Raw genomic sequence first — 55,369 nt, forward strand, 5'->3', positions numbered from 1 at the left:
GGGTGTAGCTCAGTTGGTTAGAGCGCCGGCCTGTCACGCCGGAGGCCGCGGGTTCAAGTCCCGTCACTCGCGCCACCTTTCTTCAAAATACGACAAAAGCAACCAAGTGTGCTTTAGTGTGTTTTGAAAAATCCCATAAGCGAGATAGATTTTAAAATCAGCGTTCCCCACACGGGAATATGCTGAATTTTTGCATTTCCGAATGGTTCGCTTGCGCCATGCAATTGGCGCCATTGAGTAATCCCTGCAACGCAACGCTGGTTTGCCGCGACGCACCAATCGGCGGAAGTGTGAGCATTTCCGCCCAGTTGCGAACGTTTCTCAGCCCCGAAAATGGCGTAATTCGCTTTCCTTCCGGCGTGGACGGGGCCTATATTCCCGTGGGCTCCGGGTTCCCCGGTGGCCTTCCTGGTCCATGAACCGCCCGCGGTTGCGACGCAAATTATCCTCGGCCCGAGCCTGTCGGCCCGACGGATATCTGTGGCGCAGCGTCGGGCTGAACCGGTGTGACGATGTCCGATCCGATGTCCAACCCGCTGCTGGTGCAGTATCTGCCGATCCTGGTCTTCCTGGCCATTGCCACCATTGTGGCCGGCGCGATGATCGCGGCCTCCCTGGTGGTGGGCAAGCAGAAGCCCGACGCCGAGAAGCTGTCCGCCTATGAGTGCGGCTTTGAGGCGTTCGAGGATGCGCGCAGCAAGTTCGACGTCCGCTTCTATCTGGTCTCGATCCTGTTCATCATTTTCGACCTGGAAGTGGCCTTCCTGTTCCCGTGGGCGGTATCCCTGGGTGATATCGGCATGTTCGGTTTCTGGTCGATGATGGTGTTCCTGGGCATCCTGACCATCGGCTTCATCTATGAATGGAAGAAGGGCGCGCTGGAGTGGGAGTGATCCCATCCGGCCAGCCTGGGAGCGATATGATGAGCAGCAGTAACCTCGTCACCACCAATCAAATTGTCGGGAACACCAGCACCCTGCCGCCCGGTGCGGCGCAGGAGGCGTACCTGAACGCGGTCACCACCGAACTGAACGACAAGGGCTTCCTGGTCGCCAAGTATGATGACCTGCTGAACTGGGCCCGCACCGGTTCGCTGTGGCCCATGACCTTCGGTCTGGCCTGCTGTGCCGTGGAAATGATCCACGCCTATATGGCGCGCTATGACCTTGACCGGTTCGGCGTCATTCCGCGCCCCAGCCCGCGTCAGTCTGACGTGATGATCGTGGCCGGCACGCTCTGCAACAAGATGGCTCCGGCGCTCCGCAAGGTTTACGACCAGATGGCCGAACCGCGCTGGGTGATCTCGATGGGCAGCTGCGCCAATGGCGGCGGCTACTATCATTATTCCTACTCGGTGGTGCGCGGTTGCGACCGCATCGTGCCCGTCGACATCTATGTGCCCGGTTGCCCGCCCACGGCGGAGGCGCTGGTTTACGGCATTCTGCAATTGCAGAAGAAGATCAAGGGCGGTAACCGCCTGATCCGCGCCTGACCCTGGTTTTTGGACGAGGACGCTTAAGCATGAGCGACGAGGCCCTCAAGGAACTCGGTGATTATATCGGCAACGCCCTGGGCGCTGCTGTCGTGAAGACCGAGATCGCCCATGGCGAGCTGGCCGTGACCCTGACGCGCGCGGCGCTGTTTAAGGGCATCCAGTTCCTGCGCGACGATTCGACCACCCATTGCGAGTTGCTGGCCGACATTGCCGGTGTGGACTATCCCGACCGCGCGGAGCGGTTCGAGGTTGTCTATAACCTGCTGTCGGTAAAGCATAACCACCGCATCCGCGTGAAGGTGGCGACGGACGAGGACACGCCCGTGGCCTCCATCGTGTCGCTGTACCCCGTGGCTGGCTGGTTCGAGCGTGAAGCCTGGGACCTCTACGGCATCTTCTTCGCCGATAACCCGGACCTGCGCCGCATCCTCACCGACTATGGGTTTGAGGGGCATCCGCTCCGTAAGGACTTCCCGCTGACCGGCTTTGTCGAGCTTCGCTACGACGCCGAACAGCGCCGCGTGGTCTATGAGCCGGTGAAGCTCACTCAGGATTTCCGCAGCTTCGATTTCCTGTCGCCCTGGGAAGGGATGACGGATGTGCAGTTGCCGGGCGATGAGAAGGCCGTTATCCCGCTGGCGGCACGTCCCGCCATCGCGGACAAGCGTTAAGGGGGCCAGGAGATGGCAACGACCAACGTCGCGACCGAAACCGGGCTGTCCCTGTCGGCACCCGCCACCCAGGGCGAAGTGCAGATCAAGCCCTTGACCATGAATTTCGGTCCCCAGCATCCGGCCGCCCATGGCGTGCTGCGTCTGGTGATGGAAATGGATGGCGAGGTGGTGGAGCGTGCCGATCCGCATATCGGCCTGCTGCATCGTGGCACCGAAAAGCTGATCGAATACAAGACCTATACCCAGGCTACGCCGTATTTCGACCGGCTGGACTATGTGTCCCCGATGTCGATGGAGCACACCTGGGTGCTGGCCGTGGAAAAGTTGCTGGGCATCACCCCGCCCAAGCGTGGTCAGTATATCCGTGTGCTGTTCGCAGAGATCACCCGTATCCTGAACCACCTGCTGAACCTCACCACCTTCGCGCTGGACGTCGGCGCCATCACGCCGGCCCTCTGGGGCTTCGAGGAGCGTGAGAAGCTGATGGAGTTCTATGAGCGGGTGTCGGGTGCGCGCCTGCATGCCAATTATTTCCGTCCCGGCGGCGTGAACCTGGACCTGCCGGCTGGGCTGGCCGACGATATCGGCGCCTATTTCGACACGTTCCCCAAGTTCATGGCCGACCTGGAAGGGCTGCTGTCCGAGAACCGGGTGTTCAAGCAGCGCACTGTGGATATCGGTGTGGTGTCGGCGGCGGATGCGTTGGCCTGGGGCTTCACCGGCCCGATGCTGCGCGGCTCCAACGTCGCCTGGGATCTGCGCAAGGCGCAGCCCTATGACAGCTATGAAGAGTTCGACTTCGACGTGCCGGTGGGCCTGACGGGCGATTGCTACGCCCGCTATCTGGTCCGCATGGAGGAGATGAAGCAGTCGATGCACATCATCCGCCAGGCGCTGGACAAGCTGTCCAAGACGCCGGGTCCGGTGAAGCTGAATGACCGCAAGGTCACGCCGCCGAGCCGTGGCGAGATGAAGCGCTCGATGGAAGCGCTGATCCACCATTTCAAGCTGTACACCGAAGGCTATCACGTGCCGGCCGGCGACACCTACACGGCGACCGAGTCGCCCAAGGGTGAACTGGGCGTCTATCTGGTGGCCGACGGGACGAACCGCCCGTACCGCTGCAAGATCCGCCCGACGGGTTTCTCGCATCTGCAGGCGATGGATTTCATGTCCAAGGGCCACATGCTCGCCGACGCCGTGGCGATCATCGGCTCCATGGACATCGTGTTCGGAGAGATTGATCGATGAGTGCCGCCCATTCCCATGGCCCCGCGGTGGCGGAGCCGACCAGCTTCGAATTCACCGCAGAGAATATCGAGCTGGCCAAGCGCATCATCGCCAAGTACCCCGAAGGCCGACAACAAAGTGCGGTGATGCCGCTGCTCGACCTGGCCCAGCGCCAGTGCGGCGGCTGGTTGCCCAAGGTCGCCATCGATTATGTGGCTCACTATCTCGACATGGCGCCGATCCGGGCGCTGGAGGTGGCGAGCTTCTATACGATGTACAATCTGAAGCCCGTGGGTAAGCATTTCGTCCAGGTCTGCACCACCACGCCCTGCTGGCTGCGCGGGTCGGATGAGGTGCTGCATGCCTGCGAGAAGAAGCTGGGCATCAAGGCGGGACAGACGACGCCGGACGGCCAGTTCACGGTGATCGAGGTCGAATGCCTCGGCGCCTGTGTGAACGCGCCCATGATGCAGATCGGCGACGATTTCTATGAGGATCTGACGGCGGAAACGACCGAGAAGATCCTGGACGCCCTGGCGCGTGGCGAGAAGCCGGCGACGGGCCCGCAGAATGGCCGTATCCGGGCTTGTGCCTCGGGCGGGCCGACGACGCTGATCGAATCGGCCATCAAGGCGGGCGTGAAGCCCGCCGGTCAGGCGTAAGGGGAGGGTGAACCATGCTTCGCGATGAAGACCGCATCTTCACCAACCTCTACGGCTTCGAAAGCCCGTTCCTGGACGGGGCCAAGGCCCGTGGCGACTGGTCCGGCACCAAGGAGATCCTGGATCTCGGCCGTGACAAGATCATTGATCTGGTGAAGGAATCGGGCCTGCGCGGCCGTGGCGGCGCTGGCTTCTCCACGGGCATGAAGTGGTCCTTCATGCCCAAGACCAGCAATGGCCCTGTCTATCTGGTGGTCAATGCCGACGAGGGCGAGCCCGGTACCTGTAAGGACCGGGAGATCATGCGCCACGATCCGCACAAGCTGATCGAAGGCTGCCTGATCGCCGGTTTCGCCATCGGCGCCACCGCCACCTACATCTATATCCGTGGCGAGTTCTATTACGAGGCCGCCAACGTTCAGCGCGCCATCGACGAGGCCTATGCCTCGGGCCTGATTGGCAAGAACGCCTGCGGTTCCGGTTACGATCACGACGTCTATCTGCACCTGGGCGCTGGCGCCTATATCTGCGGTGAAGAGACGGCGCTGATCGAAAGCCTGGAAGGCAAGAAGGGCCAGCCCCGTAACAAGCCCCCGTTCCCCGCCATGGCCGGCCTCTACAGCCGCCCGACGACGGTGAACAATGTCGAATCCATCGCGGTGGTGCCGACCATTCTGCGGCGCGGTCCCTCCTGGTTCGCCAATCTGGGCCGACCGAAGAACAGCGGCACCAAGCTGTTCTGCGTGTCGGGCCATGTGAACCAGCCGGCGACCGTCGAAGAAGAGATGGGCATCCCGCTGAAGGAACTGATCGAGAAGCATTGCGGCGGTGTGCGTGGCGGCTGGGATAACCTGCTGGCCATCATCCCCGGCGGCTCCTCCGTTCCGCTGCTGCCCAAGGAAATCTGCGACACCGTCCTGATGGATTTCGACAGCCTGCGCGACGTTCGTTCGGGCCTGGGCACCGCTGCCGTCATCGTCATGGACAAGTCCACCGATATCGTGAAGGCCATTGCGCGGCTGTCAAAGTTCTACATGCATGAGAGCTGCGGCCAGTGCACGCCCTGCCGTGAGGGCACGGGCTGGATGTGGCGCGTGATGGAACGTCTGGTGAAGGGTCAGGCCCATGTCGAAGAGATCGACATGCTGCTGGACGTCACCAAGCAGGTCGAAGGTCACACCATCTGCGCCCTGGGTGACGCGGCGGCGTGGCCGATCCAGGGTCTGATGCGCCATTTCCGCCCGGAAGTGGAGCGCCGCATCCTGGAATACCGCACGCGCGCCGATCGCGGCGCCCGCGTGGCGGCCGAGTAATCGGGGTCTTACGAGGATATCATGCCCAAACTGACCATTGACGGCGTCGAGATCGAAGTCGCCCCCGGTACCTCGGTGCTTCAGGCCTGCGAACAGCTCGGCATCGAAGTGCCGCGCTTCTGCTATCATGAGCGCCTGTCCGTGCCGGCCAATTGCCGCATGTGCCTGGTGGAAGTGGAACGCATGCCCAAGCCGGCCGCATCCTGCGCGCTGCCGGTGGGTGAGGGGATGGTGGTGAAGACCAACACCCCCAACGTCCACAAGGCCCGCAAGGGCGTGATGGAATTCCTGCTGATCAACCATCCGCTGGACTGCCCCATCTGCGACCAGGGCGGCGAATGCGATCTGCAGGACCAGGCCGTGTCCTACGGCTATGATCGCAGCCGCTTTGAAGAGAATAAGCGCACCGTCAGCGACAAGTATATGGGTCCGCTGATCAAGACCTTCATGACCCGCTGCATCCAGTGCACCCGCTGCATCCGCTTTGTGGATGAAATCGCGGGCGTGCCGGCCCTGGGTGGTCTGGCCCGTGGGGAGCATCTGGAAATTACGCCGGCGCTTGAGGCCGGTGTGAATTCCGAAATGTCGGGCAATCTGGTCGATGTCTGCCCCGTGGGCGCCTTGACCTCCAAGCCCTACTCGTTCAATGCCCGTCCCTGGGAACTGCGCAAGACGGAAAGCATCGACGTCATGGACGCGGTGGGTTCCAACATCCGCATCGACGCAAGAGGCGGTGAGGTTCTGCGCGTTCTGCCGCGCCTGAACGAGGATGTGAACGAGGAATGGATCAGCGACAAGACGCGCTATGCCATTGATGGCTTGAAGCGTCAGCGTCTGGACCGCCCCTATGTGCGTGGTGCCGATGGCAAGCTCAAGCCCGCCACCTGGGCCGAAGCGTTTGCCGCCATCAAGGCTAAGGTTGCCGGTGTCGATGGTTCCAAGATCGCCGGTGTGGCCGGCGATCTGGTTGATGTCGAAAGCACGTTGGCGCTCAAGGACCTGCTTAATGCGCTGGGTTCACAGAACCTGGATTGCCGTCAGGACGGGGCCAGCTTCGATGCCAGCAACCGCGCCGGTTACATCTTCAATAGCGGCATTGCCGGGATTGAGAATGCCGATGTCGTTCTGCTGATTGGCACCAACCCGCGCTGGGAAGCGCCGCTGGTGAATTCCCGTATCCGCAAGACCTATTTGACCGGCAAGCTGAAGAAGGTTGCCGTCGTCGGCCAGAATATCGACCTGACCTACCCGACGGAGTGGCTGGGCAATGCCGGTTCGGTCCTGACCGATCTGGCCAATGGCACGCACGCCTTTGCCGAAACCCTGCGCAATGCCAAGAACCCGCTGATCATTCTGGGCGCCGGCGCCCTGCGTCGTGGCGATGGCCCGGCGGTGCAGGCGGCGGCGCGGAAGCTGGCGGAAACGGTCGGCGCCGTGCGCGAAGACTGGAACGGTTTCAACGTCCTGCATCTGGCCGCTGGTCGCGTTGGCGCGCTGGATGCCGGCTTCCTGCCAGGTCCCGGCGGTCGTGACCTGGGTGGTATCCTGTCGGGTGCGCAGAAGGGCGAGATCGAGGTCGTGTACCTGCTGGGTGCCGACGAGATCGAGGCTGACCGTTTCGGCAAGGCCTTCGTGATCTATCAGGGTCACCATGGCGACCGGGGCGCCCACCGCGCCGACGTGATCCTGCCGGGTGCCGCCTATACCGAGAAGAACGCCACCTACGTCAACACCGAAGGCCGCGTGCAGCAGGCCCGTCTGGCCGCCTTCCCCCTGGGTGAGGCGCGTGAAGACTGGAAGATCCTGCGCGCCCTGTCGGCCGAACTGGGTCAGACCCTGCCCTATGACACGCTGGCGCAGCTGCGTCAGCGCATGGTGGCGCTGAACCCGGTGTTCGGCGTGCTGGACCGTCTGGTGCCGTCCGCCTGGGGCCCGTTTGGGACCGAGGGTGCGGTGGCCGATGCGCACTTCACCTCGCCGGTGGAGAATTTCTACATGACCGACCCGATCAGCCGTGCGTCACAGACCATGGCCGATTGTACGGAAGCCTTTCTGAAGCCGGCCCTGGCGGCCGCCGCGGCGGAGTAAGTGACGATGTGGGAATTGTGGGCTGAACTGCCGCTGATCGTCCGTATCGTCGCGGGCATCGTCACCATTGTGGTGCCGCTGCTGATCGGCATGGCGATGCTGACCTATTTTGAACGCAAGGTGATGGCCGCGATGCAGCTGCGCCAGGGCCCGAATGTTGTCGGTCCCTTCGGTCTTTTGCAGCCGTTTGCCGATGGTCTGAAGCTGCTGGCCAAGGAAACCGTCATCCCGACGGGTGCCAATGCCGGTGTCTTCGTGGCCGCCCCGATGCTGACCTTCCTCCTGGCCCTGGTGGCCTGGGCGGTGATCCCGTTCGGTGAGGGGCTGGTTCTGGCCGACATCAATGTCGGTGTCCTGTACCTGTTCGCGATCTCTTCGCTGGGCGTGTACGGCATCATAATGGCCGGCTGGGCTTCCAACTCCAAATACGCCTTCCTGGGCGGTTTGCGCGCGGCGGCGCAGATGGTGTCGTATGAGGTCTCCATCGGCCTCGTCATCATTACCGTCCTGCTCTGCGTCGGTTCGCTGAACCTGTCGAAGATTGTGGAAGCGCAGAAGACCATCTGGTTCTTCATCCCGCTGTTCCCGATGTTCATCATCTTCTTCATCTCGGCCCTGGCCGAGACGAACCGCGCCCCGTTCGACTTGCCCGAAGGTGAGTCGGAGCTGTCGGGCGGCTTCAACGTCGAATATTCGTCGATGACCTTCGCCCTGTTCTTCCTGGGCGAATACATCAACATGATCCTGATGAGCGGCATGACGGTGGTGCTGTTCCTGGGGGGCTGGCTGCCGCCCCTGGACATCGCACCTCTGAACTGGATTCCGGGTCCGCTCTGGTTCATCGCCAAGATCTGCTTCGTGCTGTTCTGCTTCATCTGGGTCCGCGCGACGCTGCCGCGTTACCGCTATGACCAACTGATGCGTCTGGGGTGGAAGGTGTTCCTGCCATTCTCCCTGATCTGGGTGGTGCTGACGTCCGGCGTGCTGGTCTATTTCGACCTGCTGCCGAAATGATTTCGTGAGGGGGAGGGGGCTTTTCAACCCCCTGCCGGTGATGCTTGTGGGCGGGCCGTCTGGCCGGTCCGAATATGGAGGTGAAACATGGCCTTGCTCGACCGTACGGCGCGCGGCCTGTTCTTGTGGGAACTCGTGAAGGGCATGGCGCTGACTTTCAGCTACATGTTCAAGCCCCGTGTGACCCTGAACTATCCGTATGAGCGTGGCCCCACGAGCCCGCGCTTCCGGGGTGAGCATGCGCTGCGCCGCTATCCCAATGGGGAAGAGCGCTGCATCGCCTGCAAGCTGTGCGAGGCCATCTGCCCGGCGCTCGCCATCACCATCGAGGCCGAACCGCGTGAGGATGGCAGCCGCCGTACCACGCGCTACGACATCGACATGACGAAGTGCATCTATTGCGGCCTGTGCCAGGAGGCCTGCCCGGTCGATGCCATCGTCGAGGGGCCGAACCTGGAATTCGCGACGGAAACGCGCGAGGAGCTGTACTACAACAAGGACAAGCTGCTCGCGAATGGTGACCGTTGGGAAGCGCAGATCGCGGCTAACCTCGCCGCTGACGCGCCCTACCGTTGATTTCATCGATGGCCGGGTCCCCGGCCATCCACATTCCTTCGCCCGGAGTATCCTCCGTGACCCAGTACCCGATGACCACAGCGCCGGAGGCGGCGTAACATGACCCTGACCGCAATCGCATTCTATGCGTTCGCCATCATCCTGCTGGCGTCTGCCGTGCGGGTGATCACGGCCAAGAACCCGGTACACTCGGTTCTGTTCCTGATCCTCGCCTTCTTTAACGCGGCCGGCCTGTTCGTCCTGATCGGCGCTGAATTCGTGGCCATGATCCTGGTCATCGTCTATGTCGGCGCGGTGGCGGTGCTGTTCTTGTTCGTGGTGATGATGCTCGACATCAATTTCCAGGAACTGCGGCAAGGCTTCATGCGCTACATGCCGGTGGGGCTGGTTGTCGGCGCCATCCTGGCGGTGGAACTGGTCTTCCTGGCGGCAACGCAGCTGGCTGGCGGCCCGGTGGGCGGTCAGGCCAACAATGCGCCGATCCCGCCGGTCGATCAGGTGACCAACACCGAAGCCATCGGCCACATCCTCTATACCGACTATGTGTATGCCTTCCAGGTCTCGGGCCTGATCCTGCTGGTCGCCATGATCGGCGCCATCGTGCTGACCCTGCGGTCGCGCCCCGGTGTCCGTCGCCAGCAGATCGGCCAGCAGCTTGATCGCAAGCGCGCCGAGGTGGTGCAGGTACGCAAGGTCCCGACGCGGGGGGGCGTCTGATCATGGAATTCGGCTCTATCGGCCTGGCGCATTACCTGACGCTGTCGGCCATCCTCTTCACCATCGGCGTGTTCGGGATTTTCCTGAACCGGAAGAACGTCATCGTGATCCTGATGTCGGTCGAGATGATCCTTCTCGCCGTCAACATCAATCTGGTGTCCTTCTCCGTCTATCTGAACGACCTGGTGGGCCAGATCTTCACCATGTTCATCCTGACGGTGGCCGCCGCAGAGGCCGCCATCGGTCTGGCGATCCTGGTGGTCTATTTCCGTAACCGCGGGACCATCGCGGTTGAAGACATCAACATGATGAAGGGTTGAGGCGGGCATCATGGAAATCGCTGCCATCTTCCTGCCCCTGTTGGGCGCCTTCATCGCCGGGTTCTTCGGGCGCCTCATCGGCGACCGGGGGGCCCAGATCGTCACCTGCGCCGGTGTTCTGACCGCTGCCGTCCTGTCCGTGATCCTGTTCACGAAGGTCGGTTTCGGCGGGCCGGAGGCCGCGCGCACCATCGAGTTATTCACCTGGATCGACAGCGGCACCTTCGAGGTGTCCTGGTCGCTGCGCATCGACACGCTGACCGCTGTGATGCTTGTCGTCGTGAACGGCGTGTCGTCCATGGTGCATGTCTATTCAGTCGGCTACATGAGCCATGACCCGCATCGGGCGCGCTTCATGGCCTACCTGTCGCTGTTCACTTTCATGATGCTCATGCTGGTGACTGCCGATAATCTGCTGCAGATGTTCTTCGGCTGGGAAGGCGTGGGCGTTGCCTCCTACCTGCTGATCAATTTCTGGTACGAGAAGAAGAGCGCCAATGACGCCTCCATGAAGGCGTTCCTGGTGAACCGCGTCGGTGACTTCGGCTTCGCGCTGGGCATCATGGCGATCTACATCATCTTCGGCACTGTCGAATTTGACGGCATCTTCGCCCAGGCCGCTTCCAAGGCCGATGCGACCTTCCACTTCCTCAGCTGGGAAGTGCATGCGCTGACCTGCGCCTGCCTGCTGCTGTTCATCGGCGCCATGGGCAAGTCGGCGCAGCTGGGCCTGCACACTTGGTTGCCGGACGCCATGGAAGGCCCGACCCCGGTGTCGGCGCTGATCCATGCGGCCACCATGGTGACCGCCGGCGTCTTCATGCTGGCCCGGATGAGCCCGGTGTTCGAATATGCGCCCGCAGCGCTGGAGGTTGTCACCTATCTGGGTGCCGCCACCGCCTTCGTGGCCGCGACCATCGGCCTGACCCAGTTCGACATCAAGCGCGTCATCGCCTATTCGACGATGAGCCAGCTTGGCTACATGTTCTTCGCCATCGGTGTCGGTGCCTATCCGGCCGCCATTTTCCACCTGATGACGCACGCCTTCTTCAAGGCCCTGCTGTTCTTAGGCGCCGGTTCGGTCATCCACGCCATGTCGGATGAACAGGACATGCGCAACATGGGCGGGATCTGGAAGCTGATCCCCGGCACCTACACGATGATGTGGATCGGTAATCTGGCGCTGGCCGGTATCCCGTTCTTCGCGGGCTTCTATTCCAAGGACATGATCCTGGAAGTGGCCTATGCCAAGCACAGCGCCGCCGGTTCCTTCGCCTTCTGGATGGGCATCGCCGCCGCCTTCATGACGGCCTTCTATTCGTGGCGCCTGCTGATCATGACTTTCCATGGTAAGCCGCGCGCGTCGGAAAAGGTGATGGCCCATGTGCATGAAAGCCCGGCTGTCATGCTGGTGCCGCTGATCGTCCTGTCGATCGGTGCGCTGTTCGCCGGCTTTGTTGCCTATCCCTGGTTCGTCGGTCATGACATGGCCGAATTCTGGTCGGGCAGCATCGTGATGCTGGCCGGTGAGCATGGGACCATCATCGAGGCCGCGCACCATGTGCCGGGTTGGGTGCCTTATGCCCCGCTGGCCGCTGGCGTCTCCGGCATCGTGCTGGCCTATGTGTTCTATATGTTCAGCCCCGGCCTGCCCGGCGCCTTCGTCAACACCTTCAAGGCTGTCCATGCCTTCGTGTTCCGTAAGTACATGTTCGATGAACTGTATGACGCGCTGTTCGTGCGTCCGGCCATGAAGCTGGGCTTCGGCCTGTGGAAGGGTGTCGATATCGGCGTCATCGACGGGCTGGGTCCCGACGGGGCCGCCGCTGTCACCCGCCGCCTGTCGCTGGCCTCCAGCCGGGTTCAGTCGGGTTACGTGTACCATTATGCATTCGTTATGGTGATCGGCGTGGTCGCGTTGGCCGGCTGGTTCCTCCTGGCGCGTTGAGGTAGGGAGTCTTTCGAAATGGCCGATGTGCCGATCCTTTCGCTGACGACGTTCCTGCCCCTCGTCGGTGCCCTGTTCATCCTGCTCATCCGTGGTGAGCAGGAGGCAGTGGCCCGTAACGCCAAGAGCGTGGCGCTGTGGACGTCCGTCATCACCTTTATCGTTTCGCTGTTCATCCTGACCGGCTTCGATCCCTCCAACCCCGGCTTCCAGTTGGTGGAGGAGGTGGCCTGGCTGCCGACCTTCAACATCGCCTATATCAAGGGCGTTGACGGCATCTCCATCTGGTTCGTGCTGGCCTCCACCCTACTGACTCCGATCTGCGTCCTGGCCTCCTGGGATGCGGTGGAAAAGCGCGTGAAGGAATTCATGATCGCGCTGCTGGTGCTGGAAACCATGCTGATCGGCATGTTTACGGCGCTGGACTTCGTGCTGTTCTACCTCTTCTTCGAAGGGGTACTGCTGCCGATGTTCCTGCTGATTGGCGTCTGGGGCGGTCCCAACCGCGTCTATGCGGCCTATAAGTTCTTCATCTACACCTTCATCGGTTCGGTGCTGATGCTGCTGGCTATCCTGGCCATGTATCTGACGGCCGGGACCATGGATATGCGGGTGATGGTGGACTATCCGTTCCCGTCCAATATGCAGATCTGGCTGTGGCTGGCCTTCTTCATCGCCTTTGCCGTGAAGACGCCGATCTGGCCGGCCCATACTTGGTTGCCCTTTGCCCACGTGGAAGCGCCGACGGCAGGTTCCGTGATGCTGGCTGGCGTGATGCTGAAGATGGGTGGTTACGGTCTTATCCGCGCGAATGTGCAGATGCTGCCTGAAGCCAGCTTCTTCTTCCAGGACGTGGTCTTCTTCATGTCCATCGCCGCCATCATCTACACCTCACTGGTGGCACTGGCGCAGTCTGACATGAAGAAGATGATCGCCTACAGCTCCGTGGCCCATATGGGTTACGTGTCCATGGGCATCTTCGCCATGAACCAGCAGGGTTTGGATGGCGCCATGTTCCAGATGCTGAGCCATACGTTCGTGTCGGCGGCTCTCTTCCTGTGCATCGGCGTTGCCTATAACCGCCTGCATACCCGCGAAATGGCCGCTTATGGCGGCATGGCCAAGAACATGCCGCGTTATGCGGTGGTGTTCGCCATCTTCATGTTCGCCTCGGTCGGTCTGCCCGGCACGTCGGGCTTCGTGGGTGAATTCCTGACCATGCTGGGCGTGTTCCAGGTCAGCACTTGGTACGGCATGCTGTCGGCCACGGGGCTGGTTCTGGGTGCCGCCTATATGCTGTTGCTGTTCCGCAAGCTGTTCTTCGGGAAGCTGGAAAAGCCGGAAGTGAAGGCCATGTCGGACCTGTCCGCGCGTGAGGTGGCGTTCTTCGCGCCCTTGGTGGCCATCGTCATCATCATGGGCGTCTATCCGGCCAGCTTCCAGAATGTCTACAACCCGACGGTCGAGAAAATCCTGGCCGACCATCAGGCGTCGCTGAAGGCGGCGGGCCTGATCGAGGCCGGGGCTCCTGAGACGGCGGAACTGCGTACCGAAACCCCGGCGACCCAACCGGCGAGCGAGAACTGAGCCATGGCAACTTTCCCTGATCTGGCCCCGGCCCTGCCCGAAATCTTCCTGGCCTGCGCGAGCATGGCCCTGTTGATGATCGGCGTGTTCCGGGGTGAAGGCAGCCTGCGCCTCGTCTCCTGGCTGACTGTCGCCTCCTTCATCGCCACCGGCTTCCTGTTGTTGCAGGGGCCGGAGGGCCGGAATGTCACCTTCAACGGCCTGTTCGTCTCCGACAGCTTCGGCACCTTTGCCAAGCTGCTGATCCTGATCGCCTCGTCGTTGGCCGTCATCCTGTCGGTCAATTACCTGGAGAAGGAGCGGGTGGCTCGGTTCGAATATCCGGTGCTGATCGCGCTGGCCACGCTCGGCATGCTGGCGATGGTGTCGGCCAATGACCTGATCTCGCTCTATGTCGGGCTGGAGCTGCAGTCGCTGGCGCTGTACGTCATCGCCGCGTTTAAGCGTGACGTTGCCAAGTCGACGGAAGCCGGCCTGAAATATTTCGTGCTGGGTGCGCTGTCCTCGGGCCTGCTGCTGTATGGCTCGTCGCTGGTTTATGGCTTTGCCGGCACCACCAGCTTTGACAAGCTGGCTGCCGTGCTGGAAGGCGGGGCGTCGGTCGGTGTGGTCATCGGCATGGTCTTCGTGGCCGCCGGTCTGGCTTTCAAGATTTCCGCCGTGCCGTTCCATATGTGGACGCCGGACGTTTATGAGGGTGCGCCCACCTCCGTCACGGCCTTCTTCGCCGTGGCGCCCAAGGTGGCGGCCATCACCCTGTTTATCCGCGTCCTGGTCGGTCCGTTCGGCGATCTGGCGATGCAGTGGCAGCAGGTGATCCAGTTCTGCGCCGGTGCATCCATGATCATCGGCGCCCTGGGCGCCATCCAGCAGAAGAACATCAAGCGTCTGATGGCTTACAGCTCCATCGGCCATATCGGCTACGCGCTGGTCGGTCTGTCCGCCGGTTCGCAGGAGGGTGTGCGTGGCGTGCTGATTTACATGGCGATCTATCTGGCCATGAATGTCGGTGTCTTCGCCGTCATCCTGTCGATGCGTCAGTCGGGCCGCGCCGTGGAAGAGGTTGCTGATCTGGCGGGTCTGTCCAAGACCCACCCGATGCTGGCCTTTGCCATGGCCGTGTTCATGTGGTCGCTGGCCGGCGTGCCGCCGGCGGCGGGCTTCTGGGGCAAGTGGGCGGTGTTCCTGCCGGCCATCCAGGCGGGCCTCTATCCGCTGGCCATTGTCGGCGTCATCGCGTCCGGCATCAGCTGCTTCTATTATCTGCGCGTCATCAAGGCCATGTACTTCGATGACGTGACGGAGCCGCTGGACCGCCCGACCCCGACCGCTGGTTTCGTGGTCGCCGGTGCCGCCCTGTTCGTGTTCCCGGTCTATATCGTCTTCCTGTCGCCGATCACCTCTGGTGCGGCGGCGGCTGCTGCCGCCCTGTTCGGGGCCCGGTAACCGGCGTTCCGGCTATGGTGACCGGACAGAACCGATCTGATGAAACGCGGGCGGCCTTGCTGCCCGCGTTTTTTCATCTTCACAGCATCGATGAATGCGGCAGCACCAACGATCTGGCCAAGCAGATGGCCGGTGACGGCGCGCCCGAAGGCACCATGGTCTGGGCCCTGCGCCAGACCGCTGGCCGGGGCCGGCGTGGCCGGGCGTGGAGTTCACAGCCCGGTAATCTTGCTTGTTCCCTGATCCTGCGGCCCGGATTGCCGCCGGGGCAGGCGGCGCTGACCTCCTTCGTCGCCGCTATCGCGGTGGGGGAGGCGGTATCGGCCCTGGTGCCCGGCAAGGTCACCATGAAATGGCCCAATGATGTGCTGGTCGATGGGGCCAAAATCTCCGGCATCCTTTTGGAGTCCGAAGCGGGTCGTGGCGGATCGGTCGATTGGCTGGTCCTGGGCGTCGGCATTAATGTCCGGCATTTCCCGGAAGAGGCTTTGTATCCCGCGACCTCCCTGCTGGCCGCTGGGGCCGATCTCACGGTGGAACAGGTGCTGGTCGCCTATGCCGGCGCGTTCGACGCCTGGTATCATCGTTTTCTGAGCCAGGGCTTCGCCCCCATCCGTGCGGCTTGGCTGAATGCGGCGCAGGGGTTGGGCGGGGCCGTGACTGTGCGTTTGCATGATGAGACATTTACAGGCCGTCTGATCGATATGGATGATGACGGTGTGCTGCTGGTCGATGTCGGCGGTACCATCCGCCGCATCACGGCTGGCGATGTGTTTTTCCCCGGCGGAGGGAACTGAGATGCTTCTGGCCATCGATGCCGGCAACACCAATGTCGTCTTCGCCGTCTTTGACGGGGATGAGAAGCGGGCCCATTGGCGCATCTCCACCGACAGCCAGCGCACCGCAGACGAATATGCCGTCTGGCTGGTCAGCCTGATGGGCATGAAGGGCCTGACCCCCGCCGATATCGATGCTGCCATCCTGTCATCGGTGGTGCCGTCGCAGACTTACGCCCTGATGAAGCTGACCGAGGAACATTTCGGTTGCGTAACTATGCGGGTGGGTGATCCGTCGGTCGATCTGGGTTTGCAGAACAAGCTGCTGAACCCGCGGGAGGCCGGGGCCGACCGGCTGGTCAATGCCGTGTCCGCCGTTGCATCCTATCCCACTCCGCTGATTGTCATCGATATCGGTACCGGCACCACCTTTGATGTGGTGGATGCCGAGGGGGCCTTTGCCGGCGGCGTCATCGCGCCCGGACCGGCCCTGTCGCTTGACGCGCTGCACCGGGTGGCGGCTCAGTTGCCCAAGGTCGATATCGCCAAGCCCGATGTTGCCATCGGTCGCGGGACGGTCGCGGCCATGCAATCGGGTATGTTCTGGGGCTATACCGGGATGATTGAAGGCATCCTGAAACGGATCATCGCCGAACTGTCGCCCGATGGGCAGACGAAGGTGACGGTCATCGGCACGGGCGGTCTGGTCCGCCTGTTCGCCGAGGGAACCGACATGATCCACCATATTGATGGGGACCTGACGTTGCGGGGTCTCCGGTTGATCCATGCGCGCAACGCTGCTGCCAACTGAAACCAGGACCGAATGACGCAAGCAAAGCATCTGGAAACCAAGGATTTCGACCCGAAGGAACTGCATTTCGTTCCCCTGGGCGGGGCGGGCGAGATCGGGATGAACCTGAACCTCTATCATCACCAAGGCAAATGGCTGATGGTCGATCTGGGGGTTAGTTTCGGTGACGAAACGACCCCTGGCGTGGATATCATTCTGCCCGATACCAGCTTCATTGAGGATCGCCGCAGCGACCTTCTGGGCATCGTCGTCACCCACGCGCATGAGGATCACTTAGGCGCCATCCCGCATCTGTGGGAGGATCTGCGCGTCCCCGTCTGGTGCACGCCCTTCACCGCCAGCTTCCTGAAGGCCAAGCTGGTGGAAACCGGCCTGCAGAACAAGGTGCCGATCAACGTCATCCCGCTGGGTGGCAAGGCCAGCATCGGTCCTTTCGATCTCGAACTGATCAGCCTGACCCATTCGATCCCCGAGCCCAACGCCCTGGTCATCCGCACCAGCGCCGGTACGGTCCTACATACGGGCGACTGGAAGCTGGACCGCGATCCCGTCATCGGTCTGCTGGCTGATGAGGATGCGCTGAAGAAGCTGGGGCGGGAGGGCGTGACGGCCATGATCTGTGACAGCACCAATGCCATGGTGCCGGGCACGTCGGGGTCGGAAGCGGCGGTTCAGGAAAGCTTCAAGGAACTGTTCGGGCGTTTCACTGACACCCGCATCGCCGTCACCTGCTTTGCCAGCAATGTCGCCCGCCTGCAATCCATCGCCACCGCTGCCCATGCCCATGGCCGACAGGTGGCGCTGGCGGGCCGGTCCCTGTGGCGCATCAATGAGGCGGCGCGGGCCAATGGCTATCTGTCCGACCTGCCGCCCTTCCTGACGGAGCGGGAGGCGGGTTACGTCCCGCGTGAGAAGCTGGTGGTGATCTGCACCGGCAGCCAGGGGGAGCCGCGCGCGGCGCTGGCCCGTATCGCCAATGATGACCATCCCGATGTGGTGCTGGAACGGAACGACGTTGTCATCTTCTCTGCCCGTGAGATTCCGGGCAATGAGAAGGGCATCGCCAAGATCCAAAACGGCCTGATGCGGCAGGGCATTCAGGTGATCACGGCGGATGAGGAGTTTGTCCATGTCTCCGGCCATCCGGCCCGAGATGAACTGGTACAGATGTATCAGTGGGTGCGGCCCAGGATCGCGGTGCCGGTGCATGGCGAACATCGCCATCTGACGGTGCATGCCGCCCTGGCGCGGGATTGTCAGGTGCCGGAAGTTGTGGTGCCCGATGACGGTATGGTCATTCGCCTGGGGCCGGGTCCTGCCGCCAATCTGGGTCATGTCCATGCGGGCAAGCTGTGTATCGATGGCAAGCGCATCGTGCCGCTGACCAACATGGCAATGAAAGGCCGGACCCGCATGGCGCAGGCCGGCGTCTCCATGGTCACCCTGGTCATGACACCGCGCGGTGATCTGCTGGCTGATCCCAAGGTAACATCCATCGGCCTGCTGGAAGAGGATGAGGTGGATGAGGAGACGGTTGACCTGATTGCCCGCGTGCGTCTGGCCATCGAGAACCTGTCCAAGGCGGCCCGCATGGATGATGCGCAGGTGAAGGACGCGGCCCGGGTGGCCATCCGCCGCTCCTTCAGCACCAGCCAGGGCCGCAAGCCCCTGACGGAAGTGCATCTGGTCCGTATCTGAGTATCGGGGTGGTGCGATTTGTCACGGGTGACGGCGGCGTCACCCGTGGCTATCTCTGGCGCTGGCCTGCGGGGCAAACCATAAGAATGAGGAGAGGGCGATGATCGGCCGTTTGAACCATGTCGCTATTGTCGTGCCGGATCTGGCCGTGGCGGCGGAAACCTACCGCACCACCCTTGGCGCTAAGGTTTCCGACCCGCTGGACCTGCCCGACCATGGCGTGACCACGGTGTTCGTGGAACTGCCCAACACCAAGATTGAACTGCTGCATCCCCTGGGCGACGGCAGCACCATCGCCAAGTTCTTGTCCAACAACGCGTCCGGCGGCATCCACCATGTCTGTTACGAGGTGGAGGACATCATCGCCGCGCGTGACAAGCTGAAGGCCGACGGCCTGCGCGTGCTGGGCGATGGGGAGCCGAAGATCGGCGCGCATGGCAAGCCGGTTCTGTTCCTGCATCCCAAGGACCTGTTCGGCACCCTGGTCGAAATCGAACAGGTTTGATGGCGAAAAGCGAGAGGATTGGATCATGGGTTGGGCAACCTGGGCCGCCATTTATTTCACCGTCTGGTGGACCGTCCTGTTCATGGTGCTGCCGTTTGGGCGCAAGCAGGAGGGCGACGCACAGGAGGTCGGTCACCAGCCCGGCGCGCCAGCCCGGCCCATGATCATCAAGAAGTTCATCTGGACCTCAATCGTCGCGGCCATCGTCGTGGCCATCGCCTGGTCCAGCGGTCATTTCGGGCTGGTGGATTGGAAGGGATTGCTTCGCGGAGAAGCCTAACCGGCGTATTGAATACAAAACAAGAACAAACTTCGCGACAGCGGCTTTTCCGTCGGCTATCCTGTCCGCCTTTCAAGCAAGGTGGACAGGATGTCGGGCTATTGCGATGTAGCACCGGGCCATGAATGGCATGGCCCCTATCATGACCATGAATATGGCGTACCCCTGACGGGCGATGACGAGCTGTTTGAACGGCTGATCCTGGAGATCAATCAGGCGGGCCTATCCTGGCTGACCATCCTGAAAAAGCGGGAAAGCTTCCGTGCCGCCTATGCCGGGTTTTCCGTGGACCGCGTGGCGGCTTTTGGGCCGGATGATGTGGACCGACTGCTGGCCGATCCCGGCATCATCCGTAACCGGCTGAAGGTCCACGCCGCCATCCATAATGCCCAGGTGATCCAGCGGCTGCGCGAAAGCCACGGGTCCTTCCATGGCTGGCTGCTGACCCATCACCCGAAATCCAAGCCGGATTGGGTGAAGCTGTTCGCCAAGACCTTCCGCTTTACCGGTGGGGAGATTGTGGGCGAGTTCCTGATGAGCATCGGCTTTCTGCCAGGCGCGCACCGGGCCGATTGCCCCGCCATGATCGCTCTGTCGAATCATGATTTGCCCTGGCGTCGGGCCATTACCAGCGGGTTCGCCGGATACGCCGCCTTCTGATTGGGCAAACACCTGTTCGGATGGATGGCATTTGCACACGCGCTGTGCATAAATCTAAAAATCGACCAAATAAAAAGGCAAGCCGACAAAATCGGCTTGCCTTCATATTCAGAAAGTTAAAAACTTATCTTGTCGAACGGGGTTGGATCCCTGTTTTGACACCGCCTGGTGGCGATTCCTCCCTAAACTCAGGCCGCGCTGCCTTGCTGGCGCGGTCTTTTCTTTTGTGGGGCGGAGTATAGGCAGCCCTGGCGAAACCCGTCACCATCAAAATTCAATCCATGCGCGGCCCGCACAAAAATGCAGCGGCCACTGTGGCCGCATTGTCACGATTGCATGCATCCAATCGTCTTCATGCCATGGCGGCATGGCTTCCGGATAGTGGCTGATTCATCTAATGAATTGATAAATATAGATATTCGCGGGAAGTGAATTTTTTGTGATCGCCCGCGCCCTGCCGGCGGTTTACGTCAACGGCAGCTTTGATCATAAATTATGCATATGCTCATTTAATGATCATTGCTACCGCTATCATATTTTTGCCTGCTTACTGAACAGGCTTCAAGGCCTTGAATGAAAAAGGGGCCGCCCCGGCGGGTACGGCCCCTGTCATCGAATCCGCGAGAATCAGTCACGCCAGCAGAATGAATTTCAGCAAGAACAGGGCCGCCAGCACCGCCACCACTGGCCCGACATCGCGCCAGCGTCCGGCCAGGATCTTGATGCCCGCATAGGTAATGAAGCCGATGGCGATGCCATGGGCGATGGAATAGGTCAGCGGCATGGCAATTGCCGTCATCACCGCGGGCGCATAATCCGTCACATCCTCCCAATCCACCTCCGTCAGGCCACGCGCCATCAGGCAGGCGATGTAGAGCAGGGCGGGGGCCGTGGCATAGGCGGGGATGTTGGCGGCCAGCGGGGCAAAGAACAGGCAGGCCAGGAACAGCACCGCCACCGTCACCGCCGTCAACCCGCTGCGCCCGCCGACATTTGTGCCCGCCGCGCTCTCGATATAGGAGGTGACGGTGGAGGTGCCGAGCGCGGCACCCACGGTCGTGGCCGCTGCATCGGCGAACAGGGCGCGTTTCAGGCGCGGCAGCTTGCCATCCTTGTCCAGCAGGCCCGCCCGGTGCGACACGCCGATCAATGTGCCCGCCGTATCGAACAGATCGACGAAGAAGAAGGCGAAGACCACCGTGATCAGCCCGACGCTGAACGCGCCTTTCAAGTCCATGGCCAGGAAGGTCGGGCTTGGGTCGGGTGGTAGGGAGATGATCTGCCCGTTGAAGGGCGAGGCGCCGATCACCATGCCCACGACCGCCACGGCCAGTATGGTCAGGATCACAGAGCCCATGACCTTCCGCGCCGCCAGCGCGCAGAGCAGGATGAAGCCGATGGCGGCCAGCACCGGTTGCGGCTTGGTCAGGTCGCCCATGGTGACCAGGGTGACGGGATGCGCCTTGATCAGGCCTGCATTTTCCAGGGCAATGATGGCCAGGAACAGGCCGATGCCGGCGGATATGGCCAGTTTCAGGGTGCGGGGGATGGCATTCACCACCGCCTCCCGCACGGGCAGGACCGACAGGATGATGAACAGGATGCCCGACAGGAACACCGCACCCAGCGCCACCTGCCAGGAATAGCCCATCTGCCCCACCACGGTGAACGCGAAATAGGCGTTCAACCCCATGCCCGGTGCCTGGGCGATGGGATAATTGGCGTACAGCCCCATGATGGCCGACCCGATGGCGGCGGCCACACAGGTGGCGACGAATACCGCCCCATGGTCCATGCCCGCCGCCGACAGGATCTGTGGATTGACGAAGATGATATAGGCCATGGTCAAAAAGGTGGTGAGCCCGGCCAGCAGCTCCGTCCGGACATCACTGCCCAGTTCTTTCAGCTTGAAGTAGGATGTCAGCATCTGTGCGGCGCCCTTTGCGGCGAAAGGGAAGGGGGAAGGAATGTCAGTATTCCCGGAAAAGACCTTGAGGGCCATAGGGTTGGTGGGGCTTCTCGCAGGTGCGGTATCCGCTGCCACGGCCCAGACCGACGCCCCCACCATCCGCATCGACCCTGCCGCCTGCCGCTATGTGGCCCGGCATCAGCCCAGCGCGGATGTGGAGTACAAGCCCGGTGTCGATGTGAACGGCAAGCCCGTGGCCCCCGCCGACCTCCCCGACAGCTATGCCATTGAGCTGCCGAAAAGCATCGACATCGCCATCACCGCCGATATTGCGCGCCGCTTCGGCATCGCAACAAATAACCTCTACCGGGGGGAGGCGCAGATCGGTACCGTAACGGTGCAGGGCAATCAGGTCCTGTTCAACGGCAAGCCGATGCAGTCGGCGGCTGAGGCTGACCTGATCGCGCTGTGCGCCAAGACCCCGCATTGATCATGTAAGGACCCACCCCATGGACCGCGCCGCCGCCAAAGCCATCCTGAAACAGCGGATCGATCAGGCCATGGGGCGCAACCGCGCCGATCTGGTGATCAAGAATGTGCGGCTGCTGAATGTCGCGACGGGCAATATCGACGAAACAGACATCGCCATCTGCGGCGACACCATTGTCGGCACCTATGACCGTTATGACGGGGTGCAGGAGATCGATGGCAAGGGCCGGTTCGCCGTGCCCGGCTTCATCGACACCCATGTCCATTGCGAAAGCACGCTGGTCGCCCCGTCGGAATTTGACCGCTGCGTCCTGCCGCGCGGGACCACGACCGCCATCTGCGACCCGCATGAGATCTGCAATGTCATGGGGGAGGCGGGGCTTCAATATTTTCTGGATTCGGCCCTGACGACCGCGCTTGATTTGCGGGTACAGCTTTCATCCTGCGTGCCGGCCACGCATCTGGAAACGGCGGGCGCGCGGTTGAAGGCCGACGATCTGGCCCGCCACCGCTACCATCCCAAGGTGATCGGGCTGGCCGAATTCATGAACTTCCCCGGCGTGCTGTGGAAGGATGAGGAGACGCTGGACAAGCTGGCGGAATTCTATGGTGCGCATATTGACGGCCATTCCCCCCTGGTTACCGGCAAGGAACTGAACGCCTATCTCTCCTGCGGCATCCGCAATTGCCATGAATGCACCAGTCAGGCGGAGGCGCGGGAGAAGATCGCCAAGGGCATGCAGGTGCTGATCCGTGATGGCTCCGTCTCCAAGGATGTGGACGCCCTGTCCGGCCTGATCGACCCGGTGACCAGCCCGTTCCTGGCCTTCTGTACCGATGACCGCAACCCGCTGGACATTGCGGAAGAAGGGCATCTGGACCATCTGATCCGCCGCGCCATCGCGCACGGGGCGGACATCGCCTCCGTCTACCGCACGGCCACCTGGTCGGCGGCGCGCGGGTTCGGGTTGAAGGATCGCGGGCTGGTGGCCCCAGGTTACCTAGCCGATATCGTCCTGCTGGACGATCTGGCGCAGTGTACCGTGTCCCAGGTGATCCGCGCCGGCAAGCCCGTATCGGCGGAGACGTTCGCGGGCCGCCAATCCTCACCGCCCGTGGGCCTGAACTCCATCAAGCGGGCGCGGATCGTGGCCGAAGACCTGGCCATTCCCGCCAGCGGCCCCGGCACGCCCGTCATTGGCGTGCTGCCCAACAAGATCATCACAGAGGCGTTGCAGGCCACCGTCCCCTATCGCAATGGCCGTCGCCATGCCGACCCGGACAATGACATCCTGAAGATCGTGGTCGTCGAACGCCACGGCTTCACCCGCAATATCGGCAAGGGCTTCGTGAAGGGCTTCGGCATCCGCTCCGGCGCGCTGGCCAGCTCCGTCGGCCATGACAGCCACAATATCTGTGCCGTCGGCGCCAGCGATGCCGACATGGTCGTCGCCATCAACCGCCTGATCGAGATCGGCGGCGGCTTTGTGGCCGTGAAGGACGGCGCGGTGGTCGGCGAACTGGCCCTGCCCGTGGCCGGCCTGATGAGCCTGAAACCGTTCGAGGCGGTGGAGCATGAGCTGGAAGCCCTGCGCGCCTCGGTCAAGGCACTGGGCTGCCCCCTGGCCGAACCCTTCCTGCAACTGGCCTTCCTGCCCCTGCCGGTGATCCCGCACCTGAAGATCACCGATATGGGGCTGGTGGATGTGGACAAGTTTGAGCTGGTGGCGGCGTGAGGGGGTATGATGTGTCCTGAAACTGATACGGACTCTTTTGTGGTCGAGAGATGGAGATTGCCTCTACATTTCCCTACGCATCTCCATACCCCCGATTTTTGGGAACACCTTGGTCGGACAGTCGCAATATTTTCGTTTCTGGAGGCGACTTTAGGGAAGGCTATATTTGCTTTAACAGCAACGCGCGAGTATAAGGATGACGAATTATCCTCTGCCTTCAAGGAATGGATACCTGTTATTCAGCATGCACTATATGATAGCCTTGTTAATCTTTCGGAGAAATTTATCAAGGTAGCGAAAGATAACGATAAGTGCAAATTTGAGGGGCTTGATGAGTTGGGGCTATTGATAAATAAGGCAGCGGAAATTCGTAATGTATTATGTCACGGCTCTTGGAGTTCCGCTCCAGATAGTTTTGGGAGGTCTGTGCCCCTTTTTGTTAATAGGAGGCTAGAAAAATTTGAAACTCCGATAGATGTTTCCTACTTAAGGCAGGTCCAATCACACGTGCTGGATTTAACTATAAATGTAATGAATGTTGTAGAGTCAACCGGATGGCGATTTCCTGGATCTGCGGGGACGGGAAATGAGATTTGGCCAAATACAAGCCCGTAACCAGTTCGGTCTGGATAGTGCTATATGCCGTCATTTACCCCAACCCCACCCAAAGCGCCAAAGCCTGATTGACCGCGACCATCTGTTCGTCCGTCAGCCGCCCGATCCGGTCGCCAATCTTCACCCGTCGTACCGTCTGCGCCTTGTCGACCATGATCTGGCAGGGCAAGCGCAGGCCGTTGCTTGGGTCCGGTTCCACATTCAGCCTGAACAGCGGCGCGCCGTCTCGCCGGTCGCTGGTGATGGGCAGGATGGTGATGCTGGGATGTTCGCTGAACAGGTCGGACTGGATGATCAGGGCAGGGCGGGGTTTGCCGAAGTCGCCTTGGATAACGACGGTGACAACGTCACCGCGCCTCATTCCCACCCCTCATGATCGGCGACGCGTTCCAGCCACTCCCCGACCTCCCGTTCCCGCGGATCATCGCGCAGGGACAGGGACTGTCGCCGACATTCCTCGGCAAAGCCGGGGCGGCGCGTATCAGGCACCCAGATCTGGATGGGGCGCAGGCCGGCGGCCCGCAACTGCGCGCGGTGCTTTTGCACACGCATGGCGCCTGACGTGCTCATATTCCGGCCCCTCCTTGTTACATGTAACATGAGCGCAGTCCCTGTGCTGGTCAAGAGCAGCATGGGGACAGACCGGCCTTATCTCCTGCCCGCCAAGGTTGATTTCCCAAGCCCGTGTGGAATTGCTATGCTGCGCAACCTCCCACTCTGCGCGTGATGATGCCAGCCTTGACCCAATCCCCTCGGTCGTCCCGTCGCACTGTGCCGAACCTGCGTGGCTGCTGTGTCGCTGCCATGCTGGCCCTGTCGCTGCTTCTCCCGCAAACCGCACCAGCCGCCGACTGGTCGGCCTTTTCCGAACCTCTATTCGAACGGCTGGGCCGCGAACAGGGGCTGCCCAATGATGTCGTGGGTGCCATCGCGCAGGATCGGGCGGGGTTTGTCTGGTTTGGGACGGGCGGCGGGCTGGCCCGGTTCGACGGTCACCGCTTCCGCCATTATACCAGCGACCCCGGCAATCCCGACAGTCTGCCCGACACTTATGTCACCGCCCTGCATGTCGATCCCAAGGGCGTGCTGTGGGTTGGCACCAATGCCGGCGGGTTGGCGCGCTACGATGCTGCCGCCGACCGGTTCGTGCGCGCCAATGAGGGGCTGCAGAACCTTTCCATCCTGTCCATCCTGACCGATGGACACGGACGGTTATGGACGGGCACAGTGGGCGGGGTGCATGTCCGCGACCCGGCCACGGGCACGGGCCGTTTCTACACGCGGCGCGGGCCGGAACCGGACAGTCCGCCGCTGGATCAGATCCGCGACATGGTTGAATTGCCCGATGGCGGCCTGCTGCTGGCCAGCGGGCGCGGACTGGTGCGGTTTGATCCCTCGGGTGATCTGGCCACGCCTGTCTCCCTGGGCGGTATCGTGCCGGCGGATGCGCCGATCCAGGGTCTGCTGCGGGATGGCAAGGGCCGGCTGTGGGTGACGGGGGAGTTCCCCGGTGTTGCCATGTGGGACCCCGCCACGGGGGAGCAGAAACTGTTCCCCCTGCTGGGCGACGGCGACCCGGCCTCCGCTCCCGTGGCCAAACACGCCCTGGCCGAATTGTCGCCCGACCGGATCGTCATCGGCACGCAAGGGGCCGGTCTGGTGGAACTGGATGTGGTAACGGGCAAGGTTGTGGTTCGCCGCAACGACCCGACCCTGTCCAGTTCGCTGGTGGCCAGCGATGTGCGCGCCCTGCTGGTCGACCGCTCAGGGATATTGTGGGTCGGCACTTGGGGCGGCGGGGTCTGCCGCCGCAATCCGCAGACGCAGGCGGTGTTGTCGGTTCCCGCCTCCCATATTCGCGCCGACCGCCTGTCCGACCCGCAGGTCCGCAGCCTGATGCTGGCGCCCGATGGCCGGCTGTGGGCGGGTTTGCAGGCCAATGGCATCGACATTCTGGACCCCGGCAACGGGGCGCGCGACGGGATCCGGCCCGGCAGTGGCGGGTTGCCCGACGGTGCCGTGCTGGCGCTGGAAATGGCTTCCGACGGGACCACCTTCATCGGAACGCAGCGGGGCCTCTTCCGCCGCCGCCCCGGTCAGGCGCGGGTGGAGCCGGTGGCCTTGCCGCCGCCTGCGCCCAATGCCGCGGTCTGGTTCCTGATGCGCCAGGGCGATACGCTGTGGATGGCGGCGGACGGCCTCGTCTCGCTCGACCTTGCAAGCGGCGCCATGAAGGCTGACCGCACCAGGCTGGGTGATGCGCGTTCCCTGATCGATAACCGCCTGCGGGTGTTGGCGCCGGGTCCCGATGGCGGGTTGTGGGTGGGGGGCAATGCCGGCCTGCATTACCGCGATCCCGCCGGCGGGTTTCAGCGTATTCGTAATGATCCGGCCGATCCCGCCTCCCTCTCCCATAATTTCATCACCGCCATCCTGACCGACGCCAGGGGCCGTGTCTGGGTCGGTACGCTGGGCGGCGGTTTGAATATCCTGGAGGCGGGGTGGAAGCCGGGGCAGCCGGCGAAGTTCCGCCGCCTGGGCCTTTCCGATGGCCTGTCCACCCTGCTGATCAATGCCTTGCGACAGGATGCGGCGGGGCGCATCTGGGCATCCACCGATGCCGGTCTGGCCGTGATCAAGGGGGATGACCTGTCGGTGCAGGTGCTGGGCCGGCCCGATGGCGTGGGGGTGGGCAGTTTCTGGGCCAATTCCGCCACGATGGACGGTGATGGACAGATGATGTTCGGCGGGCGCGACGGTCTGGTCGTGGTCCGTCCCGACCGGTTAGATACGTGGCGGACCCTGGCGCCCACCGTGGTGACGGAACTGCGCGTGGATGGCAAAGCTGTGCCGTCCGATCCCTTCAACCTGCCGGCCCCACCGACCCTCAACCTGCTGCCGGATCAGCGGTCATTGTCGGTAGAGTTCGCGGCGTTGGATTACACGGCCCCCGACCGCACCCGCTTCCTCTACCGCCTGGAGGGGTTTGAGGAACAATGGGTGGCGGGTGACGGCAATCACCGCCATGTCGCCTATGCCAACCTGTCGCCCGGTTCCTACCGTTTGCAGGTGCGGGGCAGCAACCGGGCCGGACTGTTCGCCGAACAGCCGCTGGTGGTGCCGGTGACGGTGCTGCCCGCCTGGTATCAGACCTGGTGGTTCCGGGGTCTGGCCCTGCTGTCGCTGCTGGCCCTGGCCTGGGGGGCGGTGCAGCTGCGCACCCTGTCGCTGCGCCGGCGTCAACGGGAGCTGGAGCGTGAGGTGGCGGAGCGGACCGAGGTCATCGCCCGGCAGAAGGATGAACTGGCCGGCGCGCTGGAGGATTTGCGCGCCACGCAGGACCGGCTGGTGCAGGAGGAAAAGCTGGCCAGCCTGGGCCGCCTTGTCTCAGGCGTGGCGCATGAGTTGAACACCCCGCTGGGCGTGGCCATCACCACCTCCACCTTCCTGACGGAGGAGATGGGGGGCGTGTCGACCCAGGTGGAGGCCAAGGCCCTGACGCGCGGCGCGCTGGCCGATTTCCTGGCCACGGGGCGGGAGGCGATGAGCGTATTGCAGGCCAATCTGCAGCGCGCGGCCCGGCTGGTGCAGAGTTTCAAGCAGGTCTCGGCAGAGGAATATGCCGGCCCGAAGCAGCGTCAGCGCCTGTCCACCCTGGTCGCCGAAGCCGCCGCCCCCCTGCAACCCCGGTTCCGGGATGCGCAGATCGCCTTTCATATTGACGGTGTGAAGGACCTGACCGCCTTGGTGCAACCGGGCGCGATGGTCAATGTCCTGACCAACCTGATGCTGAACGCCATCCAGCATGCCTGGCCGGCGGGGCAGGGCGGGACCCTGACCGTCACCCTGTCGGCCATCGCCGACACGGCCATCATCACCGTCGCCGATAATGGCCGGGGCATGGATGATACCGTGCGCGCCAAGGCCTTTGACCCGTTCTTCACCACCAGCCGTGACCATGGCGGTACCGGCCTGGGCCTGCATATCGTGCATAATCTGGTGGCGGGTCCGCTTTCCGGCTCCATCGTGCTGGAAACGGCACCGGGCCTGGGCAGCCGGTTTGTCATCACCCTGCCCGGTGCCGTGACCGACGTTGCCGCTTGATCCTGGGGCGGGGCTGGGGTGCGGGGTTGGTTGCCCGCTTGCCCCCGGCGTCGCCAGCCCATAAAGTCCGCTGCATCGTCACTCCTATTCCGTGAGTTCCGCTCCCATGCGTATGTCCAGCTACTTCCTGCCCACGCTGAAGGAAACGCCGTCGGAGGCGCAGATCGTCAGCCATCGTCTGATGCTGCGGGCCGGCATGATCCGCCAGACCTCAGCCGGCATCTATGCCTGGCTGCCGCTGGGCTGGAAGGTGCTGCAGAAGGTCAGCCAGATCGTGCGGGAGGAACAGGACCGCGCAGGGGCACAGGAACTGCTGATGCCGACCATCCAGTCGGCCGACCTGTGGAAGCAGTCGGGCCGGTACGAGGCCTATGGCAAGGAGATGCTGCGCATCACCGACCGCCACGACCGCGAGATGCTGTTCGGCCCCACGAATGAGGAGATGATCACCGACATCTTCAAGACCTTCGTGAAGTCCTACAAGGACCTGCCCCGCAACCTTTACCATATCCAGTGGAAGTTCCGGGACGAGGTGCGTCCCCGGTTCGGCGTGATGCGCGGGCGTGAATTCCTGATGAAGGATAATTATTCCTTCGATCTGGACGCCGAGGGCGCGCGCCTGTCCTATCGCAAGATGTTCCTGGCCTATCTGCGCACCTTTGCCCGCATGGGCATCAAGGCCATTCCGATGCGCGCCGATACCGGCCCCATCGGCGGCGACCTGTCCCATGAATTCATCATCCTTGCCGAGACGGGCGAAAGCCAGGTGTTCTGCGATAAGCAGTGGCTGGACATGGATGTGCTGGCCGACAATCCCGACGCCAATGGCGACCTGAAGGACTTCTTCACCAAATACACCTCCATCTATGCCGCGACCGAGGAGATGCACGACGCCGCCAAGGCGCCGGCCGATCTGGTCACCGCGCGCGGGATCGAGGTGGGGCACATCTTCTATTTCGGCACCAAATATTCCGCCCCCATGGGCGCCGTCGTGACCGGCCCCGACGGGCAGCCGGTGACGGTGGAGATGGGGTCCTACGGCATCGGCGTGTCCCGCGTCGTGGCGGCGCTGATCGAGGCCAGCCATGACGATGCCGGTATCATCTGGCCTGACCAGGTCGCCCCCTACAAGGTGGCCCTGATCAACCTGAAGGCCGATGACGAGGCCTGCCGCAGCACCTGCGATGGTCTCTATGCCCGCCTGCAGGATGCCGGCGTGGACGTCATCTATGATGACCGCAACGAACGTCCGGGTGCCAAGTTTGCCGACATGGACCTGATCGGCATCCCCTGGCAACTGACCATCGGCCCCCGTGGCCTGAAGGCCGGCACAGTGGAACTGAAGCGCCGCGCGACCGGCGAAAAGCTGGAACTGCCGTTGGAAGAAGCGCTGGCCAAGGTGATGGCGTAAGCGGGTTTTTGGGGTTGGTGTGATGGGAGGGGGCGGTGCCGATGGTGCCGCCCCTTTCTCTTTGCCGGCTCGACAGGGGCGGCAGGCGGTGCGAAAGTCAATGGACGCGAACGGAGGGTGCAATGTCCGCCATTGCCATCGACAAACTGACCTACGATGAGAAAGTCGAGTTGCTGGGGCAACTGGTCGATAGCCTGGAGCATGAAGCCGCATCATTGCCACCGGCGCAGCGCGTGGAACTTCAACGTCGGCTAGCCAAGTCGGCGGCGGGGCAGACCGTCTGGCACGACTGGCAGGACGTGAAGGCAGAATTGGAACGTCTTTGAGCCGTCGCCCGACGTTAATCCTCAGGCTTTCCGACGATGCGCGTGCGGATATCGTCGCTGCCCATCAGTGGTATGCGGAACGCAGCCCGATCAGTGCCGTATCCTTTATCCGGCAGGTTGATCGGCTTCTGGGCAGGATTCAGAGCTTTCCGGAGCTGTTCCCGGTGTTTGATCTGGGGCTGCGGCGTGCGCCGCTGGCCCGTTATCCTCATTGTCTTTTCTATCGCCTTGTCGAGGAAAGGATTGAGGTGGAAGCCTGCCTGCATGATCACCGCGATCCCGCCTACCTCCAAGCGCGGTCGGTGTGATGGTCACCCCGGCACCCGGAACGCCGCCCGTGCCTTCGCCGCTTCCTCGCGGATCACGCAGCCTTCCGCATGATCGTTGATCAGGCCCATGGCCTGCATGAAGGCAAAGATCGTGGTGGGGCCGACGAATTTCCAACCCTTCTTCAGCAGGTCCTTGGATAGCCTGACTGAGGTGGGGGAGGTGGAGGCCGATTGCGGGAACCCATGTTCTCCCGGCGGCGGTTCGTGACGCCAGAAATACGCGGCCAATGACCTCTCGGCGGCAATCAATTCCTGGGCGCGCCGTGCATTGTTGAGGACGGCTTCGATCTTGCCACGATGGCGCACGATGCCGGCATCGGCCAGCAGCCGTTCGACATCCGCCGGCCCGAACGCCGCCACGGCATCAATGTCGAACCCATGAAAAGCCGCGCGGAAATTCTCCCGCTTGCCCAGGATGGTGCGCCAGGACAGGCCCGACTGAAAGCATTCCAGGCACAGTTTCTCAAACAGCCGCCGGTCATCGGCGACGGGGAAGCCCCATTCCGTATCATGATAATGCGGAAACTCCGGTGCCGACGCGCACCAGCGGCAGCGGGGGCGGCCATCAGGGCCGGGAAGGGTCTTGTCCATGTCGTACCCTCAGAGTTGCTGGGCCAAGGTGGAAAGCCAGTCCCGCATCGCCGCCACTTCCCGCTGGATGAAGGTTTCATCCTTGAAGGCGGTGGCCAGCGTCGCCACCCCCTGGCTGCGGCCCAGCAGATGCAGGGCCAGTTCGTCGGCGCGGGCACCATCATGGCCCAGCAGCGTGAACTGCCGCGCCAGCCAGGAACGGAACAGGGTGAAGATGCGCGCCGCATCGGGCAGCGCGGCATGGTCCAGCTTGGCCAACTCGTTCGATAGAGTGCCTACGGGACACCCATGGGCCATGATCTTCGCCTGATTGGCGATCAGGATATGGATGAAGCTGGTGATGCGCGCCGCCGGCCCGTCTCCTGCCCCCTCCCACGCGTCCAGCATGGCCTGGGTATTGGCCAGTCGCCGGTCGATGACAGCAGCCAGGATCTCGTCCTTTGCCTTGAAATGATAGGTCAGGTTGCCCCGCGCAATTCCCACCGCCGCCGCGATATCCGCCAGCGATGTATGGTCGAACCCGCGCTGATAGAACAGCGCGTCGGCGGCTTCCACGATCTGTGCGCTTGTATCGGGCACGGCGATTTCTAGGGTGATTGACCTAAAATTCAATTTAGGTCAAATGACCTATTGCCGTCAACCCGTATGATCGGGTTTGGTCTTTTCCAGGCAATGACGCCGGGATATTGAGGTCTTTATGACCGATCTGCATGCTCACGGTACCATCTATCTGCCCAGGCTAGTGGTCCCCACGCTGGTGCAGCGGCTGTGCGCCGACTTGGCGCCATTGCCGCTGGATCGGCCGGGCCTGCGTCTACACGGGGTGACGGCGGTGGCGGCCCTTCTGGGACCCGATGGTCCGCTGGGGCGGGCGGCGGCGACGTTCATTGGCCCTGGTGCCATGCCGGTTCGCGCCGTGCTGTTTGATAAATCGCCCGTCCGGAACTGGGCTGTCGGCTGGCATCAGGACCGCATCATTGCCGTCAAGGAAAGGCGGGAGGTGTCAGGCTTTGGCCCCTGGTCCGTGAAAGAGGGCATTAATCACGTCGCCCCGCCCGTGGAGGTCTTGCGTGGCATGATCACCATTCGCCTGCATCTGGACGCGGTCGGGAACGATAACGCCCCGCTGCTTTATGCTCCCGGCAGCCATCGGATTGGTATTGTCCCGGTCGAACAGGTGCCGGAAATGGTGGCGCGTTGCGGCGTCGAAGCCTCTTTGGCACAGGCAGGCGATGCCTGGGCCTATTCCACCTTGATCCTGCATGCCTCTGAACCGGCATCGGTTCCGGCACGGCGGCGGGTGCTGCATGTTGATTATGCGGCGGGTCCCTTGCCTGGCGGCCTGGAATGGCTGGGTATCTGACCGCCCTTCCGCCCCGGCCCCATTTCCGCCTATAAGCAAGGCTAAACCCACGGCACACCGCAACCCCGTATCCAGGGCCCCGATGATCTTCACCCCTTTTGAGCGTATGGTCGCGTGGCGTTACCTGCGGGCGCGGCGGCAGGAGGGGACGGTGTCGGTCATCGCCGGCTTCTCCTTCATCGGGGTGGCGCTGGGCGTGGCGACCCTGATCATCGTCATGTCGGTGATGAATGGGTTCCGGGCCGAGCTGGTCAGCCGTATCCAGGGCGTGTCGGCCCATGCCGCCGTCAGTGTGGCCGGCGGCGGGTCGCTTACCGACTACGCCGCCCTGCTGGAACGGCTGCGCAGCGCCCCCGGTGTGACGCAGGTGATGCCGGTGGTGGAGGGCCAGGCGCTGGCCACCGTCAATGGCCGGGCCGTCGGCGTGAAGGTGCGCGGGCTGGAAGTTGCGGATTTTCAGACGCGGCCCATCGTGGGGCGCAGCGTGATCCGGGGCCTGTCCGACCTGGGCGAGGATGGGGTGGCGCTGGGCTTCAACCTGTCCCGGTCCCTGGGCATTTCTGCGGGCGGCAATGTCACCCTGATCAGCCCGAAAGGCACCGTGACCGCATTCGGGACCATGCTGCGGCGAAAGGAATTTCCTGTCTACGCCGTGGTCGATCTGCGCATGCCCGAACAGGATGCCAACCTGATTTATATGCCGCTACCAACCTCCCAGGCGTTTTTCCGCATGGGCCAGGGGGTCAGCGCCATTGATGTGTTCGTGGACGACCCGCGCGATGTGGACACGATGCGGGCAAGTCTGGAGAAGGCGGCGGGGCCGGGCTTTACCGTCACCGACTGGCGGCAGGCCAACAAGGGGCTGGTGACCGCGCTGGGGGTGGAGCGGGTGGCGATGTTCGTCGTGCTGACCCTGATCATCCTGGTGGCCAGTTTCAACATCGTCTCCTCAATGGTCATGCTGGTGCGTGGCAAGGCGGCCAGCATCGCCATCCTGCGCACCATGGGGGCACAGCGGGCGTCGGTGTCGCGCATTTTCCTGCTGGCCGGTGCTTCCATCGGGGCCGTCGGCACGCTGGTCGGCTTTGCCCTGGGTATCCTGCTGACGGTGAATGTTCAGGCGATCGGCTATGCCCTGGGACAGGTGCCTGGCATCGCAGGGTCACAGATGCTGCTGTTCCTGACCACCCTGCCGGCCATCATCGATTGGTCGGAAGTCACCCTGGTGGTGGCGCTGGGCCTGTTCCTGTCGGTGGGGGCCACGCTTTATCCCGCCCGCCGGGCGGCCTCGATGGACCCGGTGGAGGCGCTGCGCCATGGCTGATCGTTCCCGCATGTTCGGCATTCTGGAGCGCTGGATCGCCTTTCGCTATCTGGGGGCGCGTCGGCAGGAGGGGTTCATCTCCGTCATTGCCGGCTTCTCCTTCCTTGGCATCGCGCTAGGTGTCGCCACGCTGATCATTTCCCTTTCAGTGTTCAATGGTTTTCAGCGCGACCTGCTGTCCCGCGTGCTGGGTTTCCAGGGCCATGTGGTGGCCGTGGGCCAGTATGGCCCGTTCCAGGCGTCCGACGCGCTGGTGGAGGGGGTACGCGGCGTGCCGGGCGTGGTGTCGGTGATGCCCAGCCTGGATGCGCAGGGCCTGCTCTCAACCCGCGACTTTGCCGGCGGCGTGCTGGTCAAGGCGTTGCGCCCCGCCGACATGGCCGCCCGCCCCGCCTTTGCCGATGCCCTGGTGGAGGGCACCCTGGCAGAGGGCGACGGCATCGCCATCGGCAAGCGCATGGCCGAGAATGGCCGCATCAAGCTGGGTGACCGGGTCACCATCCTGTCGCCGCAGGTGGATGCGGGCGGCGGCCCGCCCCGGTCTCGCGCCTTCACCGTCACCGGCATCGTGGCCCTGGGCGTGTCGGAGTTTGATAACACACTGGTGCTGATGGACCTCGCCACGGCGCAGGAATTCTTTCAGTTGGACGGCAATGTGACGGCGGTGGAGGTGACCTTCACCGATCCCGCTCTGGGTCCTGCCCGCATGGGTGATGTGGCGGCGCGCCTGCCCGCCGGCCTGCATGTCCAGAACTGGCAGCAGGTGAACGGCGCGTTTTTCAGCTTCATCGAGACGCAGCGCAATGTCGTGTCCCTGATCCTGGGCATGATCGTGGTGGTGGCGGCCTTCAACATAATTTCGGGCATGATCATGATGGTGCAGGACAAGGGGCGGGAGATTGCCATCCTGCGCACTATGGGGGCCGGTCGCGGTACCATCCTGCGCATCTTCCTGATGTCCGGCGCCTCAATTGGTATCGCTGGTACCGCCGCCGGCCTGATCCTGGGCGTCACCTTGTCGGGCCATATGGAACAGTTGCGGCAACTCGTGAAGGCGGCCACGGGTGTCGATCCGTTTAATTCGGACATCTATTTCCTGTCCTCCTTGCCCTCCTTCACCGATCCGTGGCAGGTGGCGCAGGTGGCGGTTGCATCGGTCGCCCTGTCCTTGCTGGCCACTTTGTACCCTTCCTGGCGGGCGGCGAAGCTGGACCCGGTTGAAGCCCTTCGATACGAGTGAAAAATGGCAGACATCGTCCTGCGCCTGACCGGCATTCACCGCTCCTTTACGCAGGTAGAAACCCCGCTACATGTGCTGCGCGGTGTCGATGCCGCCATTCGGGCCGGGGAGATGGTGGCCCTGGTGGGGCCCAGCGGGGCCGGAAAATCCACCCTGCTGCATATCGCGGGCCTGCTGGAACCCGCTGATAAGGGCGGGATTGAGATTGCGGGGCAGAAGGCCGACGGTCTGTCAGACGCCGAACGCACCGCCATCCGCCGCGACAAGATCGGCTTTGTCTATCAGTTCCACCACCTGCTGCCGGAATTCACGGCAGAGGAAAACATCATCATTCCGCAGATGTTGGCCGGCGTATCCCGTACCAAGGCAAAGGACCGCGCGCAGGAATTGCTGGGCTTGGTCGGCTTGTCCGCCCGCGCTGGCCACCGCCCGGCCAAACTGTCGGGCGGGGAACAGCAGCGTGTCGCCATCGCCCGCGCGCTGGCCAACCGCCCGCGCCTGCTGGTTGCGGATGAGCCGACGGGGAACTTGGACATGCACACGGCGGAAAAAGTGTTCGCCTTGTTCGCCGATCTGGTGCGGGGGCAGGGGCTTGGTGCCCTGGTCGCCACCCATAACCTGGATCTGGCGCGGCGCATGGACCGCGTTGTGGAAATGCGCGACGGTCTGCTGGTGGCGGGCTGACCCATGGCAAACCTGCCCGATATCGCCCTGCCCGATGGTTACCGTTCCGATTGGGTCCTGTCCTATCATGGCCGCGACCCGGACGGGTTGTCGGAACGGGTGACGGGGAGTGTCATCACCAAGGTTTTGGCCCCGGCGGGCCGGGCCATCCGGGTCGATATCGCGATCCACCCCACCCATGCTGCCCTGACCGCCGATCCCGCCGACCTGACGGATGCGGAGGTGGGCAGCCTGTCGGCGTCCGTGGCCCGCATGTTGGGCGTGTCGGGCGATGTGTCGGGGCTGGAGGCGCTGGCGGCACAGGATGCGCAGGTGGCGCGTCTGCTGTCGCGCTGCGGCTCCGGCCTGCGTCTGCCGCAGACGGCAGGGGTGTTCGAGGCCATGTGCTGGGCCGTGGTGGGGCAGCAGGTCAATCTGCGTTTCGCGGGCCAGTTGCGCCGCACCCTGATCGAACTGGCGGGTATCCCGCATGTATCGGGCATGAAGGCGCACCCCACGCCCGCCGGCATCGCGGCCCTGGACCCCGACCTTCTGGGCACCCTGAAATTCTCCCGCTCCAAAGCGGCCTATCTGATCAATGCCGCGCGCAGCGGGATTGATTTTGAAGGGCTGCCCCATGGTGACGCCGCAACCGCAGAGGCGGCGATGACGGGGGTAAAGGGCATCGGCCCTTGGACACGGGCCTATGTCCTGCTGCGTGCCTGCGCTTTTCCCGATGTCGCCCCCATCGGGGATGCGGGCCTGTCTGCGGCGCTGCAGAATTTCCACGGGCTTGACCACCGGCCCGGCCCTGCGGAACAAGACGCCCTGATGCGGCCCTTCGCGCCGTGGCGCAGTCTGGCCACGGCGCATCTCTGGGCGGGCTGGGCTTAACCTCTAGCCCAGTTCGGTAATGCTGACCGCCCGGCCCTGCACATAGCCATACAGGAGATAGTGGGTCAGCGGGTTCATGTTCATAGCTGCGACGTTGGGATTGTCATCCAGATAGGTGCTGGTATCGAACCAGCGCGACGGGTCGCGCCCTTCCTTCCAGCCATAGGTGTTATAGTGGGTCAGGGCATCCATGCCCGCAGCGGCCACATCCTTGTTGGTGGCCAGATACCAGTCCGTGTCGAAGAAGATGTTGGGATCGCGCCCTTCCCGGGCGCCATATTGCACATAATGATCCCACGCGCTGCGGAAGGCGCGCCCGACGCCGCTGACCTCTGCCACGTCGGGGTTCTGCGCCAGATAGAAGGACTCATCGAACAGCACCAGCGTGCCGTCCAGCCGGGCCGGCGACGCGCGGAATTCCGCCCGGCCGACGGCCAGATAATGGGCTTCCCCGCTGGCATACTGGCCCGCCTTGACCATGGCCGCCACGTCGGGATAAAGCGCCAGATAGGCTGCTTCATCAAACTGTGTGGTGTCATAGGGGCGATAGGGCGTGTTCGGCTGCGGTGCGCGCAGCGGGATGGCGTTATTGCCCAGGATGGCGATTTCCACGCCGAACAGATCGTCGATACCGTTGCCGTTGGCCCTTGTGTCGGTGACGCGGTAGTGGAACTGCCCCTCCGACTGCCAGATATTTTCAATGAAAATCTGTCGCCCGATCATGTCGGCGCTGCCCGCGTAACGCACGGCATCGATACCGCCGCCGCCTATGATCCGGTCATTGCTGAGGCTGCCGAGCAGCAGATCGGAGCCGGCGCCGCCTGACACCGTGACCGGCTGGAAATCCTTCGAGGCGGGGTCGAAATCCTGCACGAAATTCCTGGCGGTCAGGGCCGTGGGGTCAATGTTGGAGAACCGGATCAAGGCCCCTGGCGGGGTCTTGACATACGGGTTTTGGGACAGAGGATCGGCATTGACCATCAGCAGCGTGTCGCTGCCATCCTTGACCAGATAGAAATATCGGCCGAGCGGCGCACCCGCTTCGATATTCCACAGGTTCGGCGTCACCCGCGACAGGTCGATCACGTCGGCGGCCTTGTCGAAATCGGTGATGGTCACCGTGGTGACGGGGAGGCCACCAAACAGGGGTGACAGACCGGTGGGGGTGAAACGGTCGGCCCCGGCACCGCCGGTCAGGCTGCCCGCACTGGCCTGGATCACATCATCGCCGGCCCCGCCATCCAGGGTCGATGCGCCATAGGTTGAAATCAGCGTATCGTTGCCATCGTCACCAAACACAAGGTCGCCGCTGCCGGCATTGGTGATGATGTCGTTGCCGGCACCTCCGCGCATCGTGTCGGGATAGGAATCCCCGGAACCCAGGGCATAGATCGGGTCGGAATACCATTGCAGGACATCGCTGCCATCGCCGCCTTCCAGCAGTTCCGACCCGGTCGATCCCATCAACGTGTCGCTGCCCGCCCCACCGAACATCTCGCTGTTCATGCCGCCGCTGATCCGGTCGGCGCCATCGCCGCCGTTGATGGTGGCAGCGACGCCACCGGTCAGCGCGTCATTGCCGTCATCGCCATTGATGACATCATTGATGCCGCCGCCGCGGATCGTGTCATTGCCGCTGCCGCCGGACAGGTTGTTGGTGCCGGTGGCATCGGAAAGGAAATCATTGCCGCCACGGCCCTGGATTGTGTCATTGCCATGGCCGCCGACCAGCGTCTCCCCGGCATCGGTTCCCGTCTGGGTCAGGTCGGATTGGTCGAACCGGGTGGTGGCGACGATGCCGCCCGCGAAATTCCCGGCCACCAGGCTGCTGGCCTGGACATTGGCCAGGACAGCCAGGGTCCGCCCGGCCTGACCCCCGCCCGAATCCTCATCAATCAGGATATGGGTGTTGGCCCCGATCTGACCCAGCCAGATATAGCGGGCCAGATCGGTACCGGGCTTGTACCCCAGCAGGGTGGTGAGGATGGGCGTCAGGTCCAAGGTGTCGCCGCCGGCGCCGGGCGTGAAATCGGTGATGAACAGTTCGGATATGGAATTGGGCGCCTGGCGATAGTCGGTGATGACAAACCGGTCACGCCCGCCACCGCCCGTAGCGCGGCCGCCAGCCAGGGTCAGGACATCGTCGCCCATGCCGCCCTGCAGGGTACCGTTGACGGCAGTCAGAATGTCATTGCCGTCGCCGCCCGACAGCAGATCATAGCCAGATCCACTGATAATGGTGTCGTTGCCCGCCCCGCCATCAAAGATGCTGCTATAGAAGTCGGGGGTCGAAGAGCCGTCGATCAGGTCGTCGCCATTGCCGGCGGTGACACTGTCATTGCCGCCGCCGGGTACGATCACATCATTGCCATCCCCACCACTGATCGTATCGGCGCCCCGACCGCCGGTGATGGTGTCATTGCCATCGTCGCCCGACAGGTTGTTGCCTTGGCTGCTGGTGTCGGCGATGACGTCATTCCCGGCCCCGCCCGTGATCGTATCCGGGCCCCAGCCACCGGCCAGCGTGTCGTCACCGTCAGAGCCCTGGAGTGTGGCGATTTCGTTCTCAATCCGGCTGGTGGGTTTGAAACCGCCCGTGAAATGTCCGCTATTCAGTGCCGAGAGGGACAGGTTGCGGAAGGTGACAAGCGTCTGCGCGGCATGGGTGGCACCCGCGCCGTCCCGGTCCAGGCGCAGCAGCGTGTCATTGCCGCTTTGTTCCAGCCACAGGAAGCGGCCAAACGGATTGCCGCCCGTATAGCCTGTCAGGCTGGACAAGACGTTTGTCAGGTCCAGACTGTCCCCGAATGCGCCCACCGCGAAATCGGTGATGGTGACCGACCATTCCTGTCCCTGGTCGGGATTGCCAAGTGCGCCGATCACAAACCTGTCGCGCCCGCCGCCGCCGCTGGCGATGCCGTCGGACAGGGTAATGACGTCGGCACCGGCGCCGCCGCCGATGGTGCCGCGCTGTGCGGTCAGCACATCATCACCGGCCCCGCCATCGATCTGTTCCTCACCCAGGCTGCTGGTGATCGTGTCATTGCCAGCCCCGCCATAGGCAAGATCGATATCGCCATAGGCGGCGGATGTCAGGTCGATGCGGTCATCCCCCGCGCCACCATCCAGCGTGTCATAGCCAGCACCGCCGGTCAGGCTGTCATTGCCATCGCCCCCGGACAGGCTGTCATTGCCGGAAACACCCGTGATCGTGTCATCCAGGTTCCCGCCCATAATTGTATCATCCTGGATGGTACCCGTCTTGATCTCGCCTGCGGCCATTTCCACGCGTTCCCTTAGATCATCGCCTAATGGAAACAACATGAAATGGCTGGATTCTGTCAATGGACCCTGCCGCTCCCCCACCCGAAAGAGGCATGCGCGGTTGCCATAAATTCGCCCAGAGCCGGGCGCATCTTATCAGCATGAACGACGTTCGTTACGGACGTCCCGATTGCTGGTGAGGCTATCATGCGGTTGCGCGATCTCGGAAAACTGACGCTGACGGCGGTTCTGGCCCTGTCGCTGGGCACGCCCCCGGCCATGGCCGGCGACTGGGACCGGGACGGGCGCGGGCACCGCGACGACCGTCATGATCGCCGGGATGACCGGCGCGATGATCGCTATGATCGTCGCGACGACCGCCGGGATGATCGTTTTGACCGCCGGGATGACCGGCGGGATTATCACTGGGGCGACCGCGACTATCGTTACCGCGCCCCGCCGCCGGGCTGGTACGCCCATGGCGGCTATCCGGTCCGGCATTGGGACGTGCCGCCGGCCCGCCGCCGCGTCTATCGCGATGTGGTTGTCGTGCGGCCCTATGGCCATTGGTATTCCGGCTATGGCCGCTATCGCAGCGATGACGACGCCCTGTTCTTCCTGGGCCTGACGGCGATCAGCCTGGTGGCTCTCAGTTCCCTCTCGGAGGCGCAGCAGCGTGCGCATGAGGATGCGCAGGTCCGCGCCACCTCCGCCCCCATCGGTCAGCCCATCATCTGGTCCGATGGCCGGGCGACAGGTTCCGTCACCTCCCTGCGCGAAGGCCGCGCCGCCGATGGCGCCTATTGTCGCGAATTCCAGCAGCAGGTGACCATCGGTGGCCGCACCGAGGATGCCTATGGCACGGCGTGCCAGCAGCCGGACGGGTCCTGGCAGGTGGTGAACTGACGCGTCAGTACCCATCCACCGCCGTTACGCGGGCCTGAATCTCTGCCACCTGCAAGGGGCCCCGGCCCGGCGGCACCGCCTCGCCGGGCTTGCACCCCTCATCCAGCAGGAAGCGCAGCTTCAGGTCGGGATGGGTGCTGTTGAAGGCATAGGCGGGCACGATCCCGTCGAACCACAGCATCCCGTCTTCGGGCGGCGGGGCCTTGGGGTCGCGCATGATCTGCGTGACGAAGGCGGGGCCGGTGGGCACATCCACCACGATGTGCCGTCCCTGGTGGAAGCTGGCTTCCTTGATGCCGATGCGCAGGACCACCAGTTCGCTGGCCTTAGGCGTGCGCTGCAAAGCCACCTTGCGCCATGCCGGCTTGTCCGCCGTCACTTCCGTCACCTCGCCTGCGAAGACGGGTGGTGTCAGCAGCAATCCGGTCAGCAGCAGGGCGAAAGCGCGCATCGGGTCCCCTCCCTCAACAATCAGGGTCCCATGATGCGCGGGCAAAAACACGCATGCAATGTAAAAGTATCGGGCCAATAACGCTCTTTGGTAGAAATGGGCGTAGTTACGTCAGGCAGATGGCCGACAGACCCCGCCCATAATCTGGCTCCTGACGCAGGCAGGCGCGGCGGTAGCTGAAGAACAGATCCTCCCGCGCCAACGTGTCCAGACCGGTGGTTTCCACCTGTCCCAGACCGGCGGCCTGCAACCGGCCCAGAACATAGCCGCCGATATTGAACATCCAGTGATCGGGCCGTTCAGACGGACGGAACAGCACGTCATGGCCGGGATCGGTGGACACGAACCGTTCGCGGAATTCCGGCCCCACCTCATAACTGTCCCAGCCGATATGCGGGCCGATGCCGGCCAGGATGCGGGGCCGGTCGGCGCCCAGCGCGACCATGGCCTCCACCGTCGCCTCCAGCACGCCCGTCACCGCCCCCTTCCACCCGGCATGGGCCGCACCGATGACGCGGGCGACCGGGTCCACGAACAGGACCGGCACGCAATCCGCCGTCAGGATGCCCAGCGCGATGCCGGGCCGGTCGGTGACCATGGCGTCTGCCTTGGGCGCCGCACTGTGTGTAAACGGCTCTGTGACCGTCACCACATCCGGGCTGTGCACCTGATAGACGGTGGTGAGCGCTGAGGGGGGAACGCCCAGCAATTCCATGGCACGGGCACGGTTGGCGGTGACATTGGCGGTATCATCGTTGGAGCCATAGCCGCAATTCATGGCGGCTAGAATGCCCGTCGACACGCCGTCGGTGCGGGTGAAGAACCCATGGCGCAGGCCGGGAACGGCGGTCAGATGGTCAAGCGTGATCATGCGCTGTCTCCAGTCGTTCGGGCAAAGCCGGCGGGCACGGGGGCGGCCGGATGGGTGATGGCGATGGCGCGGAACAGGCGGCCCATCCTGTCGGGCGCCGTCAGCCGGGTCAGTGCCGATTGGATATCGGCCTGCTGCGCCGGGGTGGCACGGGCCGACAGGGCGGTGGCCCGCGCCGCGATACCCAACGCCAGAAGCAACTCGCCCTGTTCGACACTATGACCCACCCCCGGATGCGCCTGCGCGCCTGCCTGCCGCGCTGCCTGCGCCAGGGCCGTGAAATCGACATGGGCCGTCAGGTCGGCACTGCCGGGATCGTCCAGCACGGCGACGGGTCGATGGGCACGTAGGGCCTGCAACGTGTCGCCAATGGCCGGGCCGTCATAGCCATAATCGATGATCAGGGCGGCCCCGGCCTGTGCCGACAGCCGCCGCCCGATCTCCGCCGCCACGGCGATCCCCGCGGGGCAGGTCTCGGCAACCGCGCCGGGCGGGATCTCCGCCTCCCGGTGCAGGGGCGTCAGCAGGGCGCCGCCGGGGCTGGGATCGAAGGTGAAGGCCAGCTGCCCTGCCGGGTTCAGCCCCACCTTGCGTTCGGCCCAGCCGGCGTGCGTGCGAATGAACTGCCGGATGGGCAGGGCGTCAAAGAACTCGTTCGCGACCAGCAGCATTGGCCCATCGGGCACGCTATCCAGCCGATCATGCCAGGTGGGGGTAAAGCCGGTCAGGGCTGCCGCCTGACGCTCTCGCAGGGTAGGGCTGGTTTCCACCAGATGCAGGCGGATGGCCTGATGAAACCCCGGCACACGGGCCGTGGCGCGCAGGGCGTCGGCCATCAGGGTGCCGCGCCCCGGCCCCAGTTCCACCAGTTGCACGCGCTCCGGGCAGCCCTGATTGATCCAGCAATCGGCCAGCCACACCCCCACCATCTCCCCGAACATCTGGGAAATCTCGGGCGCGGTGATGAAATCCCCCTTGGCCCCCAACGGGTCGCGGGTGATGTAATAGCCATGCTGGGGATGGCCCAGTGCCTCGCCCATGAAGCTGGCGATGCTGATCGGCCCGGTCAGGGCGATGCGGCGGACCAGCAGGTCATGCAGCGCGCCCGTCATTTCTGGGCAGGGGCGGGGGCCGGCACCGGCGTGCCGAACGGCGCGCGCAGCACCATCCACACCCCGATGATCAGCATCGGCATGGACAGCAATTGCCCCATGGTGGTGCCAAAGGCCAGGAAACCCAGCTGGGCATCGGGCTGCCGGAAGAATTCCCCGACCAGACGCGCAATGGCATAGCCGATCAGGAACGCGCCCGACAGGGTGCCGGTCCGCGCCCGGATCTTGGGATTGCGGGCCAGCAGGAAGATGGCGATGAACAGCAGCACCCCCTCCAGCCCCGCCTGATACAACTGACTGGGATGGCGGGGCAGGCCGGCGGGATCGGTGGGGAAGATCATGGCCCAGGGCACATCCGTGGGCCGCCCCCACAGTTCCGCATTCACGAAATTCGCCAGCCGGCCCAGCAGCAGCCCCACCGGGGCGGCACAGGCCACCAAGTCGCCCAGCGCGAAGGGCGAGAATCCACGCCGCCAGGAGAATAGCAGGATCGCCGCAATGACCCCCGTCAGCCCGCCATGGAACGACATGCCGCCGTGCCAGACGCGCAGCGCCTCCAGCGGGTCATTGATATAAGTGTCGAGATTATAGAACAGGATGGAGAACAGCCGTCCGCCGATCAGGATGCCGCCCGCCGCCCAGACAACGAAATCGCCCAGATCATCCTCGGTCGGGCGCAGACCGCTGTTGCGCGCCAGCCGGTTGCAGTACCACAGCGCAAAGGCGATGCCGGCGGCATAGGCCAGCCCGTACCATTTGATGGATATCGGACCCAGGGCCAGCGCCACAGGGTCCAGGTCGGGGAAGGGGATGGCCAAAATCATGCGATATCCCGTCACGTTCCATCCCCGGCGGGGAAGACGCGACCTATATAGAGGGTTGGGGATCATGACGGCAAGGCGCGGGGCGGACCCGTATCTAACGCCATGGACAGGGATAGGCCCTATCCCCATAATGCGGCGCTTTTTTGAAGGGGACCCGCCATGCAGGTGGAAAACAAGCTGTTCGATGATCTGGCCCGTGTCGCCAGTGGGGCCATGGGTGCCATCTCTGGCATCCGGGGCGAGGTCGAAGGCCAGATTCGCCAGCAGTTCGAACGTATCCTGGCCCAGATGGACGTTGTCAGCCGGGAAGAGTTCGAGGCGGTGAAGGCCGTCGCCGCCGAGGCGCGGGCCCGTCAGGAGGCGCTGGAGGAAAAGCTGGCGGCCCTGGAGGCCAGGCTTTCCAAGGCTTCCGAAGGCTGACACGGTCCCGGCCATCGCCGGGGATCAGATCGGTTTTGTTTCACGAAACGGCAAGGAACCGGAATCCGGTTGCGCCTGCGAAATGGCGCTGGCACCGTATTCCTGGTGGTTCCAACGCCGGCAGGGCCACAATATCTGGACACCCCGATATGTGGCCCGCCGCTTCGCCTGGGGGATGGCGCTGCGGCAGGGCATTTGGGAGTGAGGGGGACGGCATGACAGCCTTGAATATCGAGACCCAGGCATCGACGCATAATCCGCTGGACATGCTGGAAGAGATGGTTGTCGCCAATGAATGGCCCTTCGACCGCGTCTCCGAGGAGGAGATGGTGGTGGAGATCAATGGTCGCTGGTGCGAATACCGCCTGTTCTTCATGTGGCAGGCGGAAGTCAGCGCGATGCAGTTCTCCTGCCAGTACGATATGAAGGTGCCGCCGGGCCGCAAGAATGCCGTGGCCGAACTGCTGGCCGAGGTCAATCCCAAGATGTGGCTGGGCCATTTCGATGTCTGCCACGATCAGCACACGCCCATGTTCCGGCAGACCACCCTGCTGCGCGGTGCGCGCGGGGCCAGCTCTGAACAGCTTGAAGACCTGATGGACATTGCCCTCTCGGAATGCGAGCGTTTCTATCCGGCCTTCCAGTTCGTGATCTGGGGCGGTAAGACCCCGGCAGAGGCCGTGTCCGCCGCCATCCTGGATACGGTGGGCGAGGCCTGATCAAACCGGATGGGGCCAACGCCGTCGGGGATGAACCCCGCGACCCCGCCGGATACATGGGGGAAACACCGGATGAGTGCTAGTTTGCTGCTGGTCGGGTGCGGTAAGATGGGCGGGGCTATGCTGGCTGGCTGGAAAGCCGCCGGTGCCGCCGGGTCCGTGGTGGTGGTGGAGCCGTTCGGCGCGCCGCGTGGCTTGCCGGCCGATGTGCTGGTCGTCAAGGAAGCCTCTGAAATCCCGACTGATTTCACGCCCGATGCCATCATCCTGGCTGTCAAGCCGCAGATGATGGATCAGGCGCTGCCCAACTATGCCCGCTATGCCGGGACGGCCCTGTTCCTGTCCATCGCGGCGGGCAAGCCCATCGCCTATTTCGAAAAGCATCTGGGGGCCAACGCCGCCATCGTGCGCGCCATGCCGAACACGCCCGCCGCTGTGGGCCGTGGCATCAGCGCCGCTGTGCCCAATGCCAATTGCACCGACGCGCAGAAGGCGCTGGCCCGGACCCTGCTGTCGGCGGTGGGGGAGGTGGCCTGGGTCGCGGACGAAACCCTGCTGGACGCCGTGACGGCCCTGTCGGGCAGCGGCCCGGCCTATGTCTTCCTGCTGGTGGAGACCATGGCCAAGGCTGGTGTGGCCGCGGGCCTGCCGCCGGACCTGTCGATGCAGCTGGCGCGCGCAACGGTCATGGGCTCGGGGGAGCTGCTGCGCCAAAGTCACGAATCGGCTGAACAGCTGCGCCGCAATGTCACCAGCCCCAAGGGCACGACCGAAGCGGCCTTGAACGTGCTGATGGCCGACGGGCCGGGTGGCATGCAGGACCTGCTGACCCATGCCATCGCCGCCGGTACCGCCCGGTCGCGTGAGCTGGCTGGTTGAAAACAACCAAGGGTCATGAAAATGACCCTTGGTACGACGGCGACTGCCGTCGCGCGGCACTTGCCGCGTGAAGCCAAGCCGCCGGATGGCGGCGCCCGGCGTTTGAGGGAACATGAAATCAGCTTGGGTCGGTGACGATCAAAGCTGATTGGTATGGACAGGGAGTAAGGTTGGGATGGCCGGACCGTTAAGCCCCAGTGCGCAGAAGATACAGAACCTTCTGAACGATCTGGGCCATCCCATCCATGTCTTGGAATTCGCCGCCTCTACCCGCACCTCCGCAGAGGCGGCGGCGGCCATTGGCTGCGATGTGGCGCAGATCGCCAAATCGATCATGTTCCGCACCCGCGACACGGGCCGCCCCGTCCTGGTCGTTACATCGGGCAGCAACCGTGTGAATGAAGCGACCGTGATCCGCCATCTGGCTAGCCCGTTGGGCGGGGAGAAACTGGCCAAGGCCGATGCTGATTTCGTGCGGCAGAAGACGGGCTATCCCATCGGCGGCGTTCCGCCCCTGGGCCACAATGTCCCGCCCATCACCCTGTTCGACCGCGACCTTCTGAACTTCACCACCGTCTGGGCGGCTGCCGGCACCCCCAACACCGTGTTTCCCATCGCGCCCGACGCGTTGGCCGGCATCGTGGGTGGGGTGGTGGCAGAGGTGGTTTGAGGGCGGTGACGGGCAGATTGCAGACTTCTCTGCCACTTCCTGCTATCATGCGGGCTATCAGCGCCCATTCCATGCCTGCACGCATTAGCAGCCATCGGCTTTCGATGACGGAAAGCCGCCAGCGCTGAAACACACCCTTGTTTTGTGTTTCACATGGTTGCATAGGCCCGCTTCCGATCGGAGCGGGTCAGCAATTTACTCCGAATTCAGGGGGCGCCCCTCACTCCGCCGGAACCAACCGGCGGGGCTGCAACACGCGATGGGTCTGGGTGCTGCGGGCCTTGTCGATGACGCCGGCCAGACGCTCGGCGGCACGCGACAGGCGTTCCGGCGTGAAGGCGGCATAGCCCAGGACCACGGCTCCCGGATCCCCGGCAATGCCGGGTCCGCGCCGGCAGGCCGAGATGGCGGGCAGGGCGATGCGGGCCTGGGCGGCCAGGGCCGACAGGGTTGTGTCGTCCACACCAACCGAGGGGGACAGGCGCCCGACCAGATGCAGGCCGGAACTGGCCGCATCCACCGCGATGGCGCCTGACCAGTGGCGTTCGGCGGCGAACAGCAGGGCCTGCTGACGTTCGGCATAGAGGCGGCGGGTGCGGCGCATGTGGCTGGCATAATGGCCTTCCACCAGGAAATCATGCACGGCCATCTGTTCGGGCAGCGGCACATGCATGCCCATGCGGGCGCGCAGGTTCTGCGCGGCTGACACCAGCGATGACGGCACCACCAGCCAGGAAAGGCGCAGGGCCGGCACCAGCGTATTATCCAGCGCGCCCAGATGCAGGACGCGCTCATTCTCGTCCAGCCCCTGCAGGGCCGGCAGCGGGCGGCCCGTGTAGCGGTAGCCGCCATCACGGTCATCCTCCAGCAGCCAGGCCCCGCTGCGGCGTGCCCAGGCCAGAACGGCCATGCGGCGGCGCAACGGCATGGTGCCGCCGGTCGGGTACTGCCAGCCCGGCGTGACGACCGCCAGCCGCGCATCGGGCGCCAGCCGCGCGCCGCGTTCCGGGTCGATACCGTCGGCATCCACCGGCACATGGGCGACATTGTAGCCGCGATGCGCAAAGGTGAGCGCCTGCAGGGGGCAGCCCGGCTCTTCCAGCCAGACCGTATCCCCTGCCGTCAGCAGCAGGGTGGCAACAAATTCCAGGCCGGACCGGCGGTCGGGCAGGATCAGGATCTGTTCGGGATCGCACGCGATGCCCCGGCTGGTCTGCAAATGACCGGCCAGTACGCGGCGAAGCGCGGTCCAGCCGCCGGACGTGTCATTGCCCAGCAGCAAGCCTCCGGCATCGCGCCAGCGCTTGGCCAGAAGCCGGCGCCAGGTGTCGATATCGAACTGGTCATAGGCCGGCGTGCAAGGCTCGAACGGCAGAAGCTCTGCCCCGGCGGCGGGCACCGGCACGGCGGGCTTCGGCACCGGGGTCTGCGGCACGCGGGCGGTGTTATTGGGGGCCAGGCGCACGGCGGGCGCCATGGCATCATCGGGCAGGGTGCGGCAGACAAAGGTGCCGGACCCGATACGGGCTTCCAAATATCCTTCGGATGTCAGCCGGTCCACCGCCGCCACAACCGTATTGCGCGACACGCCCAGATCGGCGGCCAGCGTTCGGGTGGAGGGCAGTCTTTCCCCAGGGCGGATGGCACCATTCACGATGGCGCCGCGCAGACGGTCGAACAGGCGTTGCTGAAGCGGCGTGCCGTCGGAACCGTCGAACAGGGAAAGCAGGGGGCCTTGGCTGAGTTTCATGCGTGGCGACCTCGAAGCGCTCAACCGGGTGTCATTCCGGACCTCGGGCGGAACGGCATCCCGTATCGTTCCGTGATTGGCGGGCAGGAAGGTGGTTATGCCGGCGGACCGGGGCATTGATGGGGTCGCCCATGGGTCCGCCGGCAAACCTTGGAGCGGCCGGACAACCGGGGAAGGCCGCTCCACCATCACCGGCGACGGGGCTTGCCGGTGATGATTGGGATATTTGAGTGGCTTAGCTGACGATCTCGCCGGTGGCGGCGTTGACCTTCAGCGTGGCAAAGCGGATGCCGTCAGCGGACTTCAATTCCACCAGGAAGACGCCATCCTTTTCCCGCACGTCGCCGACACGGCCGAAGCGGTAATTGTTGCTCTTCATCCAGGTCTTGGCGATGTCGCGGGCCTCGGAACTGGTCACGGGCTCGGTGCGGGTAACGGCGGCCGCAGGCTCCTTTGCCGCGACCTGTGCGCTGTCGCTGGCATGGGCGGCGGTAACGCCAAGGGCCGCGACAAAGGCGAGGGCGATCAGGGTGCGCATTGGTGCTTTCCTCTTCATCTCTGACTTCCGGTTGCCGGTTGTTTCCGGCGACAGGCTCATCTGAACACCCACGCTTTGCCGTTGCATGACGAGGAAAGGGGCTTTGTGAAACACTCTGTTTCCAAAGGCCCAGGACGTTACATTGTGGTAACAACATGGCCGTCGGCAGCCCGTCTGCCCTTCGATTATGATGACGACATGACCGAGAGCAGCACCCACCTCCTGGTCGTCGATGACGACCGTGAAATCCGCGATCTGCTGACGCGCTATCTGACGCGCCATGGCTACCGTGTGACGGCGGCCAAGGACGGGCAGGAAATGCGCCGCTATCTGGCTGATCGCAATATCGACCTGATCGTCCTGGATCTGATGATGCCGGGCGAGGATGGTCTGTCGCTTTGCCGTGCCGTACGCGCCGATGGCGGTCCACCCGTCGTCATGTTGTCGGCCATGGGGGAGGATGCGGACCGCATCCTGGGCCTGGAGATCGGGGCCGACGATTACCTGCCCAAGCCGTTCAACCCGCGTGAACTGGTGGCCCGTATCAAGGCCGTGCTGCGCCGGGCCGCGGCCCCGTCGGGTGCGGCACAGGTGACGGCGGGCGCCATCAATTTCGCGGGCTTCACCCTGGATCAGGCGCAGCGCCGCCTGACCGACGCCAAGGGGGAGGAGGTCACGCTGACCGCCGGTGAGTATGAGTTGCTGGTGGCACTGGCCACCCGCCCTCGCCGGGTTCTGTCGCGCGATGACCTGCTGGAGATCACGCGGGGCCGGTCGGCCGGTCCCTTTGATCGGTCCATCGATGTGCAGATCAGCCGTCTGCGCCGCAAGATCGAGATCGACCCCGCCGAACCGACCATCATCAAGACGGTGCGGTCGGGCGGCTATATCTTCTCACCCGAGGTGCCGGCATCATGAGGGCGCTCACCGACCGCATGTCCTATTCGATCTTCGCGGTGCTGGTCGGTGGCATCCTGTTGTCCCAGGCCATCGCGCTGGGCCTGTACCGGTCCGACCGGGCGGAGGCCGTGGCCGATGCCGAGGGCGGGCAGCTTGCCAATTGCCTGGCCGGATTCGCGCAGGTGATCGAGGAGCAGCCGACCGAGGTGCGCCTCTCCGTTCTGCGCGGCCTGAAGGAACGCGAACTGACGGTGCGGACCAGTGCCGGCCATACCGTCCTGCTGGACGTTTACGAGAAGCAGCCCAAGACGCCGGGCAAGCCGGAAATGTCGCCGGCTGTGTCCATTCCGCCCTTCGGCCTACCCGTGCCGCCCCCGCCGCAGCCCAACGTGATCGAGGTGTCGCGTCAGCTGAAGGACGGCACCTGGATGCGCTTCCATGCGCCGGTCACGGCGACCGATGCCTTGCGGGAACCGGGCTTCATCGCGTCCCTGGGCGGATCTGCGGCGGTTGCCATCCTGCTGTCGGCCTGGGTTCTGGGTTTCACGACCCGCCCCCTGCGCCGGTTCGCGGCGGCGGCCAACCGGCTGGGCATCGACATGAATGCCCCTTCGCTGGACGAGGCGGGGCCACGTGAGGTGCGACTAGCGGCATCTGCCTTCAACAAGATGCAGCGCCGCCTGCGCGCCTTCGTGGAGGACCGGACCCGCATGCTGGCGGCGGTCAGCCACGATCTGCGCACGCCGCTGACCCGTCTGCGCCTGCGTGCCGAGTTCATCGATGATGATGTCGTGCGCGACAAGATGCTGGAGGATCTGGCCGAGATGGAGGCCATGATCGGCTCCACCCTGGCCTTTGCCCGTGACGAGGCGGCCAAGGAAGCCATCGAGCCGCTGGAGCTGAACGCGCTTCTGGCCCGGCTGGGTGAGGATATGCGCGATGCCGGCAAGCCGGTGGGCGTGGCGCCCGCCCCCTTCGCCATTCCCATTGCGGGCCGTCGCATGGCGCTGCGCCGCGCTCTGGGCAACCTCATGGAAAACGCCGTCAAATATGGACAGACGGCGCAGGTCGCCCTGGCCGTGACGGGGGAGAATGTCACCATCACTATCGATGATGAAGGCCCCGGCATTCCCGAAATCGAGTTCGAGAATGTGTTCCGGCCCTTCTTCCGGCTGGAGGCGTCGCGTTCCCGCGATACCGGCGGCACGGGCCTTGGCCTGTCTGTGGCCAATGACATCATCCGGGCGCATGGCGGCGAAATCCGTCTATCGAATCGGCCCGAGGGCGGGTTGCGGGTGACTGTGCTCCTGCCGGTGGAACACGGCACTACGTAACGGAAGGGCGAGCGCATCGCACCCGCCCCTTGCCGACTTCAGAACGTGTAGGACAGGCCCAGGCCGCCCATGAACTGATCGCGGCTGCCATTATCCTTCACGAACGGGCTGTCGGCGGCGTCGCCCAGCAGGCGGGAATAGCCCGCGAAGCCCGTGACCGACCAGTTTTCATCCAGTGGATGGATCATGATGGCCGTCAGTCCGGCATTCTTGAACCCGGCATCGGCCTTATACCCGGTGCGCGACCCCGGCAGGACAAGCTGCGTCGGCCCGGTGGGCGCCAGACGGTCCACGGTCGTGCTGAAATAGGAATGCATGTAATCGTCGCTGGCCCAGGTCAGCGAGGGGCCGATCATCACCATGGTGCGTCCGACCGGGTTGAACATCCAGGTGGCCGACAGCGTCGCCTCGGTCCCTTTGTGCCCGTCACCCAGAAGATCGGTGCCGACATCGACCGACAGCATCAGTTGATCGACCGTGTATTCCGCAAAGATATGGCCGACCGCCGTGTCGCCGACATTGCGATAGCCGGTCAGGGCCTTGTCCTTCTTCGACTTGCGCCCGCCATCGAACGCGACCGAAGCACCCAGCGTCAGGTTATCGGTGCTGATTAGATTGGCACCCAGCCCCTGACGGGACAAGAAGAACCGGTCATAGGTGATCTCGATATCGGGAACAGGCCGGACCTTATAGCTGTCGGACCCTTCATACTCCGGCATCACGAAACCGAACGTGCCCAATCGCACGTACCAGCCATCATCGGATGGGGGCCGCTGGGCCAGGGCGCCCGAGGCACAGGTGAGCGAAAGCAGGGCGGACATGGCTGCCACCATGCGCATCCGCCCGATCGAACGGGTGTTCATTGTTTTCTCTCCGATCCATGAAGCGGCACCGGCCCGTTGCCCCAGCCATCGCCGCGCCGGCACTGTGACAAAGCGTCCAAGCGGCAGATGTGACGGGCATCACCGAAATGAACAATGCTCAAAATATTCATCTTTGCTCTTTCGGTGATGTTTCCCCGGTTCCCAGCAGAGAGTTAAGCCGATAAACTGCCCGTCAATGTCGCTTGCGACTTTTCGTATGACCAGGGCGGCCGTCGAGGCCTTGATCAACAAGGACGCTGCCGCCTGCCGGAGTTCAGGGACCATGCCCATCATCAACCGCATCGCCGATTTCCACGCCGACATGACCGCGTGGCGCCACCATATCCATGAGAATCCAGAAACCGCGTTCGAGGAGTTCAAGACTTCTGATTTCGTGGCGGAAAAATTACAGACCTTTGGGATTGAGGTGCATCGCGGCATCGCGGGCACGGGTCTGGTCGGCGTGCTGCATGGCAAGGACGGGCCCAACGGCAAGGCGATTGGTCTGCGCGCCGATATGGACGCGCTGAACATGGATGAGGGCAACACCTTTGCCCATGCCAGTAAGATCCCCGGCAAGATGCATGGCTGCGGCCATGACGGCCACACGACCATGCTGCTGGGTGCTGCCCGCTATCTGTCGGAGACGCGCAATTTCAGCGGCACCGTGAACTTCATTTTCCAGCCAGCAGAAGAGGGCGCCGGTGGTGGCCGCCGCATGGTGGAAGAGGGGCTGTTCGACCGCTTCCCCTGCGACATGATCTTCGGTATGCACAATTGGCCCGACCTGCCCCCCGGTGAGATGGTGGTGAAGGCTGGTCCGATCATGGCCGGTGCTGACCAGTTCGAGATCAGGGTGGCCGGTAAGGGCGGTCACGCGGCCCTGCCGCACCATGCCATCGACCCGGTGGTTATTGCCGCCCATATCGTGACGGCCACGCAGACCATCGTCAGCCGTAATGTGAGCCCCATCGAAAGCGGCGTCATCTCCATCACCCAGATCCATGCGGGTAGCGCCTATAATGTCATCCCGCAGGAAGTGATCATGCGCGGCACCGTCCGCGCGCTCAGCCATGAGGTGCGCGACCAGCTGGAAAATGGTCTGCGCCGCATCGTGGAGACGCTGCCGGTGGCTTTTGGGTCCAGCGCCACGCTGACCTATCGCCGTGGCTATCCGCCCACGGTCAATCATGAGGGCGCGCCCACGAATCTGGCGGCCCGTGTCGCGGCTGAACTGGTTGGCGCGGACAAGGTCTATGACAATGTCGGCCCCAGCATGGGGGCAGAGGATTTCGCCTTCATGCTGCAGGAGCGTCCGGGTTGTTATGTCTGGATGGGCCAGGGTGGGGCGGCGCTGGGCTGCCTGCTGCACAACCCGGCCTATGATTTCAATGATGAGATCCTGCCGCTGGGTACCAGCTACTGGGCAAAGCTGGTGGAAACGGCGCTGCCGGTGGCGGCGTGACGCCATGATGCCGGGGATCGACGGGAAGGCCAGGGCGGCACTGACCGTTCTGGCCGTGGCGATGCCTCTGGCCCTTGCCGGCTGCGGCGGCGGGGCTGGGGCGTGGCTGGCAGGCGAAACGGCGGGTGCGGTGTCCGGAATGTCCGGCGATACACCACCGCCCCTGGCCGCGCGTGCCATGTGGCGGGCGGAAAATGCCCGTGCGCAGTCGCAATCCTTCCTGGCCGCCCGCAACGATGCGGAATGGGCGGCCCTGTGGGATCTGGCGGGCCGGTCGCCACCCGGTCGTCTCCCGCCGGATCAGATGGCGCTGGGCGTGTTCTTAGGCACGCGCACGACCACCGGCTATTCCGTTGATATCCTGCGCCTGCGCCCCGAACGGCGTGACGGGCAGCGTGACCGGCTGGTGGTTGAGTATCGGGAGGTAACACCCCCCGATGGCCTGATTACGGCGCAGGTCCTGACCAGCCCCTATGCCATCATCCTGGTCGACCGCAGCGACGCGGCGGTGCGGTACAACCGAATGCCGTAAGGGGGTGCGCGCCGCACCCCTTATTCCCCGGCGCCGTCCATCACCACGCGGTTGCGACCGCTGCGCTTGGCCTGATACAGGGCCGTATCGGCGCGGCGCAGCAAGGCGTCGCCTGATTCGGGACGTCCCTCGGCATCCAGCGTCCAATCGGCCAGGGCGACGCCGATGGAGATGGTGACATCGATCTTGCCCACCGGCGCCGATACCGCGAACGGTTCCTCCGCAATGCGGCGGCGCAGACGTTCGGCAACGGCCATGGCCTGGCTACCGTCCGTGTCGGGCATGACGACGACGAATTCCTCCCCCCCCAAACGGGCGACAAGGTCGAAATTGCGCAGGTTGCGGCTGGCGCGCTGCGCCACCTCCTTCAACACCTCGTCGCCCACGCCATGGCCCCAGGTGTCGTTGACCACCTTGAAATGGTCGATATCGAACAGCAGGGCCGACACCGGCTTGTTATTGCCGCCCGACCTGTCCAGCAGGCGGGGCAGGTGCGCCGACAGGTAACGGCGGTTGAACAGGCCCGTCAGGCTGTCCGTCAGCGCCATGGACAGGCTGGCCTCATAATTGGCGCGTAGCTTGTCCTGATAGCGCTTGCGCCGCACCTGAGTACGGGTGCGGGCCAGCAGTTCGTTCCGGTCGATGGGCTTGATCAGATAATCATTGGCGCCCAGCTCCAGGCCCTTGGCGATCCGGTCCATGTCCGTCTCGTCCGCCAGCAGCAGGATGGGAATCTGGCGCGTCTTCTCATGGCTGCGCAGTTGCGAGCAGAGGCGCAGCCCATCCTCGCGCATCAGCGTCAGGGAGATGACGATCAGCTCAAACTCCTCCGCCAGGGCCAGTTCCAGGCCGCCGGCGCAGGTGTCGGTGTCGGTCACCACGTCGCGGTCGCGGGCCACAGTCTCCACGATCTTGTCCAGATCAATGGCGCTGTCCTCCACCACCAGCACCCTGGCGGCCTCCGCCGTCTGCGTATGCACCGAATCGGTGGAGACCAGCATGCCCAGTTGACCCGACGTGCTTTCGCGCAGGCGCCACTCATCGGTCATCATCTTCAGGCGGACCAGCGAACGGACG

The 55,369-nt window shown here is 63.7% G+C and carries 54 protein-coding genes (1 of these 54 running past the window's edge); 40 read left to right on the top strand and 14 right to left on the bottom strand.

Going from position 1 to position 55,369, the window contains the following annotated elements; translation table 11 throughout:
* The first annotated feature begins 524 nt into the window (after positions 1-524).
* The 20 genes from ACT6Q8_RS15220 to ACT6Q8_RS15315 all read left to right on the top strand — a co-directional run bounded on the left by ACT6Q8_RS15220 (position 525) and on the right by ACT6Q8_RS15315 (position 19,800).
* Positions 525-893 carry an NADH-quinone oxidoreductase subunit A gene (locus ACT6Q8_RS15220; protein ID WP_054170184.1) on the top strand — a complete coding sequence of 123 codons (369 nt, stop codon included), beginning with the start codon at positions 525-527 and terminating at the stop codon, positions 891-893.
* Positions 894-922: 29 nt separating this feature from the next.
* The gene (locus tag ACT6Q8_RS15225) at positions 923-1,492 is read left to right on the top strand and encodes a NuoB/complex I 20 kDa subunit family protein (protein WP_054170175.1); all 570 of its coding nucleotides are present in this window, start codon (positions 923-925) and stop codon (positions 1,490-1,492) included.
* 29 nt (positions 1,493-1,521) lie between these two features.
* Entirely contained in the window at positions 1,522-2,166 is a 645-nt protein-coding gene (locus ACT6Q8_RS15230) for an NADH-quinone oxidoreductase subunit C (protein ID WP_054170174.1), read from the top strand.
* Positions 2,167-2,265: 99 nt separating this feature from the next.
* Positions 2,266-3,420 (top strand): NADH-quinone oxidoreductase subunit D, encoded by a 1,155-nt coding sequence (locus ACT6Q8_RS15235; RefSeq protein ID WP_054170183.1) that lies wholly within the window; start codon positions 2,266-2,268, stop codon positions 3,418-3,420.
* A complete protein-coding gene (gene nuoE / locus ACT6Q8_RS15240) occupies positions 3,417-4,061 on the top strand; it encodes an NADH-quinone oxidoreductase subunit NuoE (RefSeq protein WP_444733450.1) in 645 nt (214 codons plus the stop codon). Before ACT6Q8_RS15235 ends, nuoE begins: the two co-directional genes overlap by 4 nt.
* 14 nt (positions 4,062-4,075) lie before the next feature.
* A complete protein-coding gene (gene nuoF / locus ACT6Q8_RS15245; RefSeq protein ID WP_444739397.1) occupies positions 4,076-5,374 on the top strand; it encodes an NADH-quinone oxidoreductase subunit NuoF in 1,299 nt (432 codons plus the stop codon).
* 21 nt (positions 5,375-5,395) lie between these two features.
* Positions 5,396-7,462 (top strand): NADH-quinone oxidoreductase subunit NuoG, encoded by a 2,067-nt coding sequence (nuoG, locus tag ACT6Q8_RS15250; RefSeq protein WP_444735164.1) that lies wholly within the window; start codon positions 5,396-5,398, stop codon positions 7,460-7,462.
* A gap of 6 nt (positions 7,463-7,468) precedes the next feature.
* The gene (gene nuoH, locus ACT6Q8_RS15255) at positions 7,469-8,476 is read left to right on the top strand and encodes an NADH-quinone oxidoreductase subunit NuoH (protein ID WP_444735165.1); all 1,008 of its coding nucleotides are present in this window, start codon (positions 7,469-7,471) and stop codon (positions 8,474-8,476) included.
* Between the two features lie 87 nt (positions 8,477-8,563).
* Positions 8,564-9,052, top strand: a complete 489-nt coding sequence (gene nuoI, locus ACT6Q8_RS15260) for an NADH-quinone oxidoreductase subunit NuoI (protein WP_054170170.1) — start codon at positions 8,564-8,566, stop codon at positions 9,050-9,052.
* A 99-nt stretch (positions 9,053-9,151) separates the two neighbouring features.
* Positions 9,152-9,769: an NADH-quinone oxidoreductase subunit J gene (locus ACT6Q8_RS15265; RefSeq protein WP_054170169.1), complete on the top strand. Its 618-nt coding sequence runs from the start codon at positions 9,152-9,154 to the stop codon at positions 9,767-9,769.
* A 2-nt stretch (positions 9,770-9,771) separates the two neighbouring features.
* Positions 9,772-10,089, top strand: coding sequence for an NADH-quinone oxidoreductase subunit NuoK (nuoK, locus tag ACT6Q8_RS15270; protein ID WP_054170168.1), 318 nt, complete (start codon positions 9,772-9,774; stop codon positions 10,087-10,089).
* Positions 10,090-10,099: 10 nt separating this feature from the next.
* Positions 10,100-12,037 carry an NADH-quinone oxidoreductase subunit L gene (nuoL, locus tag ACT6Q8_RS15275; protein ID WP_444735166.1) on the top strand — a complete coding sequence of 646 codons (1,938 nt, stop codon included), beginning with the start codon at positions 10,100-10,102 and terminating at the stop codon, positions 12,035-12,037.
* 18 nt (positions 12,038-12,055) lie between these two features.
* Positions 12,056-13,624, top strand: coding sequence for an NADH-quinone oxidoreductase subunit M (locus ACT6Q8_RS15280; RefSeq protein WP_444735167.1), 1,569 nt, complete (start codon positions 12,056-12,058; stop codon positions 13,622-13,624).
* Between the two features lie 3 nt (positions 13,625-13,627).
* Entirely contained in the window at positions 13,628-15,070 is a 1,443-nt protein-coding gene (gene nuoN, locus ACT6Q8_RS15285) for an NADH-quinone oxidoreductase subunit NuoN (RefSeq protein ID WP_054170166.1), read from the top strand.
* A gap of 56 nt (positions 15,071-15,126) precedes the next feature.
* Complete coding sequence (locus ACT6Q8_RS15290; RefSeq protein WP_444735168.1) at positions 15,127-15,867, top strand: biotin--[acetyl-CoA-carboxylase] ligase; 741 nt, start codon at positions 15,127-15,129, stop codon at positions 15,865-15,867.
* Between the two features lies 1 nt (position 15,868).
* The gene (locus ACT6Q8_RS15295) at positions 15,869-16,657 is read left to right on the top strand and encodes a type III pantothenate kinase (protein WP_054170164.1); all 789 of its coding nucleotides are present in this window, start codon (positions 15,869-15,871) and stop codon (positions 16,655-16,657) included.
* Between the two features lie 12 nt (positions 16,658-16,669).
* On the top strand, positions 16,670-18,355 hold the full coding sequence (locus ACT6Q8_RS15300; protein ID WP_444735169.1) for a ribonuclease J: 1,686 nt from the start codon (positions 16,670-16,672) through the stop codon (positions 18,353-18,355).
* Between the two features lie 100 nt (positions 18,356-18,455).
* On the top strand, positions 18,456-18,860 hold the full coding sequence (mce, locus tag ACT6Q8_RS15305) for a methylmalonyl-CoA epimerase (protein ID WP_054170162.1): 405 nt from the start codon (positions 18,456-18,458) through the stop codon (positions 18,858-18,860).
* Positions 18,861-18,885: 25 nt separating this feature from the next.
* Entirely contained in the window at positions 18,886-19,140 is a 255-nt protein-coding gene (locus ACT6Q8_RS15310) for a DUF1467 family protein (RefSeq protein ID WP_054170161.1), read from the top strand.
* A gap of 90 nt (positions 19,141-19,230) precedes the next feature.
* Positions 19,231-19,800 carry a DNA-3-methyladenine glycosylase I gene (locus ACT6Q8_RS15315; protein WP_444735170.1) on the top strand — a complete coding sequence of 190 codons (570 nt, stop codon included), beginning with the start codon at positions 19,231-19,233 and terminating at the stop codon, positions 19,798-19,800.
* Positions 19,801-20,431: 631 nt separating this feature from the next.
* Here ACT6Q8_RS15315 and ACT6Q8_RS15320 read toward each other — a convergent pair.
* Complete coding sequence (locus ACT6Q8_RS15320) at positions 20,432-21,727, bottom strand: NCS2 family permease (RefSeq protein ID WP_444735171.1); 1,296 nt, start codon at positions 21,725-21,727, stop codon at positions 20,432-20,434.
* Positions 21,728-21,767: 40 nt separating this feature from the next.
* Here ACT6Q8_RS15320 and ACT6Q8_RS15325 point away from each other — a divergent pair, with 40 nt between their 5' ends.
* Positions 21,768-22,199 carry a hypothetical protein gene (locus tag ACT6Q8_RS15325; protein ID WP_444735172.1) on the top strand — a complete coding sequence of 144 codons (432 nt, stop codon included), beginning with the start codon at positions 21,768-21,770 and terminating at the stop codon, positions 22,197-22,199.
* Between the two features lie 19 nt (positions 22,200-22,218).
* Entirely contained in the window at positions 22,219-23,934 is a 1,716-nt protein-coding gene (gene ade / locus ACT6Q8_RS15330) for an adenine deaminase (protein ID WP_444735173.1), read from the top strand.
* Between the two features lie 649 nt (positions 23,935-24,583).
* Here ade and ACT6Q8_RS15335 read toward each other — a convergent pair.
* Together ACT6Q8_RS15335 and ACT6Q8_RS15340 are read right to left on the bottom strand one after the other, a co-directional pair.
* Positions 24,584-24,910: a type II toxin-antitoxin system PemK/MazF family toxin gene (locus ACT6Q8_RS15335; protein ID WP_444735174.1), complete on the bottom strand. Its 327-nt coding sequence runs from the start codon at positions 24,908-24,910 to the stop codon at positions 24,584-24,586.
* Positions 24,907-25,119, bottom strand: coding sequence for an antitoxin MazE family protein (locus ACT6Q8_RS15340; protein WP_444735175.1), 213 nt, complete (start codon positions 25,117-25,119; stop codon positions 24,907-24,909). Before ACT6Q8_RS15340 ends, ACT6Q8_RS15335 begins: the two co-directional genes overlap by 4 nt.
* Positions 25,120-25,287: 168 nt before the next feature.
* On the opposite strand from ACT6Q8_RS15340, the gene ACT6Q8_RS15345 reads away from it, so the two are divergent.
* The 4 genes from ACT6Q8_RS15345 (at position 25,288) to ACT6Q8_RS15360 (ending at position 30,698) form a co-directional block, all read left to right on the top strand.
* On the top strand, positions 25,288-28,653 hold the full coding sequence (locus ACT6Q8_RS15345; RefSeq protein WP_444735176.1) for a two-component regulator propeller domain-containing protein: 3,366 nt from the start codon (positions 25,288-25,290) through the stop codon (positions 28,651-28,653).
* Positions 28,654-28,759: 106 nt separating this feature from the next.
* Positions 28,760-30,064, top strand: coding sequence for a proline--tRNA ligase (gene proS / locus ACT6Q8_RS15350; protein WP_444735177.1), 1,305 nt, complete (start codon positions 28,760-28,762; stop codon positions 30,062-30,064).
* A gap of 122 nt (positions 30,065-30,186) precedes the next feature.
* Positions 30,187-30,390, top strand: a complete 204-nt coding sequence (locus ACT6Q8_RS15355) for an addiction module protein (RefSeq protein ID WP_054170154.1) — start codon at positions 30,187-30,189, stop codon at positions 30,388-30,390.
* Positions 30,387-30,698, top strand: coding sequence for a type II toxin-antitoxin system RelE/ParE family toxin (locus ACT6Q8_RS15360; protein WP_444735178.1), 312 nt, complete (start codon positions 30,387-30,389; stop codon positions 30,696-30,698). Before ACT6Q8_RS15355 ends, ACT6Q8_RS15360 begins: the two co-directional genes overlap by 4 nt.
* A 3-nt stretch (positions 30,699-30,701) precedes the next feature.
* Here ACT6Q8_RS15360 and ACT6Q8_RS15365 read toward each other — a convergent pair whose 3' ends face one another.
* Together ACT6Q8_RS15365 and ACT6Q8_RS15370 are read right to left on the bottom strand one after the other, a co-directional pair.
* Positions 30,702-31,310 (bottom strand): DNA-3-methyladenine glycosylase I, encoded by a 609-nt coding sequence (locus ACT6Q8_RS15365; protein ID WP_054170152.1) that lies wholly within the window; start codon positions 31,308-31,310, stop codon positions 30,702-30,704.
* A gap of 9 nt (positions 31,311-31,319) precedes the next feature.
* A complete protein-coding gene (locus ACT6Q8_RS15370) occupies positions 31,320-31,889 on the bottom strand; it encodes a TetR/AcrR family transcriptional regulator (RefSeq protein ID WP_444735179.1) in 570 nt (189 codons plus the stop codon).
* Positions 31,890-32,007: 118 nt separating this feature from the next.
* Between ACT6Q8_RS15370 and ACT6Q8_RS15375 the strand changes: the two genes are divergently transcribed.
* The 5 genes from ACT6Q8_RS15375 (at position 32,008) to ACT6Q8_RS15395 (ending at position 36,794) form a co-directional block, all read left to right on the top strand.
* Positions 32,008-32,673: a phytanoyl-CoA dioxygenase family protein gene (locus tag ACT6Q8_RS15375; protein ID WP_444735180.1), complete on the top strand. Its 666-nt coding sequence runs from the start codon at positions 32,008-32,010 to the stop codon at positions 32,671-32,673.
* A gap of 82 nt (positions 32,674-32,755) precedes the next feature.
* Entirely contained in the window at positions 32,756-33,997 is a 1,242-nt protein-coding gene (locus ACT6Q8_RS15380) for a lipoprotein-releasing ABC transporter permease subunit (RefSeq protein ID WP_444735181.1), read from the top strand.
* Positions 33,990-35,237, top strand: a complete 1,248-nt coding sequence (locus tag ACT6Q8_RS15385) for a lipoprotein-releasing ABC transporter permease subunit (RefSeq protein WP_444735182.1) — start codon at positions 33,990-33,992, stop codon at positions 35,235-35,237. The genes ACT6Q8_RS15380 and ACT6Q8_RS15385 overlap by 8 nt, the downstream gene beginning before the upstream one ends.
* A gap of 3 nt (positions 35,238-35,240) precedes the next feature.
* Positions 35,241-35,921, top strand: a complete 681-nt coding sequence (locus ACT6Q8_RS15390; protein ID WP_444735183.1) for an ABC transporter ATP-binding protein — start codon at positions 35,241-35,243, stop codon at positions 35,919-35,921.
* A 3-nt stretch (positions 35,922-35,924) separates the two neighbouring features.
* Positions 35,925-36,794: a DNA-3-methyladenine glycosylase family protein gene (locus tag ACT6Q8_RS15395; protein ID WP_444735184.1), complete on the top strand. Its 870-nt coding sequence runs from the start codon at positions 35,925-35,927 to the stop codon at positions 36,792-36,794.
* Between the two features lie 3 nt (positions 36,795-36,797).
* Here ACT6Q8_RS15395 and ACT6Q8_RS15400 read toward each other — a convergent pair whose 3' ends face one another.
* A complete protein-coding gene (locus ACT6Q8_RS15400; protein WP_444735185.1) occupies positions 36,798-40,076 on the bottom strand; it encodes a beta strand repeat-containing protein in 3,279 nt (1,092 codons plus the stop codon).
* A gap of 189 nt (positions 40,077-40,265) precedes the next feature.
* Between ACT6Q8_RS15400 and ACT6Q8_RS15405 the strand changes: the two genes are divergently transcribed.
* Positions 40,266-40,964 (top strand): RT0821/Lpp0805 family surface protein, encoded by a 699-nt coding sequence (locus tag ACT6Q8_RS15405; RefSeq protein WP_444735186.1) that lies wholly within the window; start codon positions 40,266-40,268, stop codon positions 40,962-40,964.
* Positions 40,965-40,968: 4 nt separating this feature from the next.
* On the opposite strand, the gene ACT6Q8_RS15410 is transcribed toward ACT6Q8_RS15405, so the two are convergent.
* From ACT6Q8_RS15410 to lgt, 4 genes are all read right to left on the bottom strand, one after another.
* Complete coding sequence (locus ACT6Q8_RS15410) at positions 40,969-41,415, bottom strand: hypothetical protein (RefSeq protein WP_054170145.1); 447 nt, start codon at positions 41,413-41,415, stop codon at positions 40,969-40,971.
* 106 nt (positions 41,416-41,521) lie between these two features.
* A complete protein-coding gene (gene pgeF / locus ACT6Q8_RS15415) occupies positions 41,522-42,286 on the bottom strand; it encodes a peptidoglycan editing factor PgeF (protein ID WP_444735187.1) in 765 nt (254 codons plus the stop codon).
* A complete protein-coding gene (locus ACT6Q8_RS15420; protein WP_444735188.1) occupies positions 42,283-43,398 on the bottom strand; it encodes a class I SAM-dependent methyltransferase in 1,116 nt (371 codons plus the stop codon). The genes pgeF and ACT6Q8_RS15420 overlap by 4 nt, the downstream gene beginning before the upstream one ends.
* Positions 43,395-44,222: a prolipoprotein diacylglyceryl transferase gene (lgt, locus tag ACT6Q8_RS15425; protein ID WP_054170142.1), complete on the bottom strand. Its 828-nt coding sequence runs from the start codon at positions 44,220-44,222 to the stop codon at positions 43,395-43,397. The genes ACT6Q8_RS15420 and lgt overlap by 4 nt, the downstream gene beginning before the upstream one ends.
* 159 nt (positions 44,223-44,381) lie before the next feature.
* Here lgt and ACT6Q8_RS15430 point away from each other — a divergent pair, with 159 nt between their 5' ends.
* The 4 genes from ACT6Q8_RS15430 (at position 44,382) to ACT6Q8_RS15445 (ending at position 46,910) form a co-directional block, all read left to right on the top strand.
* Positions 44,382-44,642, top strand: a complete 261-nt coding sequence (locus ACT6Q8_RS15430; RefSeq protein ID WP_054170141.1) for an accessory factor UbiK family protein — start codon at positions 44,382-44,384, stop codon at positions 44,640-44,642.
* 215 nt (positions 44,643-44,857) lie between these two features.
* Positions 44,858-45,361: a YbjN domain-containing protein gene (locus tag ACT6Q8_RS15435; RefSeq protein WP_054170140.1), complete on the top strand. Its 504-nt coding sequence runs from the start codon at positions 44,858-44,860 to the stop codon at positions 45,359-45,361.
* 72 nt (positions 45,362-45,433) lie between these two features.
* Complete coding sequence (gene proC / locus ACT6Q8_RS15440; RefSeq protein WP_444735189.1) at positions 45,434-46,240, top strand: pyrroline-5-carboxylate reductase; 807 nt, start codon at positions 45,434-45,436, stop codon at positions 46,238-46,240.
* Positions 46,241-46,415: 175 nt separating this feature from the next.
* The gene (locus tag ACT6Q8_RS15445) at positions 46,416-46,910 is read left to right on the top strand and encodes a YbaK/EbsC family protein (RefSeq protein ID WP_444735190.1); all 495 of its coding nucleotides are present in this window, start codon (positions 46,416-46,418) and stop codon (positions 46,908-46,910) included.
* Between the two features lie 220 nt (positions 46,911-47,130).
* On the opposite strand, the gene pdxR is transcribed toward ACT6Q8_RS15445, so the two are convergent.
* Together pdxR and ACT6Q8_RS15455 are read right to left on the bottom strand one after the other, a co-directional pair.
* Positions 47,131-48,660 carry a MocR-like pyridoxine biosynthesis transcription factor PdxR gene (gene pdxR, locus ACT6Q8_RS15450; RefSeq protein ID WP_444735191.1) on the bottom strand — a complete coding sequence of 510 codons (1,530 nt, stop codon included), beginning with the start codon at positions 48,658-48,660 and terminating at the stop codon, positions 47,131-47,133.
* A gap of 235 nt (positions 48,661-48,895) precedes the next feature.
* The gene (locus ACT6Q8_RS15455) at positions 48,896-49,198 is read right to left on the bottom strand and encodes a hypothetical protein (protein ID WP_102110741.1); all 303 of its coding nucleotides are present in this window, start codon (positions 49,196-49,198) and stop codon (positions 48,896-48,898) included.
* A 198-nt stretch (positions 49,199-49,396) separates the two neighbouring features.
* On the opposite strand from ACT6Q8_RS15455, the gene ACT6Q8_RS15460 reads away from it, so the two are divergent.
* Complete coding sequence (locus tag ACT6Q8_RS15460; RefSeq protein WP_054170135.1) at positions 49,397-50,116, top strand: response regulator; 720 nt, start codon at positions 49,397-49,399, stop codon at positions 50,114-50,116.
* Entirely contained in the window at positions 50,113-51,432 is a 1,320-nt protein-coding gene (locus ACT6Q8_RS15465; protein WP_444735192.1) for an ATP-binding protein, read from the top strand. Before ACT6Q8_RS15460 ends, ACT6Q8_RS15465 begins: the two co-directional genes overlap by 4 nt.
* 38 nt (positions 51,433-51,470) lie before the next feature.
* Here the strand turns inward: ACT6Q8_RS15465 and ACT6Q8_RS15470 are convergent, their stop codons facing one another.
* Positions 51,471-52,295 carry a MipA/OmpV family protein gene (locus ACT6Q8_RS15470; protein ID WP_054170134.1) on the bottom strand — a complete coding sequence of 275 codons (825 nt, stop codon included), beginning with the start codon at positions 52,293-52,295 and terminating at the stop codon, positions 51,471-51,473.
* 283 nt (positions 52,296-52,578) lie between these two features.
* Between ACT6Q8_RS15470 and ACT6Q8_RS15475 the strand changes: the two genes are divergently transcribed.
* Both ACT6Q8_RS15475 and ACT6Q8_RS15480 read left to right on the top strand, forming a co-directional pair.
* Complete coding sequence (locus ACT6Q8_RS15475) at positions 52,579-53,760, top strand: M20 aminoacylase family protein (protein WP_054170176.1); 1,182 nt, start codon at positions 52,579-52,581, stop codon at positions 53,758-53,760.
* 4 nt (positions 53,761-53,764) lie between these two features.
* Complete coding sequence (locus tag ACT6Q8_RS15480; protein ID WP_054170133.1) at positions 53,765-54,292, top strand: protease complex subunit PrcB family protein; 528 nt, start codon at positions 53,765-53,767, stop codon at positions 54,290-54,292.
* Positions 54,293-54,312: 20 nt separating this feature from the next.
* Here ACT6Q8_RS15480 and ACT6Q8_RS15485 read toward each other — a convergent pair whose 3' ends face one another.
* Positions 54,313-55,369: the 3' portion of a PleD family two-component system response regulator gene (locus tag ACT6Q8_RS15485; protein ID WP_054170132.1), read on the bottom strand. Its footprint extends 344 nt past the window's final position; 1,057 of the gene's 1,401 nt are visible here — the last part of the coding sequence; its start codon lies beyond the right edge, outside the window; its stop codon occupies positions 54,313-54,315.

The sequence above is a fragment of the Niveispirillum sp. genome, assembly GCF_052437035.1.
Taxonomy (GTDB): Bacteria; Pseudomonadota; Alphaproteobacteria; order Azospirillales; family Azospirillaceae; genus Niveispirillum.

What these genes read in the sequence shown, in the direction of transcription:
- ade (WP_444735173.1), top strand. Translation starts at nt 22,219, where the DNA reads ATGGACCGCGCCGCCGCCAAAGCCATCCTGAAACAGCGGATCGATCAG.
- pdxR (WP_444735191.1), bottom strand. Translation starts at nt 48,660, where the DNA reads ATGAAACTCAGCCAAGGCCCCCTGCTTTCCCTGTTCGACGGTTCCGAC.
- lgt (WP_054170142.1), bottom strand. Translation starts at nt 44,222, where the DNA reads ATGATTTTGGCCATCCCCTTCCCCGACCTGGACCCTGTGGCGCTGGCC.
- ACT6Q8_RS15300 (WP_444735169.1), top strand. Translation starts at nt 16,670, where the DNA reads ATGACGCAAGCAAAGCATCTGGAAACCAAGGATTTCGACCCGAAGGAA.
- nuoK (WP_054170168.1), top strand. Translation starts at nt 9,772, where the DNA reads ATGGAATTCGGCTCTATCGGCCTGGCGCATTACCTGACGCTGTCGGCC.
- nuoN (WP_054170166.1), top strand. Translation starts at nt 13,628, where the DNA reads ATGGCAACTTTCCCTGATCTGGCCCCGGCCCTGCCCGAAATCTTCCTG.
- nuoI (WP_054170170.1), top strand. Translation starts at nt 8,564, where the DNA reads ATGGCCTTGCTCGACCGTACGGCGCGCGGCCTGTTCTTGTGGGAACTC.
- ACT6Q8_RS15225 (WP_054170175.1), top strand. Translation starts at nt 923, where the DNA reads ATGAGCAGCAGTAACCTCGTCACCACCAATCAAATTGTCGGGAACACC.
- ACT6Q8_RS15435 (WP_054170140.1), top strand. Translation starts at nt 44,858, where the DNA reads ATGACAGCCTTGAATATCGAGACCCAGGCATCGACGCATAATCCGCTG.
- ACT6Q8_RS15465 (WP_444735192.1), top strand. Translation starts at nt 50,113, where the DNA reads ATGAGGGCGCTCACCGACCGCATGTCCTATTCGATCTTCGCGGTGCTG.
- ACT6Q8_RS15220 (WP_054170184.1), top strand. Translation starts at nt 525, where the DNA reads ATGTCCAACCCGCTGCTGGTGCAGTATCTGCCGATCCTGGTCTTCCTG.
- nuoL (WP_444735166.1), top strand. Translation starts at nt 10,100, where the DNA reads ATGGAAATCGCTGCCATCTTCCTGCCCCTGTTGGGCGCCTTCATCGCC.
- ACT6Q8_RS15355 (WP_054170154.1), top strand. Translation starts at nt 30,187, where the DNA reads ATGTCCGCCATTGCCATCGACAAACTGACCTACGATGAGAAAGTCGAG.
- ACT6Q8_RS15385 (WP_444735182.1), top strand. Translation starts at nt 33,990, where the DNA reads ATGGCTGATCGTTCCCGCATGTTCGGCATTCTGGAGCGCTGGATCGCC.
- ACT6Q8_RS15445 (WP_444735190.1), top strand. Translation starts at nt 46,416, where the DNA reads ATGGCCGGACCGTTAAGCCCCAGTGCGCAGAAGATACAGAACCTTCTG.
- ACT6Q8_RS15365 (WP_054170152.1), bottom strand. Translation starts at nt 31,310, where the DNA reads ATGGACAAGACCCTTCCCGGCCCTGATGGCCGCCCCCGCTGCCGCTGG.
- ACT6Q8_RS15405 (WP_444735186.1), top strand. Translation starts at nt 40,266, where the DNA reads ATGCGGTTGCGCGATCTCGGAAAACTGACGCTGACGGCGGTTCTGGCC.
- ACT6Q8_RS15390 (WP_444735183.1), top strand. Translation starts at nt 35,241, where the DNA reads ATGGCAGACATCGTCCTGCGCCTGACCGGCATTCACCGCTCCTTTACG.
- ACT6Q8_RS15455 (WP_102110741.1), bottom strand. Translation starts at nt 49,198, where the DNA reads ATGCGCACCCTGATCGCCCTCGCCTTTGTCGCGGCCCTTGGCGTTACC.
- pgeF (WP_444735187.1), bottom strand. Translation starts at nt 42,286, where the DNA reads ATGATCACGCTTGACCATCTGACCGCCGTTCCCGGCCTGCGCCATGGG.
- ACT6Q8_RS15400 (WP_444735185.1), bottom strand. Translation starts at nt 40,076, where the DNA reads ATGGCCGCAGGCGAGATCAAGACGGGTACCATCCAGGATGATACAATT.
- ACT6Q8_RS15315 (WP_444735170.1), top strand. Translation starts at nt 19,231, where the DNA reads ATGTCGGGCTATTGCGATGTAGCACCGGGCCATGAATGGCATGGCCCC.
- ACT6Q8_RS15320 (WP_444735171.1), bottom strand. Translation starts at nt 21,727, where the DNA reads ATGCTGACATCCTACTTCAAGCTGAAAGAACTGGGCAGTGATGTCCGG.
- nuoG (WP_444735164.1), top strand. Translation starts at nt 5,396, where the DNA reads ATGCCCAAACTGACCATTGACGGCGTCGAGATCGAAGTCGCCCCCGGT.
- nuoH (WP_444735165.1), top strand. Translation starts at nt 7,469, where the DNA reads ATGTGGGAATTGTGGGCTGAACTGCCGCTGATCGTCCGTATCGTCGCG.
- ACT6Q8_RS15420 (WP_444735188.1), bottom strand. Translation starts at nt 43,398, where the DNA reads ATGACGGGCGCGCTGCATGACCTGCTGGTCCGCCGCATCGCCCTGACC.
- ACT6Q8_RS15410 (WP_054170145.1), bottom strand. Translation starts at nt 41,415, where the DNA reads ATGCGCGCTTTCGCCCTGCTGCTGACCGGATTGCTGCTGACACCACCC.
- ACT6Q8_RS15335 (WP_444735174.1), bottom strand. Translation starts at nt 24,910, where the DNA reads ATGAGGCGCGGTGACGTTGTCACCGTCGTTATCCAAGGCGACTTCGGC.
- ACT6Q8_RS15310 (WP_054170161.1), top strand. Translation starts at nt 18,886, where the DNA reads ATGGGTTGGGCAACCTGGGCCGCCATTTATTTCACCGTCTGGTGGACC.
- ACT6Q8_RS15375 (WP_444735180.1), top strand. Translation starts at nt 32,008, where the DNA reads ATGACCGATCTGCATGCTCACGGTACCATCTATCTGCCCAGGCTAGTG.
- proS (WP_444735177.1), top strand. Translation starts at nt 28,760, where the DNA reads ATGCGTATGTCCAGCTACTTCCTGCCCACGCTGAAGGAAACGCCGTCG.
- nuoF (WP_444739397.1), top strand. Translation starts at nt 4,076, where the DNA reads ATGCTTCGCGATGAAGACCGCATCTTCACCAACCTCTACGGCTTCGAA.
- ACT6Q8_RS15280 (WP_444735167.1), top strand. Translation starts at nt 12,056, where the DNA reads ATGGCCGATGTGCCGATCCTTTCGCTGACGACGTTCCTGCCCCTCGTC.
- ACT6Q8_RS15265 (WP_054170169.1), top strand. Translation starts at nt 9,152, where the DNA reads ATGACCCTGACCGCAATCGCATTCTATGCGTTCGCCATCATCCTGCTG.
- ACT6Q8_RS15325 (WP_444735172.1), top strand. Translation starts at nt 21,768, where the DNA reads ATGTCAGTATTCCCGGAAAAGACCTTGAGGGCCATAGGGTTGGTGGGG.
- nuoE (WP_444733450.1), top strand. Translation starts at nt 3,417, where the DNA reads ATGAGTGCCGCCCATTCCCATGGCCCCGCGGTGGCGGAGCCGACCAGC.
- ACT6Q8_RS15480 (WP_054170133.1), top strand. Translation starts at nt 53,765, where the DNA reads ATGATGCCGGGGATCGACGGGAAGGCCAGGGCGGCACTGACCGTTCTG.
- mce (WP_054170162.1), top strand. Translation starts at nt 18,456, where the DNA reads ATGATCGGCCGTTTGAACCATGTCGCTATTGTCGTGCCGGATCTGGCC.
- ACT6Q8_RS15395 (WP_444735184.1), top strand. Translation starts at nt 35,925, where the DNA reads ATGGCAAACCTGCCCGATATCGCCCTGCCCGATGGTTACCGTTCCGAT.
- proC (WP_444735189.1), top strand. Translation starts at nt 45,434, where the DNA reads ATGAGTGCTAGTTTGCTGCTGGTCGGGTGCGGTAAGATGGGCGGGGCT.
- ACT6Q8_RS15380 (WP_444735181.1), top strand. Translation starts at nt 32,756, where the DNA reads ATGATCTTCACCCCTTTTGAGCGTATGGTCGCGTGGCGTTACCTGCGG.
- ACT6Q8_RS15230 (WP_054170174.1), top strand. Translation starts at nt 1,522, where the DNA reads ATGAGCGACGAGGCCCTCAAGGAACTCGGTGATTATATCGGCAACGCC.
- ACT6Q8_RS15295 (WP_054170164.1), top strand. Translation starts at nt 15,869, where the DNA reads ATGCTTCTGGCCATCGATGCCGGCAACACCAATGTCGTCTTCGCCGTC.
- ACT6Q8_RS15340 (WP_444735175.1), bottom strand. Translation starts at nt 25,119, where the DNA reads ATGAGCACGTCAGGCGCCATGCGTGTGCAAAAGCACCGCGCGCAGTTG.
- ACT6Q8_RS15235 (WP_054170183.1), top strand. Translation starts at nt 2,266, where the DNA reads ATGAATTTCGGTCCCCAGCATCCGGCCGCCCATGGCGTGCTGCGTCTG.
- ACT6Q8_RS15470 (WP_054170134.1), bottom strand. Translation starts at nt 52,295, where the DNA reads ATGAACACCCGTTCGATCGGGCGGATGCGCATGGTGGCAGCCATGTCC.
- ACT6Q8_RS15430 (WP_054170141.1), top strand. Translation starts at nt 44,382, where the DNA reads ATGCAGGTGGAAAACAAGCTGTTCGATGATCTGGCCCGTGTCGCCAGT.
- ACT6Q8_RS15475 (WP_054170176.1), top strand. Translation starts at nt 52,579, where the DNA reads ATGCCCATCATCAACCGCATCGCCGATTTCCACGCCGACATGACCGCG.
- ACT6Q8_RS15460 (WP_054170135.1), top strand. Translation starts at nt 49,397, where the DNA reads ATGACCGAGAGCAGCACCCACCTCCTGGTCGTCGATGACGACCGTGAA.